Source organism: Streptomyces melanosporofaciens (assembly GCF_900105695.1).
In the GTDB taxonomy this organism is placed as follows: domain Bacteria; phylum Actinomycetota; class Actinomycetes; order Streptomycetales; family Streptomycetaceae; genus Streptomyces; species Streptomyces antimycoticus.
The window spans coordinates 3,657,609-3,715,279 of record NZ_FNST01000002.1 but is presented as its reverse complement, the minus strand read 5'-3'; the positions used below and the strand labels follow the sequence as shown (position 1 = coordinate 3,715,279).

Annotated in this window: 44 protein-coding genes, 4 tRNA genes, 3 pseudogenes and 1 riboswitch (1 of these 52 only partly in view); of the genes and pseudogenes, 27 read left to right on the top strand and 24 right to left on the bottom strand. The window is 70.2% G+C overall.

The annotated features are described in order from the left end of the window. Positions 1–397: 397 nt before the first annotated feature. Positions 398–949: a MarR family winged helix-turn-helix transcriptional regulator gene (locus BLV72_RS18555; protein WP_093470421.1), complete on the bottom strand. Its 552-nt coding sequence runs from the start codon at positions 947–949 to the stop codon at positions 398–400. Positions 950–1,109: 160 nt separating this feature from the next. Here BLV72_RS18555 and BLV72_RS18550 point away from each other — a divergent pair, with 160 nt between their 5' ends. Beyond that, positions 1,110–2,423: an MFS transporter gene (locus BLV72_RS18550; protein ID WP_093463569.1), complete on the top strand. Its 1,314-nt coding sequence runs from the start codon at positions 1,110–1,112 to the stop codon at positions 2,421–2,423. Between the two features lie 132 nt (positions 2,424–2,555). On the opposite strand, the gene BLV72_RS18545 is transcribed toward BLV72_RS18550, so the two are convergent. Then, entirely contained in the window at positions 2,556–4,511 is a 1,956-nt protein-coding gene (locus tag BLV72_RS18545; protein WP_093463567.1) for an ATP-binding SpoIIE family protein phosphatase, read from the bottom strand. 235 nt (positions 4,512–4,746) lie between these two features. Then, positions 4,747–6,102 (bottom strand): NAD(P)/FAD-dependent oxidoreductase, encoded by a 1,356-nt coding sequence (locus BLV72_RS18540; protein ID WP_093463566.1) that lies wholly within the window; start codon positions 6,100–6,102, stop codon positions 4,747–4,749. Positions 6,103–6,422: 320 nt separating this feature from the next. On the opposite strand from BLV72_RS18540, the gene BLV72_RS18535 reads away from it, so the two are divergent. Further along, positions 6,423–7,148: a TetR/AcrR family transcriptional regulator gene (locus BLV72_RS18535; RefSeq protein WP_059147619.1), complete on the top strand. Its 726-nt coding sequence runs from the start codon at positions 6,423–6,425 to the stop codon at positions 7,146–7,148. A gap of 266 nt (positions 7,149–7,414) precedes the next feature. On the opposite strand, the gene BLV72_RS18530 is transcribed toward BLV72_RS18535, so the two are convergent. From BLV72_RS18530 to BLV72_RS18525, 3 genes and pseudogenes are all read right to left on the bottom strand, one after another. Next, complete coding sequence (locus tag BLV72_RS18530) at positions 7,415–10,606, bottom strand: ATP-binding protein (RefSeq protein WP_425288525.1); 3,192 nt, start codon at positions 10,604–10,606, stop codon at positions 7,415–7,417. Between the two features lie 273 nt (positions 10,607–10,879). Then, positions 10,880–11,604 (bottom strand): annotated as a pseudogene (locus BLV72_RS52035) (AfsR/SARP family transcriptional regulator); the annotation flags it as partial. Between the two features lie 282 nt (positions 11,605–11,886). Further along, a complete protein-coding gene (locus BLV72_RS18525) occupies positions 11,887–13,974 on the bottom strand; it encodes an asparagine synthase-related protein (protein ID WP_093463564.1) in 2,088 nt (695 codons plus the stop codon). A 918-nt stretch (positions 13,975–14,892) separates the two neighbouring features. On the opposite strand from BLV72_RS18525, the gene BLV72_RS18520 reads away from it, so the two are divergent. The 14 genes from BLV72_RS18520 to BLV72_RS18450 all read left to right on the top strand — a co-directional run bounded on the left by BLV72_RS18520 (position 14,893) and on the right by BLV72_RS18450 (position 34,097). Continuing rightward, entirely contained in the window at positions 14,893–16,356 is a 1,464-nt protein-coding gene (locus BLV72_RS18520; protein ID WP_059147617.1) for an NsdA family TPR-like regulatory protein, read from the top strand. A gap of 274 nt (positions 16,357–16,630) precedes the next feature. Further along, positions 16,631–17,845 (top strand): L-2-hydroxyglutarate oxidase, encoded by a 1,215-nt coding sequence (gene lhgO / locus BLV72_RS18515; RefSeq protein ID WP_093463563.1) that lies wholly within the window; start codon positions 16,631–16,633, stop codon positions 17,843–17,845. A 375-nt stretch (positions 17,846–18,220) separates the two neighbouring features. Then, positions 18,221–19,036 carry a tRNA (guanosine(46)-N7)-methyltransferase TrmB gene (gene trmB, locus BLV72_RS18510; protein ID WP_059147615.1) on the top strand — a complete coding sequence of 272 codons (816 nt, stop codon included), beginning with the start codon at positions 18,221–18,223 and terminating at the stop codon, positions 19,034–19,036. Between the two features lie 390 nt (positions 19,037–19,426). After that, positions 19,427–20,938, top strand: a complete 1,512-nt coding sequence (locus BLV72_RS18505; RefSeq protein WP_167746597.1) for a PrsW family intramembrane metalloprotease — start codon at positions 19,427–19,429, stop codon at positions 20,936–20,938. Positions 20,939–21,003: 65 nt separating this feature from the next. Further along, a complete protein-coding gene (locus BLV72_RS18500; RefSeq protein WP_093463561.1) occupies positions 21,004–21,591 on the top strand; it encodes a SigE family RNA polymerase sigma factor in 588 nt (195 codons plus the stop codon). Continuing rightward, on the top strand, positions 21,584–22,426 hold the full coding sequence (locus tag BLV72_RS18495; RefSeq protein ID WP_093463560.1) for a hypothetical protein: 843 nt from the start codon (positions 21,584–21,586) through the stop codon (positions 22,424–22,426). The genes BLV72_RS18500 and BLV72_RS18495 overlap by 8 nt, the downstream gene beginning before the upstream one ends. Further along, the gene (locus BLV72_RS18490; RefSeq protein ID WP_093463558.1) at positions 22,420–23,679 is read left to right on the top strand and encodes a L,D-transpeptidase family protein; all 1,260 of its coding nucleotides are present in this window, start codon (positions 22,420–22,422) and stop codon (positions 23,677–23,679) included. Before BLV72_RS18495 ends, BLV72_RS18490 begins: the two co-directional genes overlap by 7 nt. A 978-nt stretch (positions 23,680–24,657) precedes the next feature. After that, positions 24,658–25,422, top strand: coding sequence for a GIY-YIG nuclease family protein (locus BLV72_RS18480; protein ID WP_167746375.1), 765 nt, complete (start codon positions 24,658–24,660; stop codon positions 25,420–25,422). A 288-nt stretch (positions 25,423–25,710) separates the two neighbouring features. After that, a complete protein-coding gene (locus BLV72_RS18475) occupies positions 25,711–27,027 on the top strand; it encodes a DNA cytosine methyltransferase (RefSeq protein ID WP_244320838.1) in 1,317 nt (438 codons plus the stop codon). Between the two features lie 143 nt (positions 27,028–27,170). Then, positions 27,171–27,830 (top strand): very short patch repair endonuclease, encoded by a 660-nt coding sequence (locus tag BLV72_RS18470; protein ID WP_244320837.1) that lies wholly within the window; start codon positions 27,171–27,173, stop codon positions 27,828–27,830. Between the two features lie 218 nt (positions 27,831–28,048). Beyond that, on the top strand, positions 28,049–30,400 hold the full coding sequence (locus BLV72_RS18465) for an ATP-binding protein (protein WP_093463551.1): 2,352 nt from the start codon (positions 28,049–28,051) through the stop codon (positions 30,398–30,400). After that, on the top strand, positions 30,397–32,061 hold the full coding sequence (locus BLV72_RS18460; RefSeq protein WP_093463549.1) for a DEAD/DEAH box helicase family protein: 1,665 nt from the start codon (positions 30,397–30,399) through the stop codon (positions 32,059–32,061). Before BLV72_RS18465 ends, BLV72_RS18460 begins: the two co-directional genes overlap by 4 nt. Then, positions 32,058–32,657, top strand: a complete 600-nt coding sequence (locus tag BLV72_RS18455) for a hypothetical protein (protein ID WP_093463548.1) — start codon at positions 32,058–32,060, stop codon at positions 32,655–32,657. Before BLV72_RS18460 ends, BLV72_RS18455 begins: the two co-directional genes overlap by 4 nt. 9 nt (positions 32,658–32,666) lie before the next feature. Further along, positions 32,667–34,097: a sigma factor-like helix-turn-helix DNA-binding protein gene (locus BLV72_RS18450; RefSeq protein ID WP_093463546.1), complete on the top strand. Its 1,431-nt coding sequence runs from the start codon at positions 32,667–32,669 to the stop codon at positions 34,095–34,097. 7 nt (positions 34,098–34,104) lie between these two features. On the opposite strand, the gene BLV72_RS18445 is transcribed toward BLV72_RS18450, so the two are convergent. Then, the gene (locus tag BLV72_RS18445; protein ID WP_244321411.1) at positions 34,105–34,758 is read right to left on the bottom strand and encodes an ATP-binding protein; all 654 of its coding nucleotides are present in this window, start codon (positions 34,756–34,758) and stop codon (positions 34,105–34,107) included. A 223-nt stretch (positions 34,759–34,981) separates the two neighbouring features. On the opposite strand from BLV72_RS18445, the gene BLV72_RS18440 reads away from it, so the two are divergent. Both BLV72_RS18440 and BLV72_RS18435 read left to right on the top strand, forming a co-directional pair. Further along, positions 34,982–35,827: a helix-turn-helix domain-containing protein gene (locus BLV72_RS18440; protein WP_093463543.1), complete on the top strand. Its 846-nt coding sequence runs from the start codon at positions 34,982–34,984 to the stop codon at positions 35,825–35,827. Next, positions 35,827–36,036: a DUF397 domain-containing protein gene (locus BLV72_RS18435; protein ID WP_093463541.1), complete on the top strand. Its 210-nt coding sequence runs from the start codon at positions 35,827–35,829 to the stop codon at positions 36,034–36,036. Before BLV72_RS18440 ends, BLV72_RS18435 begins: the two co-directional genes overlap by 1 nt. A gap of 112 nt (positions 36,037–36,148) precedes the next feature. Here BLV72_RS18435 and BLV72_RS18430 read toward each other — a convergent pair whose 3' ends face one another. Continuing rightward, the gene (locus BLV72_RS18430; RefSeq protein WP_093463540.1) at positions 36,149–36,700 is read right to left on the bottom strand and encodes a hypothetical protein; all 552 of its coding nucleotides are present in this window, start codon (positions 36,698–36,700) and stop codon (positions 36,149–36,151) included. A gap of 180 nt (positions 36,701–36,880) precedes the next feature. Between BLV72_RS18430 and BLV72_RS18425 the strand changes: the two are divergent. Then, a pseudogene (locus BLV72_RS18425) lies at positions 36,881–37,179 on the top strand (hypothetical protein). A 123-nt stretch (positions 37,180–37,302) separates the two neighbouring features. Here the strand turns inward: BLV72_RS18425 and BLV72_RS18420 are convergent. The 4 genes from BLV72_RS18420 to BLV72_RS18405 all read right to left on the bottom strand — a co-directional run bounded on the left by BLV72_RS18420 (position 37,303) and on the right by BLV72_RS18405 (position 42,748). Next, entirely contained in the window at positions 37,303–38,247 is a 945-nt protein-coding gene (locus BLV72_RS18420; RefSeq protein WP_093463538.1) for an aldo/keto reductase, read from the bottom strand. Positions 38,248–38,497: 250 nt separating this feature from the next. Further along, positions 38,498–39,688, bottom strand: coding sequence for a M23 family metallopeptidase (locus BLV72_RS18415; protein WP_093463537.1), 1,191 nt, complete (start codon positions 39,686–39,688; stop codon positions 38,498–38,500). An 11-nt stretch (positions 39,689–39,699) separates the two neighbouring features. Next, positions 39,700–39,834: riboswitch (cyclic di-AMP (ydaO/yuaA leader) on the bottom strand. Positions 39,835–40,141: 307 nt separating this feature from the next. Beyond that, positions 40,142–41,503 carry a PP2C family protein-serine/threonine phosphatase gene (locus BLV72_RS18410; protein ID WP_244320835.1) on the bottom strand — a complete coding sequence of 454 codons (1,362 nt, stop codon included), beginning with the start codon at positions 41,501–41,503 and terminating at the stop codon, positions 40,142–40,144. Positions 41,504–41,977: 474 nt separating this feature from the next. Then, positions 41,978–42,748, bottom strand: coding sequence for a DUF6227 family protein (locus tag BLV72_RS18405; RefSeq protein WP_093463535.1), 771 nt, complete (start codon positions 42,746–42,748; stop codon positions 41,978–41,980). A gap of 488 nt (positions 42,749–43,236) precedes the next feature. Here BLV72_RS18405 and BLV72_RS18400 point away from each other — a divergent pair, with 488 nt between their 5' ends. The 3 genes from BLV72_RS18400 to BLV72_RS18390 all read left to right on the top strand — a co-directional run bounded on the left by BLV72_RS18400 (position 43,237) and on the right by BLV72_RS18390 (position 45,100). Then, the gene (locus BLV72_RS18400; protein WP_093463533.1) at positions 43,237–43,596 is read left to right on the top strand and encodes a hypothetical protein; all 360 of its coding nucleotides are present in this window, start codon (positions 43,237–43,239) and stop codon (positions 43,594–43,596) included. A gap of 166 nt (positions 43,597–43,762) precedes the next feature. Beyond that, positions 43,763–44,317, top strand: a complete 555-nt coding sequence (locus tag BLV72_RS18395) for a hypothetical protein (protein ID WP_093463531.1) — start codon at positions 43,763–43,765, stop codon at positions 44,315–44,317. A gap of 276 nt (positions 44,318–44,593) precedes the next feature. Continuing rightward, positions 44,594–45,100 carry a hypothetical protein gene (locus BLV72_RS18390; protein WP_093463529.1) on the top strand — a complete coding sequence of 169 codons (507 nt, stop codon included), beginning with the start codon at positions 44,594–44,596 and terminating at the stop codon, positions 45,098–45,100. 117 nt (positions 45,101–45,217) lie between these two features. Here the strand turns inward: BLV72_RS18390 and BLV72_RS18385 are convergent, their stop codons facing one another. From BLV72_RS18385 to BLV72_RS18365, 5 genes are all read right to left on the bottom strand, one after another. Beyond that, on the bottom strand, positions 45,218–46,315 hold the full coding sequence (locus BLV72_RS18385; protein ID WP_093463527.1) for a right-handed parallel beta-helix repeat-containing protein: 1,098 nt from the start codon (positions 46,313–46,315) through the stop codon (positions 45,218–45,220). A 224-nt stretch (positions 46,316–46,539) separates the two neighbouring features. Further along, positions 46,540–46,612, bottom strand: a tRNA-Lys gene (locus BLV72_RS18380). Between the two features lie 108 nt (positions 46,613–46,720). Then, positions 46,721–49,000, bottom strand: a complete 2,280-nt coding sequence (locus BLV72_RS18375) for a DEAD/DEAH box helicase (protein WP_093463525.1) — start codon at positions 48,998–49,000, stop codon at positions 46,721–46,723. A gap of 276 nt (positions 49,001–49,276) precedes the next feature. Then, complete coding sequence (locus BLV72_RS18370) at positions 49,277–49,873, bottom strand: hypothetical protein (protein WP_093463523.1); 597 nt, start codon at positions 49,871–49,873, stop codon at positions 49,277–49,279. Positions 49,874–50,119: 246 nt separating this feature from the next. Further along, the gene (locus BLV72_RS18365) at positions 50,120–50,470 is read right to left on the bottom strand and encodes a metallopeptidase family protein (RefSeq protein ID WP_059147598.1); all 351 of its coding nucleotides are present in this window, start codon (positions 50,468–50,470) and stop codon (positions 50,120–50,122) included. Positions 50,471–50,669: 199 nt separating this feature from the next. On the opposite strand from BLV72_RS18365, the pseudogene BLV72_RS18360 reads away from it, so the two are divergent. From BLV72_RS18360 to BLV72_RS18340, 5 genes and pseudogenes are all read left to right on the top strand, one after another. Next, positions 50,670–52,261, top strand: a pseudogene (locus tag BLV72_RS18360) (metallophosphoesterase family protein). Positions 52,262–52,342: 81 nt separating this feature from the next. Then, positions 52,343–52,418 (top strand) — tRNA-Glu (locus BLV72_RS18355). A gap of 174 nt (positions 52,419–52,592) precedes the next feature. After that, positions 52,593–53,414, top strand: coding sequence for a DUF1684 domain-containing protein (locus BLV72_RS18350; RefSeq protein ID WP_093463522.1), 822 nt, complete (start codon positions 52,593–52,595; stop codon positions 53,412–53,414). A gap of 202 nt (positions 53,415–53,616) precedes the next feature. After that, positions 53,617–53,691, top strand: a tRNA-Asp gene (locus tag BLV72_RS18345). A gap of 4 nt (positions 53,692–53,695) precedes the next feature. Then, positions 53,696–53,769: transfer RNA gene (locus BLV72_RS18340), tRNA-Phe, on the top strand. A 105-nt stretch (positions 53,770–53,874) separates the two neighbouring features. On the opposite strand, the gene BLV72_RS18335 is transcribed toward BLV72_RS18340, so the two are convergent. The 7 genes from BLV72_RS18335 to BLV72_RS18305 form a co-directional block, all read right to left on the bottom strand. Beyond that, the gene (locus BLV72_RS18335; RefSeq protein ID WP_093463520.1) at positions 53,875–55,089 is read right to left on the bottom strand and encodes a tyrosine-type recombinase/integrase; all 1,215 of its coding nucleotides are present in this window, start codon (positions 55,087–55,089) and stop codon (positions 53,875–53,877) included. Then, entirely contained in the window at positions 55,089–55,268 is a 180-nt protein-coding gene (locus tag BLV72_RS18330; protein WP_093463518.1) for a helix-turn-helix domain-containing protein, read from the bottom strand. Before BLV72_RS18330 ends, BLV72_RS18335 begins: the two co-directional genes overlap by 1 nt. Beyond that, positions 55,261–56,553 carry a replication initiator gene (locus BLV72_RS18325; protein ID WP_093463517.1) on the bottom strand — a complete coding sequence of 431 codons (1,293 nt, stop codon included), beginning with the start codon at positions 56,551–56,553 and terminating at the stop codon, positions 55,261–55,263. The genes BLV72_RS18330 and BLV72_RS18325 overlap by 8 nt, the downstream gene beginning before the upstream one ends. Before the next feature lie 165 nt (positions 56,554–56,718). Beyond that, positions 56,719–57,018: a hypothetical protein gene (locus BLV72_RS18320; RefSeq protein WP_093463515.1), complete on the bottom strand. Its 300-nt coding sequence runs from the start codon at positions 57,016–57,018 to the stop codon at positions 56,719–56,721. A gap of 24 nt (positions 57,019–57,042) precedes the next feature. Then, positions 57,043–57,237: a hypothetical protein gene (locus BLV72_RS18315; protein WP_093463514.1), complete on the bottom strand. Its 195-nt coding sequence runs from the start codon at positions 57,235–57,237 to the stop codon at positions 57,043–57,045. Between the two features lie 13 nt (positions 57,238–57,250). Next, a complete protein-coding gene (locus tag BLV72_RS18310) occupies positions 57,251–57,436 on the bottom strand; it encodes a mobile element transfer protein (RefSeq protein ID WP_064457207.1) in 186 nt (61 codons plus the stop codon). Positions 57,437–57,448: 12 nt separating this feature from the next. After that, on the bottom strand, positions 57,449–57,671 hold the end of the coding sequence (locus BLV72_RS18305) for a DUF2637 domain-containing protein (RefSeq protein ID WP_093463512.1). The gene runs 374 nt beyond the window's last position; 223 of the gene's 597 nt are visible here — the last part of the coding sequence; its start codon lies off the right edge, out of view; the stop codon is at positions 57,449–57,451.

The following is a 57,671-nucleotide window of genomic DNA, read 5'->3' as shown; positions in this document are numbered from 1 at the left end:
CTTTTGGCACGCTGTTGAGTTCTCAAGGAACGGACGCTTCCTTCGAAACCGTTTCACCGGTTCCTCCGGGCGCTTCCCTTCGGTGTTTCCAACCTTACCAGATCCGTTTTCCGTTCCGTTTCCGGTCCGAATTCCGTTTCCGGCCCCCTGCTGGAGCGGGGTCTTTCGCGCCTTCCGGCGTGATCACTACTTTAGCGGATTCCCCCGGATGCTCATAATCGAGCTTCCCGATCCGAATTCCGGCATGCCGAAATCCATCCCGATGAGGGGCCGTGCAGAAGTGGTTTGCCGCCGGTGCGGCTCAAGTGCCGCCCAGAGAACCGTTACGGCTCCGTGGCAGCTCGGAGTACATTACGGATCGCCCGGACCCGTGTCAACACGGCCTAGGCCGAATGCCTCAGTCGAGGTTGCTCAGGCGCCCTTCAGCATCGGGCTGGGCTTCCTCCACCCGGCGCAGCACGCGGGTGAGCATCGCGCCGAGGGCTCCGCGCTCCTCGCTGGAGAGGTCCTGGAGAAGGTCCGCCTCGAAGACCGTGGCCTGGCGCATGGCCTCCAGCCACTTCTCCCGGCCGTCGGGGGTCAGCTCGACGATGACCCGGACCCGGTTGTCGGCATCACGCTCACGGGTGACCAGACCCTCGTTGACCATGCGGTCGATGCGGTGGGTCATGGCGGCGGGGGTGAGGCCCAGCCGCTTGGCCAGGTCTCCAGGGCCCAGGCGGTAAGGAGCCCCCGAAAGGACGAGCGCCTTGAGGACCTCCCACTCGGAGTTACTGATCCCCAGCCTGGCCGACTGGCGGCCGTATGCGACATGCATGCGCCGGGTGAGCCGGCTGAGCGCGCTGACGACCTGCTCCACCTGGGGGTCCAGGTCCTGGAACTCGCGCTGATAGGCCGCGATCTGCTCCTCGAGGCTCAGCAGGTCGTCCGCGTCGGGGGTCTCCGCCATGGTGAACAGCATGACACGAAAGTCATTGGCGCTGAAGTCCTTCTATCTGTACTCTTAAGCGTTGAAGTTTAGGTTCGAAGTCTTCAGATGTCGATCCTCCGGGCTGGACCGCAGGTCAGGCCCGTTCTCCCTTGACCCTTCTCGACCTAGGTAGGTGAGTGTGACCACCGCGATGGGCGCAGCGTTGCGCCGTATCCAGCTGGGCAACGCGCTGAGCGCGTTCGGCAACGGCTTCACGGTCCCGTTCCTCTTCGTCTATGTGGCGCAGGTGCGGGATCTCGGTTCGAACACCGCGGGCGTGGTGCTCGCGACGTTCGCCGTGGCCGCGCTTGCCGTGCTGCCCTTCATCGGTCGGGTGATCGACCGACGAGGGCCGCTGTCCGTTGTCGTCGCGGGCGCGTTCGCCGCCGCTGTCGGATCGATGGGGCTCGGGCTGGCGGCGAGCGAGCCGCTGGTCATCGCCGCGGCCGGAGTGCTGGGCGCGGGCATCGCGGCCATACAGCCGGCGCTGGCCACGCTGATCGTCTGGTGCTCGACGCCGGTCACCCGGTCGCGGGCCTTCGCCACCCAGTTCTTCCTCGGCAATCTGGGCCTCGGCGTCGGCGGGCTGCTCGGCGGGCTGCTGGTGGACACCTCCGCAGCCTCGAGCTTTGTGCGGCTCTTCGCGATCGACGCGGTGATGTTCCTGGTGCTCGGCGCCGCGGTCGCGACCGTAAGGCTGGCGAAGACACCGGTGTTCGACGATCCGGTGCCGACCGCCGATGAGCACCTCGGTGGCACCGGCGGCGGCTGGCGTTCGCTGCTCGGCGACCGGGCCATGGTGCAGCTGTGTGTGCTGGGCTTCGTGATGTTCTTCGCCTGCTACGGCCAGTTCGAATCCGGGCTGTCGGCGTTCGCGGTGGATGTCGCCCGGATATCGCCGTCGATGCTGGGCGTCGCCCTGGCCGCGAATACGGCGGCGATCGTGCTGGCGCAGTTCGTCGTGCTCAAGCTGGTCGAGCGGCGGCGGCGCAGCCGGGTGATCGCGCTGGTCGGCCTGGTCTGGACGGTGGCGTGGTGCGTCGCCGGGTCCGCCGGGCTGGTGCCCGGGAGCCAGGTCGTCGGCATCACCGCGATCGTCTCGGCGTACGCGCTGTTCGGGATCGGTGAGGCGATGCTGTCGCCGACCGTCGCGCCCCTGGTCGCCGATCTGGCGCCGTCGTCGGCACTCGGTCAGTACAACTCGGCGTTTGCGCTGGTCAAGCAGCTTGCCCTGGCGGTGGGCCCGGCGGTCGGCGGGCTGCTGGCCGGTGCCGGGCTGTATGGGACCTACATCGTGACGCTGATCGTCTGCTCGCTCGGCATCACCGCGCTCGCGCTGAGGCTCGGCAAGTGGCTCACGGCCGAGCAGGACAATCCGCTGCGGACGGTCGCCGGTGCCGCGGTGCCCGCGCCGCGGGCGGCCGCCTCGGACGAGGTGACCACCGCGGCCTAGGCCGCCCAGTCGTTCCGCCATCGCCCTGGTGCGGCGAAGGAGCCAGTCGGCTCCGCCGTGCCAGGGCGATGTTCTTGTTCGGGGTCGGCCTTGTCCTCGTCGGGCCAGTGCCTGCCGGGGCCCCTCGTGGAGCTAGCCCGTCGGCAGGGCGAATTCGCACCACACCGCTTTGCCGCCGCCCGGTGTGCGGCGTGAGCCCCACGAGGAGGCGATGGTCGCGACGATCGAGATGCCGCGTCCGGCTTCGTCCACCGGTTCGGCCCGGCGGCGGCGCGGCAGATGCTCATCGCCGTCCGTCACCTCGATGATCAGGCGGCGGTCGGTGCGGCGCAGTCGCAGCCGCATGGGCGGTGTGCCGTGCTGGAGGGAGTTGGCGACGAGCTCGCTGGCGGCGAGCACGCCCAGATCGCGCAGCTCCATGGGGAAGCGCCAGCTGGCGAGGACCCCGGAGGCGAAGGCCCGGGCGCGCGGTGCGGCCTCCACTCCGCCGAGGAGCTCCAGCGCCGCGTTGTGGAAGAGCTCGGCGTCATGGCCCGTACGGGCGGGGTGCTGGAGGACCAGCACCGCCACGTCGTCGTCATGCTCCGCGGTGATGCCCAGGGCCCTGATGAGGCGGTCGCACATCACCTGGGGCGAGCCGGTCGCGCCCGCGAAGACGCGCTCGAGCGCGGCCACACCGTCGTAGATGTCCTTGTCCCGCCGCTCCACCAGGCCGTCGGTGTAGAGGACCGCGCAGGCCCCGGGGCCGAGCGGGACCGAGCCGGTGGTGTGCAGCCAGCCGCCGGTGCCGAGCGGAGGTCCGGTGGGCTCGGAGGCGCGGCGCACGGTGCCGTCCGGGTCGCGGACCAGGATCGGCAGATGGCCCGCGGAGGCGTAGACGAGGCGGTTCTCGTTGGGGTCGTGGACGGCGTAGACGCAGGTGGCGATCTGGTGGGGGTCGATCTCGGCGGCCAGGCCGTCGAGGAGCTGCAGGACCTCGTGCGGCGGGAGGTCGAGCCGGGCGTAGGCGCGGACGGCGGTGCGCAGTTGGCCCATGACGGCGGCGGCCCGCACACCGCGGCCCATGACGTCGCCGATGACGAGGGCGGTGCGGCCGGCGCCCAGGGTGATGACGTCGTACCAGTCGCCGCCCACCGCCGCGTCCGTGCCGCCGGGCTGATAGGTGGCGGCGACCCGCAGATCGTCGGGCTGCTCCAGCTCCTGGGGGAGGAGGCTGCGCTGGAGGGTGACGGCGGCCTCGCGCTGGAGGCGCTCGCCGGCGCGCAGCCGCTCCGCGGATTCGACCTGATCGGTGACGTCGGCGCCGAAGACGAGCACGCCGCGGACGGGCTCGGTGACCGTGCCGGTGGCGGTAGCTGTAGCGACGGCCTCGGTGGCGAGCGCTTCCGGCATGACGCCCTTACGGAGGACGGCTTCCCGGATCGATCCGTCCACCGGCGTTCCATCCACCGGCGATCCGTCCACGGTCCCCTCCCCCACCCGCTCGTCCGCCGGTTGCGCGGGGGCGAGGACCCTGGGCGCGGCCATCTCGATCGGGGAGCAGGTGAAGGTGTAGTAGCCGTGGCGCGATCGGCCGGGGCCGGGGGCCGACCCCTCCTGTCGTGGCCCGGGCGTGGTCGCCGGACCGCCGGCGGGCACCTGCCGGGACTTGACCGTACGGGGCTTGCCGCTGCGCAGGACCTGGTCCATGAGCGGCAGCAGCCCCAGCTCCGTCAGCTCGGGCAGGCCCTGGCGGGCGGGCGTGCCGGGAGCCCGGGAGCCGAAGAGCTCGACATAGGTGTCGTTGAGGTAGGCGATGCGGTGCTCTGGGCCGTAGACCACCGCGACCAGCGCCGGCACCTGGCCGAGGAGGTCATGGACGGACAGCCCGTCGAGGGTCGGGACGGCGTCGGGCGGCACGGCGTCGGAGGGGGCGGCAGCGGGAGGCTCGCCGCGCCCGGAGGGGTCGGCGTGCTCGCCCCGGGCCGCCGGGACGGAGCCGCCGCCCGCGGTGGCCGCGGGCTTCGGACGCCGCGCACCGCGGTCTGCCCGGGCGGCGTTGCGTCGCTGGGTTCGGGGGAGCCGGGCGCTCCAGCGCGTGAAGTTCACTGCGGATTACCTCGTGGGGTGGTGGCTGAGCTGCGCGCCGGCGCGGGATCGGGGAGATGGGTGCGGGTACGGGGGACGGCCCCCAGGGGAATGCAGCAAACTTCCGAATCCTCGCGATTGTCACTCTTTGCAGATACGAGCCCACCCATGGTCACACGACCAGTGTGGCCGACCGGACTGACATCCGTGAGACGCCGATCGCGGGAGGGGAGTTCCCGGCTCCGCCCCGATCGGCTCAACTGGACTCGGGATGGCGACCCGTGTCCGCGGCGAGCTTGAACTCGGCGCGCGGGTTCTCCAGCGAGCCCAGCGAGACGATCTCGCGTTTGAACAGCCCCGACAGGATCCACTCGGCCAGCACGCGCGCCTTACGGTTGAACGTCGGCACCCGGCTGAGGTGGTAGGCACGGTGCATGAACCAGGCAGGGTAGCCCTTCAACTTGCGTCCGTAGACATGGGCGACGCCTCTGTGGAGCCCCAGGGAGGCCACGGAGCCCGCGTACTTGTGCGCGTAGTCGGTGAGCGGCCGGCCGGCGAGCGAGGCGGCCACGTTCTCCGCGAGGACCTTGGACTGGCGGACGGCGTGCTGTGCGTTGGGGGCGCACTCCGCACCGGGCCGGTCGGCCGTCAGATCGGGGACCGACGCGGCGTCCCCGGCCGACCAGGCGTGCTTCACGCCCTCCACCTGGAGCGCCGCGGTGCATTTGAGCCGGCCGCGCTCGTTCAGCGGCAGATCGGTGGAGGCGAGGATCGGGTGCGGTTTGACGCCCGCGGTCCACACGAGCGTGCGGGTGGGGAAGCGCGAGCCGTCACTCAGTGCGGCGATCCGGTCGGCGCAGGAGTCCAGGCGGGTCTCCAGCCGGACGTCGATATTGCGGCCGCGCAACTCCCGGACGGCGTACTTGCCCATCTCCTCGCCGACCTCCGGGAGGATCCGGTTGGTGGCCTCGACGAGGATCCACTTCAGATCCTCGGGGGCGATGTTGTGGTAGTAGCGGACGGCGTACCGGGCCATGTCCTCCAGCTCGCCGAGCGCCTCGACGCCCGCGTAACCGCCGCCGACGAAGACGAAGGTCAACGCCGCGTCGCGGACCTCGGGGTCCCGGGTCGAGGAGGCGATGTCCAACTGTCCGAGGACATGGTTGCGCAGGCCGATGGCCTCCTCGACGGTCTTGAAGCCGATGCCGAACTCGGCGAGGCCGGGGACCGGGAGGGTGCGGGACACGGATCCCGGGGCCAGCACCAGTTCGTCGTAGTGGATGTCGACCGTGCCGGTGCGCTCTTCCTCGGTGGCGAGGGTTCTTACGGTCGCGGTGCGTTTGCCGTGGTGGATCGCGGTGGCCTCGCCGATGATGACCGTGCAGTCGGGCAAAACCCGCCGCAACGGCACGACCACGTGGCGCGGTGAGATCGATCCGGCCGCCGCCTCGGGCAGGAAAGGCTGATAGGTCATATACGGCTCTGGGTCGACCACGATGACCTGCACGCCGCCTTGCCTCAGCTCTCGCTTCAGCTTTCGCTGGAGGCGCAGCGCGGCGTACATCCCGACGTAGCCACCACCGACAACGAGAATGCGCGCGGGTTCCTTCACCCTCCCATGAGGCACGCGCGACCGCGGTTTGTCCACAGCCCCGACGAATTGTGTGACCGGACGGCTTGACTCGCCCCGCGGCGCGGAATCGGTTACACGTACGAAATGTCCGCAGGTCAGCCCCTCGATGGTCGGTGACGGTCGGGGGGCGAGTCAGAAAAAGGCGGTCCTCTGCTCTGATCGGGGGACGTTCTGTCCCGAGCTACCCTCTTCTTTCTTGACCTGGGCTCAACTATGTTCGTACTTCGTCGGGGTTGTGACTGCCTCGACAGTCTGGGCGGGGAGTCTCCGGGGGAGACGTCATTACCGGGGGATCACTTATGCACCTTCAGGGTTCGTCATGGTCCGCAGCCGTCGCATCGTCAGACGGAAACGGCGGACGGAACACACCGTTGCGCGTGGACGCGCAGCGCAATCTGGAGCACGTCCTGCGGGCGGCGCGCGAAGTCTTCGGTGAGCTGGGATATGGAGCTCCGATGGAAGACGTGGCGCGCCGGGCGCGGGTCGGAGTGGGCACCGTCTATCGGCGCTTTCCCAGCAAGGACGTGCTGGTGCGCCGCATAGCCGAGGAGGAGACGGCAAGGCTGACCGATCAGGCGCGAGCGGCGCTGGGTCAGGAGAACGAGCCGTGGTCCGCACTGGCCCGGTTCCTGCGCACCTCGGTGGCGTCCGGCGCGGGCCGGCTGCTGCCGCCGCAGGTGCTGCGGGTCGGGGTCGATGTGGAGGCCGAGATCCGGCTGCCGCAGCAGCGGCAGGCGGCGTTAGCAGCACCGGGTCAGCCGGAGCTCCGGCTGGTCGAGCGGCCGACCGCACCTGAGGACGAGCCGGACGACGCGGGTGCCGCGGCGCTGCTGGAGGTCGTCGGGCAGCTGGTGGAGCGGGCACGGGCAGCGGGCGAGCTGCGCCCGGATGTGGCGGTCGCCGACGTACTGCTGGTGATCGCCACGGCGGCGCCCTCGCTGCCGGACGCGGCGCAGCAGGCGGCGGCGTCGGCCCGGCTGCTGGACATCCTGCTGGACGGGCTGCGGTCGCGCCCCGTGGGGTGATGCCGTCGGCCCTGGAGCGATATCCACGCCCGGCAGGGTGACATCGGCGACGTCCGATGAGCCGTGCCGGGCGTGGGTGCTTGCCGCGAGGCCGCCCGCGAGGGGTCGGCGATGCGTCGGCCCGGTGGGCGGGGTCCGCAGGTGCGCGCGTTTCGTGCGCCGGGGCGGTCGGGCGTGGCGGCCTGGGGTGCGTTGCGCCTCGTCCGTACGAGTGACGACACGCGCCTGTGGGCGGGGCGTTGCGCATGCGCGTGCGTGGGTCCGCGTCAGCGGGCGGGCGGCGGTACGGCTCCCCGGTCGGCGGGGTTGGCTTGGGTGTCGGGCTTGGCTTGGGTGTCGGTCGCGGCCCGCTCGACGGTCGCGGCCCGCACGACGGCCTCGGCTTGGGCGTCTGCCTGGGCTGCGGTCGCTTCGAAGGCGTCCGCGACGCCCGTGGTGTCTGTGGCGTCCGCGACGCCCGCGACGTCCGCGACGCCCGCGACGCCCGCGACGTCCGCGACGTCCGCGACGTCCGTGGCGTCGAGAGACGTCAGCACCTCGTCGAGCAGGCAGATGGCCTGCTCGGGGGTCAGGGTCGTGTTCTCGGCGCGCAGCTTGTCCACCGCGTCCTGGCCCAGCGCCTCGCTCGCGCGCGCCACGGTCGCGCCGACGTCCCCGGCCACCAGGGGTGAGCGCGGCAGCCGACCGCGCCAGCCGTCGGCGGCGCCCAGCAGCCGACTGGCGAGCCGCTCCTGTCCGCATCGCGTCAGGAGCTCCGCCGCCGACTCCGCCTGATGGGCCAGCAGCAGCTCCATGGAGCTCGCCTCGAAGCCCTCGCGCAGAGTGTTCCGCAGCTTGCGCAGTCCGCCGACCAGATCGCCCTCCAGGCCGGTGATACGGCCGTCCAGGCCGCCGGCCACGACCCAGAACTGCGGCGGCGGCGTGCCCCGCCCCGCTCGATCCCAAGCGGCGTCGCAATACGCCCTGGCCCGCCCCAGATCACCACGCAACAGCTCGGCCTCGCTGCGCACGATCTGGTTGAAGGCCCACACGTCCTGCGTACCGCAGCGCTCCGCCGCCTCCTCGGAGCGCGCCACCAACGTCAGCGTGGCCTCCATGTCCCGCTCGTGGAGGGCGAGATCGGCGAGGCGGGTGTAGAGGAACGGCACCTCGGTGTGGGCGCCGAGCTCCTGCGCGAGCCGCAGTGCCTTCTCGTAGGCGGCCTTCGCCTCCGCGAACCGGCCGTGGTGGGTGGCGATCTCGCCGCGCGCGCCCTCCACCTGGGCGAGCAGCCAGCGATCGCCGACGCGGGCGGTCAGCTCGCGCAGCTCGGCCAGGTCGTCGTCGACGGTCTCGATGCCGCCCGGCATGTCGATGGCGAGGTGGGTGCGGTACATCAGCGTGATGCCGAGCGCCCAGTCGTCGCCGTGCGTGCGGCAGACGGCCACGGTCTGGTCCATGAGCGGCAGCATCCCGCCGACGAAGCCCTCGATGACGAAGGCCGTGAACGGCCACAGCAGACCGGGGAAGGACGCGCTACGGGGCCCCGGGTGGCCCGCGTAGGCGCCGCGCATGCGTATGGCGACGTCCCGGATCCTGGGGTCACTCAGATCCGGGCCGGTGCCCTGCTCCGCGAGCAGGACGAAGAGCATCAGCCGCAGATCCATGCGCTGCCAGTACCGGGTGGCTTCCTCGTCGACACCGTCCTCGCCGTCCGGAATCCGGTCCGGGATGTGCGGGAACTGGTCAAGGGGGTGGGTGCCGCCCGGTATCCGGTCCGCCTCGGTGTCCGTGCCGTGGGGACGGGCCTGGAGAGCCAGGGCCCGGCCGACCCAGGCGGCGCCCTCGTCCCGGTAGTTGCGCAGCCACCAGAACCAGGCCAAGGCGCGGATCAGCGCGAAGACGGTGTCCTCGTCCGCGATGGTCAGGGAGCGGTGCAACGCTGCCCGGATGTTGTCGAGGTCGGTCTCGACGAGGTGGAGCCACGGCAGTTGTTCGGCGGAGCGCAGGCGGGGTTCGGCGGCGCGGATGAAGTCCCTGAAGTGGGCGGTGTGACGGGCCACGGCGGCCTTGTGGTCGGCACGGGCCGCCCGGTCCTCGGTGGCACGCTTGCCGACGTACTCGTGGATCGTCTCCAGCATCCGGTAGCGGGGCTCCCCGCCGGGCGGCCCGGAGGACTCCGCCGCCGTACCGTGCGACGGATGGTCGACGATCAGAAGCGACTTGTCGACCAGTGCCCCGAGCAGCTCCAGCACCTCGGAGGGCGCGATCCTGGCGTGGGCGCGCGGATGAGAGCGCATAGGGGAGCGCGTCTCGTCGTACGCGACCGTGTCGCCCGACTCCGGCGTGCTTGCCGTCGCGTCCGTAAGGGCGGCACGGGTGTCGACGCCGTCCTCGAAGACGCCACCCTCGAAGACACCTTCGCCGAAGACACCTTCGCCGAAGGCGCCATCGTCGAAGACGCCATCGTCGAAGACGTGATACTCGTCCGTGCCGACCGTAAGGACGTTCTCACCGGGCGGGGCGTCCGAGCACACCGCCTCGGCCGCGGACAGGGTCCACCCGCCCGCGAAGACCGACGCACGGCGCAGCACGGTGCGCTCGCGCTCGTCGAGGAGGTCCCAGGACCACTCGACGACGGCCCGCAGGGTCTGCTGGCGGGGCAGCGCGGTTCTGCTGCCGCTGGTCAGCAGGCGGAAACGATCGTCCAGCCGGTCCGCGATCTGGCGTGGGGCCAGCAGCCGCAGCCGCGCCGCGGCCAGCTCGATCGCCAGCGGCAGACCGTCCAGGCGGCGGCAGATCTCCGCGACCGCGGCCGCCGTCTCCGGGTCCGCCGCCGGGTCGAAGCCGGGCCTTACGGTGGCCGCGCGCTCGGCGAACAGCTGGTGGGCGGGGGCGGGCGCGAGCGGCTCCACCGGTCTGATGGTCTCGCCGGGCACCCCCAGCGGCTCCCTGCTGGTGGCGAGCACGGTCACACCGGGGCAGTGCGCGAGCAGGGTCTCGGTGAGCCGGGCCGCGGTGTCGATGACGTGCTCGCAGTTGTCGAGCAGGAGCAGCAGCCGGCGGTCGGCGCAGTACTCGACGAGCCGACTGGTCGGATCCCCACCGTCCGGGCCCGTGGTGCGGCTTTCGAGCCCGGAGGCGAGCAGCATGGTCGCGCGGCGGCCGACCGCGCTCAGGACGGCGCCGGGGACGGCGGAGGGGTGGTCGAGCGGGGCGAGTTCAGCCACCCAGACGCCGTCCGGATAGCCGGCCGTCACGGTCGCCGCGGCCTCCTCGGAGAGCCGGGTCTTGCCGGAGCCGCCGGGGCCGGTGAGGGTGACCAGGCGGGCGCCGTCCAGGTCCCGGAGGATGTCGCCGATCTCGTTCTGCCGGCCGACGAAGCTGTTGAGGCGGGCCCTGAGGTTGCTGTGCGGCAGAGGCGGCACGGCGGTGCCCGAGCCCGCCTCCCGGCCGTCGTCGGCCCGGCTTCGGGCCACGCCGCCGGTTTCTCCGCTCCCAGCCGGGCCGTCGAACGCGCTCCTGGCCGGGCCGTCGAACGCGCCTCTGGCTGCGCTGTCGCCTCGGCCGTCGGTCATCCCCCTGGCCGCGCTGTCGCCCCGGCCGTCGAGAGCCCACCTCGTCCCGCTGTCGGCCCGGACCCCGCCCTCACCGCTCCCCCCATGGCCGTCGGCCCTCCGTGCCACGGCCTGCGCGGTGGGCGCGCCGCCGCGCGCGGCATCCGGCTCCCCGAGGGTCGGCTCGGCGTTCCTCGTCAGCAGCCGTCTGTGGAGCTCCTTCAGCTCCGCTCCCGGGTCGGTGCCGAGGCGGTCGGCGAGGATCCGGCGGACGTCCCCGTACGCGGCGAGGGCGTCGGCGGAGTGACCGGCCGCCCGCAGCGCGCGGATCAGCTGGGCGTGGAACGTTTCGTCGAGCGGGTGGTCCGCGACGAGCTGGCGCAGCTCCGGTATGACGTCCGTAGGGCGGTCGAGCGCGAGGTCGGCGTCGATCCGGCGGTGCAGCGCGGTCAGCCGGAGCGCCTCGGGGCGGGCGGCGGGCGCGTCCCGGTCCGGCAGGTCGGCGAGGGCCGGGCCGCGCCACAGGGCGAGCGCCTTACGGAGGGTGGCGGCGGCCGTCCCGGGGTCGTCGGCGTCCAGGGCGCGGATGCCCTCGTTCGTCAGCCGCTCGAAGCGGAGCAGGTCGACGTCGTCCTGGGGGTGGCGGTCGCGAGGCGGTAGCCGCCGGGTGAGGAGACGACGGCGTCCCGGCCGATGGTCCGGCGCAGCCGGCCGACGAGCGCCTGGAGCGCGGCGGGCGCGTCATGCGGAGGGTCGTCGGCCCACACCTCGTCGATCAGGACATTGACGGAGACCGGGGCGGAGCGAGCGGCCCGTACGGCGAGCGCGGCGAGCAGCGCGCGGATCCGGGGGCCGCCGAGGGGGAGCGGGTCGCCGTGGTCGTCGCGCGCTTCGGTGGTGCCGAGGATCAGATACCGCACAGGGGCCATTCTCCTAGGTTGCCGGTTGCCGCTGGGGAGATCGTGCGGCGCGGCCCCCTTCGTCCCGTCCGCCATAAGGGCTCGTCCGCCGCCGCCCGCCGTGAGGACTCGTCCGCCATAAGGACTCGTCCGCCGCCGCCCGCCGTAAGGACGCCGGCTTCGTGCGCGGCGGGTCCGCGGCGGGCCCCGGCTCTCTGAGCGCCAGGTGCCATGCCCCGCGGGGCGCCCGGGGCCGGGCGAGGTGTCACCAGGCGGCCTCGTGTCGCCTCGGTGCGGAAGCCGTCACAGGCTCGGGCGCGGCACCACTCCGCCCGCCACGGCCCGCTGCCGTGGCGCCGCCGTACCCGTCCAGCAGGTGCCCCGGCGGGCCAGCAGGCGCCGCAGCCAGACTTCGGTGGAGACGAGTTCGGCCAGGCCGTCCAGGGGCAGCCGCTCCCCCTGTGCGGCGGCGCGCAGGGCCTTACGGACGACGCGGGCCTCGATCAGGCCCGCGTCCGCCAGCAGCGGCGCGTCGAAGAGGGTCATCAGCTCGCCCGTCCAGGTGCGCATGCCGGTCCGTACGGCGGCGGTGTGGGCGGCGTGCGAGGTGGCTCCCCATCCGGGAGGAAGCTCCCGGATGCCCGCTCCGGCGAGCACCGTCCGTAGCACCGCGGCGCGCGCCCCCGGTTGCACCCGAAGCGCTTCGGGGAGCGCGCGGCAGGCCCGTACGACCTGGTTGTCGAGGAAGGGCGCGTGCAGGCGCTGGCTGCGGATCTCGGCGGCCTGCTCGAAGACGCGGTGGTCCGCGGCGTAACGGGCGAGGGCTGCGTCGGCGCGGCGCTCCCCGGGGCGGCGCACCAGCACGGGGCGCATGGCCGCCTCCTCCAGCCGGACGGACACCTCGGCGAGCGTCTCCCCGGTGAGCCATCGTGCGGCGGGCCCCGGGCGGCACCACGTCAGAGCGGCGAGGGAAGCGGATACGGCGCCGGGGTCGCGTACGGCCTGGTCGTCGGCGAAGCGGCGCTCCAGGAGGCGCACCGCGGCCTCCTGGACGCCGTCGCGGTAGGAGGTGCGGGCCAGCCGCCGTGCGGCCCGGTAGACCGTGAAGGGCACGAAGAAGGACTGTGCGGAGGGGCCGTCGGCCTTCGCGAGCGCGGTGGCGGGGCGCAGCAGATGGCGTCTGCGCCGGTCGAGCAGCAGGTCGGCGAGGCGCGCGGGGTGGGCGTCGAGCACCTGGCGGGCGCCGTGTCCGATGAAGTGGTCCGCGCTGCCCGCGGCGAGCCGGCGCCGGTGGCGTTCGGCGATGACGAGGGAGGGGCCGGGCTCATCGGTAAGGGCGCCGGTGTCGAGGCCCGCGTAGGGCAGGGCCTCCTCGCCCGCGGCGACGACCACATGGTGCAGCCGCGGATTGGCGGCGATGGCGCCGGCCCGTTCGAGTTCGGCCTCGCGGGTGCGGGCGCCGCCCGCCGTGGCGAGGTCGTTGAAGGTGACGGCCAGGAGCCGCTCGCCCGCCTCGGTGCCGTGCCCGAAGAGGGTGCCGGGCATTCCGGGGAGTCCGGCGGCGAGCAGGGCGAGGGTGGCGGAGGCGCTGCCGCCGGACAGATCGGCGCCGATGCCGGGCGCCGGGGCGCCGCGGGCGGCCCGCCGCTCGGCGGGCCCCATGCCGGGCACCGGACCGGGGTCGAGGTCGTCGGTCTCGGGGGCGTGGCGCGGGGCGGTGAGCCGGGCCCGTACGGCCTCCACGAGGGCGTCCTGGACCGCGTCCACGGCCGTGCCCTGGTCGAGTGGGGGCGCGGCGACGGCGAGGGAGGCGGTGGGCTCGTAGCCGGTGACGTCGCGGGCGCCGTCGCGCAGGATCAGCGCATGGCCCGGGGGCACGCGTCTGACGCCCATATAGGGCGTGCCGTCGCCCATGGCCTCCGGGGAGTCGGGGCAGGCGAGCAGCGCGCCGAGGTGGCCGACGTCGAGCTGTGCCTCGATGAGGTCGGCGAGCGGGAGCGCGGCCGTGGCGTAGGCGGTGCCGCCGGCCCAGTCGGTGTGGAAGACGGGCCGGGCGCCCGCGAGGTCGCCGACGATGGTGATGCGGCGGCCGACCTGGGCGACGGCGGTGTAGCTGCCGGACCAGGCGGTCAGATGGCGCAGGGCGCCGCCGCGTGCGGCGAACAGCCCCACCCGCAGTTCCTCGTCGGTGGCGCCGCAGCAGCCGAAGACGGCGAGGCGGGTGAAGGGATCGGTCTGGACGACGCGTACCTCATCGGGCCGCCAGTCGCCGACCGCCCACAGCGGATCGGGGTCGGACCACAGGAGTTGGGCGCCGACCGGCTGGATCGCACGGCCCTCCGGGGGGACCGGGCCGGATGCGGTACTGCTCCACCCCACCAACCACCGCATCGCCGCCTCCACAGGCTGTGGGCATCCAGGGCAACCAAGAAGTAGGTGCCATCATGCACAGCATGTTGACGGTTTCGGCATCGAACCGGACAACAACATGGATCTCCTGGATGTCCTGTGACCACAGATGACCGCAGAAATCGCAGAGTTGATCCCAGTAGGTGATGCCTCCCATGAAGGCATCCGTAAGGAGCCCACGAGGGAACCACCGCCGGTAGCGACCCACCGTTCCGCCGCGGCCCATGCTGCCACGACTGGGGCGCGCAAGAGCGCAAGGGCGTCGACGCATATGCGGAGCGGCGCACAAGGGGCGCACGAAGGGGCGCGCGGAAAATGCACCAACCCGCAGACCAGACGAGGGACTTACCGTCCGCGCCGCGGCATGTGATACGAGGCGCACCGCTCTGGGCGGAATCCGTGCGCGATCCGAGCGGGAGAGGGCTTCCCGCGTCGGGCCTCCCCCTCCCCGGCCCGACGCGGGAGCCCGGCCGTGATGGGCGATATTCAGCCAAGTTGCCGTGGCGCTCTCGATGGTCTTGCGGACGCCCTGCACGTACTCGACTTCCGCCTCTCGCGCCCCCGACACGACAGTCCGGGAGGCGGCATTCGCCTCCCGGACCGTTCCGCCACCCGCGGGGAATGAGGCGGCGGCGTCCCCCAGCCCACTGGATCCAGTACAGCGGGCCGACCCACGCAGGACCCATCGAAACGTCCCCGCCGCGACTGAGACAGAGCGCACACACGGGCGCACAGCCACACACACCGGGAGCACACGTCACGCCCCGCACGCCCGTTCGTACAAGAATCTCGCCATCCGGGACACCACCTCTTAACGGTCGGGATGCGGCGAACTACGCTGGGTTTACGAATGTCCCGCGCTCATGCCGGGGCGGCCGTCGGTGCTGTCGAGGGGTGCGCATGTCCAGGGAGCCACGCGGGCCGAACGAAAAGCTCGGCACCGTTCTCGCCCTCGCTGGGATCAGCAATGCCGGGCTCGCGCGCAGAGTCAACGACCTCGGCGCCCAGCGTGGCCTGACACTTCGCTACGACAAGACGTCCGTCGCGCGCTGGGTGTCCAAGGGCATGGTCCCCCAGGGGGCCGCGCCACACCTCATTGCGGCTGCGATCGGCAGCAAACTCGGCCGCCCTGTCCCCCTGCACGAAATCGGCCTGGCCGATGCCGACCCGGCCCCCGAGGTCGGTCTCGCCTTCCCGCGCGACATCGGCCAGGCCGTCCGCTCCGCGACCGAGCTCTACCGGCTGGATCTCGCGGGTCGGCGCGGCGGTGTCGGCATCTGGCAGAGCCTGGCCGGATCTTTCTCAGTAAGCGCGTACGCCACCCCGGCCTCACGCTGGCTCATATCTCCCGCCGACAGCTCGGTGGCCCGCGAACCCAAGGACGCCGAGGACGAGACCACCGCCGCGAGCACCACGGGCGGGGCGGCGCCGGACGCCTTACCGCTGCAGCGCGTCGGCCACAGTGACGTCACCAAGCTGCGCGAGGCCGCCGAGGACGCCCGCCGCTGGGACTCCAAGTACGGCGGCGGCGACTGGCGTTCGTCCATGGTTCCCGAGTGCCTCCGGGTGGACGCGGCGCCCCTGCTGCTCGGCTCGTACAGCGACGAGGTCGGCCGCTCCCTCTTCGGCGCCACCGCCGAACTGACCCGGCTCGCCGGGTGGATGGCCTTCGACACCGGCCAACAGGAGGCCGCCCAGCGGTACTACATCCAGGCACTGCGCCTCGCCCGCGCCGCTGCCGACGTCCCCCTGGGCGGCTATGTGCTGGCGTCGATGAGCCTGCAGGCCACCTACCGGGGCTTCGCCGACGAGGGCGTGGACCTGGCCCAGGCCGCCCTGGAGCGCAACCGCGGCCTGGCCACCGCCCGCACCATGAGCTTCTTCCGGCTGGTGGAGGCGCGCGCCCAGGCCAAATCCGGGGACGGGCCCGCCTGCGGGGCGGCCCTGAAGTCCTCCGAGGGCTGGCTGGAGCGCTCGCGGGCGGGCGACCCCGATCCGTCCTGGCTCGACTTCTACAGCCATGAGCGGTTCGCGGCCGACGCCGCCGAGTGCTATCGCGATCTCCGGCTGCCGCGCCAGGTGCGGCGCTTCACCGAGCAGGCGCTGGCCCGGCCGACGGAGGAGTTCGTACGGTCGCACGGACTGCGGCTCGTGGTGTCCGCCGTCGCCGAACTGGAGTCCGGCAATCTGGACGCGGCCTGTGCGGCGGGCGCCCGCGCCGTGGAGGTCGCCAACCGGATCTCGTCCGCGCGCACCACGGAGTATGTGCGCGACCTGATGCGCCGCCTGGAGGCGTACCGCGACGAGCCGCGCGTCGCCGAGCTGCGCGAGCAGGCCCGGCCGCTGCTGGTGGCCCCGGCGTGAGCGGCCCTCGGCGTGGCAGGAGAGGTGGCCGGCCCGGCATGAAAGGCGTGACCTGCTGGGGATGAGCGGTGAGGCGAGAGCTGCCCGGAATACGCGATTCGGACGCGCGTCACCCGAAATGCGCGGCTCGGCATGAATCGATCCATATGGCCGGTGGACCTAGCCCGGACCCTAGTCATGGCATGGGTTTCGGGCCGTTGTCAGTGGTGCAGGTCATGATAGGGATCGACGGTCGGGCGACTGGACGGTGTGGCGCGTGGGGAGGTGACATGGCGTGACGGCGTTGGACTGCGATGTGCTGGTGATCGGGGGCGGGATCGTCGGCATGTCGACGGCGTATGCGATCACGCGCGCCGCGCCCGGCACCCGCGTGACCGTGCTCGAGAAGGAGGCGGGCCCGGCCCGCCACCAGACCGGGCGCAACAGCGGCGTGATCCACAGCGGTATCTACTACCGCCCGGGGTCGCTCAAGGCGCGGTTCGCGGTGCGCGGCGCCGCGGAGATGGTGAAGTTCTGCGCCGAATACGGCATTCCGCACGAGGTCACCGGCAAGCTCATCGTCGCCACCGAGCGCTCCGAGCTGCCGAGGCTCCACGGCCTCGTCCAGCGCGGCAGGGAGAACGGCATTCCGGTGCGCGAGCTGGGCCCCGCCCAGATCGCGGAGTACGAACCATGGGTGCGCGGCCTCGCCGCGATCCATGTCGGCACCACGGGCGTCTGCGACTTCGGCGCGGTGGCGGCCCGGCTGGCCCGGCTCGCCCAGGACGCGGGCGCCTCGGTGCGGTACGGGGCGCAGGTGCGCACCATCGGCCGCCGCCCCTCCGCGGTCGCGGTGCGCACGGCGGACGGCACGGTGCTGCGCGCGCGGGCCCTGGTCAACTGCGCGGGGCTGCAATGCGACGTCGTCGCCCGGCTGGCGGGCGACGACCCGGGCATGCGGATCGTGCCCTTCCGCGGTGAGTACTACGAGCTGGTGCCCTCCCGCGCCTCGCTGGTGAACGGTCTGGTGTACCCGGTGCCCGACCCGGCCTTCCCGTTCCTCGGCGTCCATCTGACCCGCGGCATCGACGGCGGCGTCCACATCGGGCCCAACGCGGTGCCGGCCCTCGCCCGCGAGGGATACGCCTGGCATACGGTGCGCCCCCAGGAGCTGGCCGGCACGCTGGCGTATCCGGGCTCCTGGCGGATCGCCCGCCGCCACTGGCGGTACGGGGCGGGTGAGCTGCGGCGCTCCCTGTCCAAGCGCGCCTTCACCGACGCCGTGCGCCGTCTGCTGCCCGATGTGACGGCCGACGACCTGATAGCGGCCCCGGCGGGCGTGCGCGCCCAGGCGGTGCTGCCGGACGGCACGCTGGTGGACGACTTCCTGATCTCTCAGTCGCCCCGGATCGTCCATGTGCTCAACGCCCCGTCGCCCGCGGCCACGGCCTCCCTGCCGATCGGCCGGGAGGTCGCCCGCCGAGCGCTGGAGAGCCTTCGGGCGGGGTGAGAGGCGGCTGGGGGCGGGGTACGAGCCGGGCCCCGCCGCCGGGATACGGGCGGGCCTCGGCGCGAGGTACGGGCCGAGCTCGCGCCGCGAGGCACGGGTCCCGTCCTCGCCGAGAGGCACGGGCCGAGCCCCTCAGGCCACCCTCACCGAGGCCGCACGACCTGACCGTCCAGGGCCCGGCTGCCCATCGATCCGACTGTCCATGGATCCGGTTGCCCAACTGTCCATGGATCCGGTTACCCAAGGGCCCGGCTGCCCGTCCCGCCACCCCGACCCGCTGGGCGGCGGCCACCTGACCAGCGGTGCCCCCGGCACCCCAGCCTGCCGCACCGGCCCCGCCGCCCTCCCCGGCTCCGCCCGTAGAATCGAAGCACTGTGTCCGAGAACCCCACCGCCCCCGATTCCCACGTGGAGCGCGCTCTGCCCGCCCCCCGTGACCGCAGCGAGCCGATGTTCCCCGGTGGACCCGTGGCCGATCCGGCCGGCTCGCACCACGAGCGCCGCATCCGCTCCTTCCGCCCCCGCCGCGGCCGGGTGACCCCGGGCCAGGGCGAGGCGCTGCGCCGCCTGTGGCCACAGTGGGGCCTGGACATCGACGGGCTGAGCCGTATCGACCTCGGTGAGTTGTTCGCCACAGAGGCAGGCCCGCGCCCGGGCCTTCCCGTCGTCCTGGAGATCGGCTTCGGCATGGGTGAGGCCACCGCGCAGATGGCCGCCGCCGACCCCGGCACCGGCATCCTCGCCGCCGACGTCCACACCCCCGGCCAGGGCAATCTGCTCGCGCTCGCGGAGCGGAACGGCCTGGACACCATCCGGGTCGCCAACGGCGATGCGATCATCCTGCTCCGCGAGATGCTGGCCCCCGCCTCGCTCTCCGGGCTGCGGGTCTTCTTCCCCGACCCCTGGCCCAAGAAGCGGCACCACAAGCGCCGCCTGATCCAGCCCGAGTTCATCGAGCTCGCCGCCACCCGGATGAAGCCCGGTGCGCTGCTGCACTGCGCGACCGACTGGGTGCCCTACGCGGAGCAGATGCTGGAGGTCCTCTCCGCGAGCCCCGCGTTCGACAACTCCCAGCCCGACGGCGGCTACGCCCCGCGCCCGGACTTCCGGCCGCTCACCAAGTTCGAGAGCCAGGGGCTGGACAAGGGGCACCTCGTCCATGACCTGATCTTCCGCCGCAACGACACATAGCGACCCCAAGGGGATGGGCATAAACCCTGAGTCCCCCTTCCGCCTTTCGTTAGGGTCGGTTGAGTGCATCAGTCCCCGCCCCCGCAAGAGCCGCCCGAACCACCGGTCACGCCGCCGCACGAGGCTCCGTACGGAGCGCTGCCCGAGGCTCCGCACGGAGCGCCGTACGAGGCACCCCAGGGCGGCGGCCTGAACGCGGCACCGCAGGGCGGCCCGTACGAGGCGACGCACGGCAGCCCGCACGATGCACCGCACAGCACACCGCACAGCGGCACACCGCAGGACGCAGCGCCGCACGCCCCGCCCTACGGCGCTCCTTACGGTGACCGGCACCCGTGGTTCGGCACCGGCGCCGCTCCGGCGGGCTGGCCGCATCCGCCCCGTCAGGGCCTGTGGGGGCCGGAGGGCCGGCTCGCCCGCGTCTGGCACAACAAGGCGCTGCGGGCCACCGCGCTCACCGGTCTGCTCTCGCTCTCCGGCCTGATCATCCTGGCGCTGGTGCGCGAACAGACGGGCACCAAGGGCTTCCTGGTGGGGCTCGGCCTCGCCGTGCTCCCCGTGCCACTGATCATCGCGGTCTTCCGCTGGCTGGACCGCGTCGACCCCAAGCCCTGGCGAAACCTTGTGTTCGCCTTCGCCTGGGGAGCGTGCGCCGCGACATTGGTCGCGCTGATCGCCAACGGCTTCGCCACCGAGTGGCTCATGACCACCGTGGACTCCTCGTCCCCGACCGGCCAGGCCGACGCCGACACTTGGGGCGCCACCTTCATCGCGCCGTTCGTGGAGGAGAGCGCCAAGGCGGCCGCCGTCCTGCTGCTCTTCCTCTTCCGCCGCCGCGACTTCAACGGGCTGGTCGACGGGGTCGTCGTCGCCGGAATCACCGCCACCGGTTTCGCCTTCACCGAGAACATCCTCTATCTCGGCTCGGCCTTCGTCAGCGACCAGACGCTCGGCTACTCCGGCATCCGGTCGACCACGGCCGCGACCTTCTTCATCCGCGCCGTGATGTCCCCCTTCGCGCACCCCCTCTTCACCGCGATGACGGGGGTGGGCTTCGGCATAGCCGCCGCGGCGGCACGGCACCAGCGCGTCCGCCGCGTCCTCATACCGATCGCGATGTTGCTGACCGCGATGGTCCTGCACGGCGTCTGGAACGGTTCGGCGACCCTCGGCGGCTACGGCTTCCTCATCGTCTACGCCCTGTTCATGGTCCCGATGTTCGGGCTACTGACCTGGCTGACGCTCTGGTCCCGCACCAAGGAGCTGCGCACCATACGGGAGCAGCTCGCCGCCTACCAGGCCGCCGGCTGGCTCACTCCGCCCGAGCCCCTCGCCCTGTCCTCGATGCGCGCCCGCGGTATCGCCCGCGACCTCGCCCGCCGCACCCATGGGGCGGCGGCGGCCCGTACGGTCGGCGAGTACACCGCCTTCGCGACCTCACTCGCCTTCCTCCGCCGCCGCGCGTACCGCGGCACGGCCGGCCCGGACTTCACCACCCACGAGAAGGAACTGCTGGACCGTCTGTGGGAGCGGCGGGAGACCGCCCAGCCCGCCCTGGCCCACGCGGCGCTGTCCGTGCCGCTCCCCCGGCCCCGCCAGGCACCCCGGCCGGCCCCGGGCACACTGCCCCCACCGTTCTGGCCCGCGGGGCCGTACGGCGGCGGGTACGCGTATGACTACGGAACCGGTCAGGGCTACGGCTACGGCGGGCCCGGATCCGGTTACGGGTACGGCTACGGGGCCCAGCCGCAGTACGGGGCCCAGCCCACCTACGCGCCGTGGGGCGCCCCTCCGCCGCAGGGCCCGCAGCAGCCGCACACCCCACAGCCGCCCGCGAACTCGGCGACTCCCCACACCGCCCCCGTCCCGTACGGACCCGGCGGACCCGAAAGTCGTCTGTAACCTCCCGCCCCTTTCGGACGTGTTCCTACATAGAAGCGGGGAGCACGTGGGGGCGCGGGGGATTCATGTCAGAACCATCATCTTCATCAACACCATCCGATTTCGACCAGTTCTATACGGCTACGGCGAAGCGGCTCGTGGCCGCGGTCTATGCGGCGACGGGCGACCTCGCCGAGGCCGAGGACGCGGTGCAGGAGGCGTATGCCCGGGCGTGGCAGCGCTGGGACCGGCTGACCGCCGAGGGCGATCCCACCCCCTGGGTCCGCACCGTCGCCCTGCGCCTCGCCGTCAGCTCCTGGCGCCGCGCCCGTAACCGCATGCGGGCCCACTTCCGCCATGGCCCGCCCCCCGATCTGCCCGATCTCGCCCCGGACCGGGTGGCGCTGATCCATGCCCTGCGCGGGCTGAAGCCCGAGCAGCGTACGGCCGTGGTCCTGCACCACCTTCTCGATCTGCCCATTGAGCAGGTGGCCCGGGAGACGGGCGTCTCCTCCGGCGCCGTGCGCACCCGGCTGAGCCGTGCCCGCAAGGCACTCGGCTCCCATCTCGCCGACGCCGATGCCGACACCGGCAGCTTCGCCAACGCTGACGCCAAGGCACCGGCGCCCCATCCGCCCACCTGCCACCCGAAGGGGGTGCCCTCCCATGGCTGATCTGGACGAGCGTCTGCGCGATATCGCCCGAGACGTCGAGCCCTCCATACGTCTGGCGGGCCCGGAAGCCGTGCGGGCGCGGGGCCGTCGGCGCCGCGCACGGCAGCGCACGGCGATCACCGCCGCGGCCGTCCTCGCGGTGGCCGCCGTGACCGCGGGCTCCTGGCGGCTGCTGCCGGGCGACGACTCCTCCCGTACGCTCCCGGCGGCCCCACCCGCCCCGCAAACGGACCGTGTCCTCGGGGCGCAGATCCCCACGGGCGCCCTCCTTCGCCCCTCGGCGCTGCCGTTCGACGCGATGATGCGCTGGAAGACGATCGACGCCACCATCGGCCCCGCCGACGACGGCCGGGCACCGCTGCTCGACCTCTCCCCCAGCTGCCGCCTCGACGGTCCGCGCCCCCTCGCCCAGCGCACCCGCGACTACCAGGGCCGCACGGCGGAGCAGGCGCGCCACACCATCAACGCCTATGCGAGCGCCGGCGAGGCCGCGAAAGTCTTCACCTCCCTCGAGGAGACGCTGAAGGACCACTGTGCCCGCCCCAAGTCGCTGGACGCTCCGTCGTCGAGCAAGGCCACGGCCGGCCGGCCGACCACCATGACCTACGGCTGGCACTCGCCCCGCGCACCCCATGACGCCCAGGTCGTCCTGATGCGCTCGGGCACTCGGGTCGCGGTGCTGCAGGCCGAGGGCATCGGCACCCCATCCGGCGACTACATCGACGGTCCGTCCGCCTACTGCGTCTCGATCGCGCTCTGGCGCCTCGATCCCACCGCCACCGCCTCCCCCGGCCCGTACCGGAACAACCCCGAGGAGGCGAAGAGGCGTTGCTGACCCACTCCGCCCCTCCCACCGCCCCTCACGACTCCCGCAAGAGGTCCTCCGTGCTGCTCTCCGTCCGTTCCCTGCGCACCCTCAGCACCCTCACGGTGCCCGCCATCGCCGTTGCCCTGCTCGCCGGCTGCCAGTCGGCGTCGAAAACCGCCTCGGTGGATCCGGCCGACGCCAAGCCCGCCCGGATCACGATCACCCCAAGCAGTGACACGGCGGCGATAGCCCCCGACGCCACGGTCAAGGTGACCGCCTCCCATGGCACCCTCACCAAGGTCCGCGTCGTCCCCGACGGCGCCGGTTCCCAGGCCGCCACGGTGACCGGCGCCCTCTCCCCCTCCAAGAGCAGCTGGCGCTCCACCCGCACCATGACCCCGGGTACGACCTACACCGTCGAGGCCACGGCCACCAACGCCGCCGGCAAGTCCGCCGTCCAGCACTCCACCTTCCGCACCCGCCCCGCCCAGCAGACCAACGGCGTCACGGTCACCCCGTCCAAGGGCTCCACCGTCGGCATAGGCCAGCCGGTCTCCCTGGCCTTCGACCACCCCGTCACCAACAAGGCGGCGGTGGAACGCACCCTTTCCATCTCCACCAGCCCCAAGACCGAAGGCTCCTGGGGCTGGGCCAAGGACCCCCTCACCGGCATCGAGCGCGTCGACTGGCGCCCCAAGACCTACTGGCACAAGGACACCAAGGTCACCCTCCGAGCCCACCTCAGCGGCGTGAACACCGGCGACTCCCGCTACCTCCGCCGCGATGTCTCGACGACCTTCACCATCGGCACGCCCCGGATCTCCAAGGTCGACATCAAGAAGCACACGATGACCGTCTACGAGGACGGCCAGAAGCAGAAGACCATCCCCATATCCGCCGGCCAGCCCTCCTACCCCACCTGGAACGGCACCATGGTCGTCCTCGACAAGGCCCCCATGGTCAATATGACCAGCGAGTCCGTCGGCATAGCCGACTCCTACGACAAAGACGTCCCCTGGGCGGTCCACCTCACCACCTCGGGCACTTACGCCCACGCCGCCCCCTGGAACGAGGGCCTCGGCTACTTCGGCCAGAGCAACCAGAGCCACGGCTGCGTCGGCATGTCCCTCGCCGACGGCAAGTGGTTCTACAACCGCGCCACCCGAGGCGACATCGTCGAAATAGCCGGCTCCACCCGCGCCACGGTCTCCACGGGCAACGGCTTCGGCGACTGGAACCTCCCCTACCCCTCCTGGCAAAAGCTCAGCGCCCTGCGCTGAGTACGCCCCCCGTGCTGTGAGGGCCGCCCCGGCATGCCGTGGGGGCGGCCCTCTCTATTTTCAGGCTTATCGGGCTTGGCAGCCCCTCATGCAAGACCGAGATTAGGACATCGTCACATCCGTCCAACAGACGCATGGCGGTCTATGTTTTCCCTCTAATTAAGGACCCAGTTCCGGAAATACCTCTTGCAGAATGCCGATCAACTCGCGCGCGCCTTTTACGTCCAGCTGGATTGACTGGCTAACCTTATTTGGGATCTTCCTCTCCGGCGATCCATAAGTATCGATCTGAACAATCACACGACCATCCACCGCGAAGCTTCGATAACCACATACAACCGGACCGTGGAGGCGTTGAACGTCCCCATTGATTCCATGGAATGCTTCTATGCGAGCCATATAACAATCTTACCGAGCCGGAGGAATTACCACAAGGCCGCAAAAAACGTTTAGCCAAAGCTGATCAGCTCGACGACATGGCGATATAAGGTCGAGTTGGGCTAACGACCTTGAACAGCACGGGGAACATACTTGCGCTCGCCCGTGAAGTCTTATGCTCACCCCTGAGGGCGAACGACTTATAGGGTGGTCCACCGACTACGAACGCCCCCCCTTGCTTAAAGGAGGTGCGCGAAGATGACGCCGTGGTCATCACCCTCGACTAGCGTCCACTCATCCCTAAAGCACGTTCGCCACTCTGGCGCGCTTCACGCCATTGGCATGCAGTCGCCTCGCAGGCACGTTCGATATAACCGTTGACGAGCAGACGACGAAAGTCCGCGTTATGCAGCCTGAACCAGATCCTCCGCAGAGGAAACAGCCCGGATGACCTCGAGCGGGAATTATTCCTGGTGGACCATCACGAAAGCATACCGCGGAGCGGTGACACATACGGCATGGATGGGCGCCACTTGGTGCGTGCGCGCCACACCTCGACGTTAGGGTGATCCCTCCATCGCCGGCGAGGAGGGGGTCCAAGTGCCCAAGCAGGGATCCAGTAACAGCGCAGAGTTCAAACTCAGCATCACCAAGGCCCTCAGGGACCAGCTGGGCGCCAGCCTGGAAGACTTGACGCCGTCCCCGCTCACGCCGAAAGAAATCGACAAAATCGAACGGCATCCTGGCGTCTACCAGCTCTACCATCGAGATGTATTCGTCTACGTCGGCAAGGCTGACTCGCTGCGTTCACGACTAGCCCAGCATCGGGAGACCATTAGGGGACGACTCAACATATCTCCGGATGAGATGACGTTCACTTGCCTGTATGTGGATGAAGATCTACCCACTATCGCCCCCGAACGGCTGCTGATCGACTGGCACAAGAGCCGCGGCGAGATCCCGTGGAACACGAGCGGAATCGGGAACCACGATCCCGGAGCCAAGCGGGACAGCACCAGCTGGGGGCCGGACCACTTCTACACGTTGTACCCCATCGATTTGAGTTGGCCGATTGAGGGCCTCACGCCCGAGGAGGCCCCCCTTTCGACGTTGATCAGCCACGCGAAGAAGCAACTCCCTTATACCTTCAGATTCAAGAAGGCTTCAGCCGTGTATTCAGCTTCGACAGCAACACTCGGCAAAACAACGGCGACCGCAGACGATATCTTCGCATTGACGGCAGCTTCACTCCCACCTGGTTGGCAGATCACCGCGCTACCTGGTTACGTGATCATGTATGACAAGATTAGTGAAGCGCCGGGGGCTTTGAAGATCTACAGAAGCCCGCATAGCCCTACCCCATGAATTTAGCTGTCGCTTACCCATAAACAAGATATTCCTACTGAACATATTACGTAATCGGGATATTGGGCCGCAGATCGCCTCGTGCCCCATGCGGGGGCGGAGCCGCCCCCTCACCTCGCCGGCGGCGCGCTCATATCGCTCTCGGCCGTTCTCCCACGCGCACCCGCCGCCCAGAAGCTTCGTCAGCCTCGGACACACTTCCGCCCGAGTGGACCTCAACCGTCACACCTCCGCGGTATGGTTCTATAGCGTTGAAATGCTAGGAGGGCGCAAATGGGACGGACATCGGTGGAGCTCTTCGCCGGTGGCGGGGGACTGGTGCAGGCCAGTGAGGCGGCGGGTTTCCGCCACCTCCTCCTGAACGAGTTCGCCCGGCGCGCGTGCGAGACGCTGGAGGCGAACGACTTCACCGGGCATCCTGAGGACGTGTCCACGGACATCCTCGCTAAGGCTGTCGAGGAGCTGCCTCGGGCAGGCGAGATCACGGACCCCTCGGACCACCGGGCGCTTCGCAGAGGTGTCCCCCTGGTCTGCGGTGACATCAGGCGACTGGACATGTCGTTCCTGCGTGACCACGACGTCGACCTCCTCGCGGGCGGTCCGCCCTGCCAACCCTTCAGTCTGGGAGGGGTAGCCAAGGGCGACGAGGACGAGCGGAACATGTTCCCAGAGATGTTCCGGGCCGTGCGGGAGATTCGCCCGAAGGCCGTGATGTGCGAGAATGTGCGCGGCCTACTGCGGCCATCATTCGCCCCATACTTCGAGTACATTCAGCGCGAGCTGGCCCTGCCGTTTGTCCGGCGCGTACAGGGGTCGGACTGGCGCGAACACGACCGGATCCTGCGGGAGGCCGACGCGGCGGGCGACACCGACCCCTCCGAGCGCTACGACGTACTGCTGTTCCGTGTGAACGCCGCCAACTACGGCGTTCCTCAGATCCGCAATCGGGTCATTCTACTGGCCTTCCGGGGCGATCTCCGTGTGAATCTGGGCAAGGTACGGGAGAGCCTGCGACACACACACTCAGAGACCGCGCTCCTGCGCACGTTCCAGGACGGGTCCTACTGGGGGCCGGGTCGCCATTCGACGGTCCCGCAGCACGTTCGCGACCGTGTCGCCGCACGCGTGGGTGACCAACTCGCACTGGCCAGCGAGGACGACGGACCGCTGCCGTGGCGCACACTGCGCGACGCGGTCCACGATCTGCCGCCGATCGACTTGGACCGGCTCGACAGGGTCACCGAACAGGGCTTCCGGGACCACGTGGGCTGGCCTGGGGCCCGGATCTACGATGGTCACACGCCGAACGAGCTAGACAGGCCAGCGAAGACCGTCAAGGCCGGCGTGCACGGGGTGCCGGGAGGCGAGTCGGTGATGCTCCTCGACAAGCTGGCGCATGGCGCAGATGACGCGGGGGGATATGCGCATCGCTACATGACAGTGCGGGAGACCGCCCGGGTCATGACGTTCCGCGACGACTGGCAGCTGGCGGGCCCCCGCGGCGAGCGGATGCGCCAGCTGGGCAATGCCGTGCCGGTCGAGCTGGGCCGGGTCTTCGCCGCGGCGGTGGCCAAGGCGCTGGACGAGGCGGAAGAGCGGAGATGATCGGAGTGACGGGGTCGCACCAGGAGGGTTGGCGTCGGCAAGGGCCGCCGCCAGACCGGGCGTGGCGAGGGAAGCCAGGGCGGAGCCGGGCCGCGCTGACCGCGGAACAGGACCGGGCTGCGGGTGGCCGCGCAGTTCGCTACGTGGACCTAGGGGAGGGCCGCTACGCACTCGCGTCGATCGCGTTGAAGGTGTTGCCCAAGACTCGCCGGATCCGCGCCTACCTGCGCTGGTCGGACGAGGGGCGTACGCCGACCAAGTACGTCTGCGAGGTCTGCTACCCGACACGGGCGCGGAATCTGGCCGCGGCCTGGGCTGAGGCGCGGGCACGGGGGCTGGTTGGGGAACGACAACTGCCGTCCGGATCGTGGGCGTCGTCGTCCTCAGTGAGGGCCTCAATGCGCGGGAACCGCGGCAAGGACACGGTGCCGGAGAAAGCCCTCCGGTCGCTGCTGCACGGGCGAGGTCTGCGCTACCGCGTCTCCGCGCGGCCCGTGCCAACACTGCGGCGGACAGCGGACCTCGTCTTCACGAGGGCTCGCGTCGCGGTCTTCGTGGACGGCTGTTACTGGCACGGCTGCCCCGAGCATTTGCGGCCGGCGACGACCAACAGCGCCTTCTGGCAGGACAAGATCGCCGCAAACCGCGTCCGGGACGCTGAGACCGACAGGATCCTCGCGGAGGAGGGCTGGGACGTCCTGCGATTCTGGGAGCATGAGGACCCGGAGGTGGCCGCAGAACGCGTCGCGGACCTGGTGCGCGAGAAGACCATGGGGGCGACGGCCTTCCGTCTCTCTCACTAGCCTGACCGGATCATCCCTATTCACGACGGTTCGACGCCTTCATCTCCGTCCCGGTAGCACACGATTCGCCAGGGTCCGCAAATTCCAGCTGTATCGTCAGTGGCCCCCTCTATCCTCAGGGTTGAACGCTCGGCTCATGAGAGTCGGGCGGCTTCGCCGTGCCAACTCACGCCGCGGCCGCCGTGACAGTCCCGATCCGCTAGGAGGGTTCCACCGGAGTGAAGATCACCCCTTCCGCCCGCGTGCTGAGCATGCTGGGTGAGATCGATTTCGACGAGTGGCAGTGCGTGGCCGAACTCGTCGACAACCCCTTCGATGACTTCCTCGACATCCTCCGCTCGGGCACGGAGTGGCCGGACGGCTTCACGGTCAGCGTGACCCTGCCGTCGTCCCCGAAGGGCGTTTTGGAGGTCCGCGACTCTGGGCGGGGCATGTCGTACGACCGACTAGCGCGCGCGGTGCGGGCCGGCTGGTCCGGGAACGATATGCACGACAAGCTCGGCCTGTTCGGCATGGGCTTCAACATCTCAACTGCCCGCCTTGGCCGGCGCACCCGCGTCCTAACGACCCGCACGGGCGACGCGGAGTGGATCGGCGTCGAGATCGATCTTGACCAGATCAAGGACGACTTCGAGGCGAAGGACATCACCGAGCCGAAGAGCGATCCTTCCCAGCATGGCACGCGTATCATCGTCGACCGCCTGCAACCGACGCGTGCCGAGTGGCTACGCCGCAACGGTGCCTCGCTCCGCAACACGCTGGGCTCGGTGTACTCATGGATTCTCAATGAACGTCCCTTCGAGTTGTACGTCGGCGGAGCCCGAGTCAAGCCCGTCCGCCACTGCCGTTGGGGCGACGACCGTTACGTGCTCTACAACGGCAAGGAACGGATCCCCGCCTACATCCCGATCGACGAGAAACTCCAGGACGGGATCGCCTGCCGGGACTGTGGGGAGTGGCAAATCCATTCGGGCGAGGTCTGTTCGGTCTGCGGCAGCGGCAACCTGACCGTGCGCGAACGCCGGATCCACGGCTGGCTTGGCGTCCAGCGGTACTTGGACAAGGCCGAGTACGGGATCGACTTTCTCCGAAACGGCCGGAAGATCCTGCGCTGGGACAAGCAGCTCTTCACCTGGAACAATCCTGACGGGATCGCGGGGAATGAGGAGCCCGAGTACCCGGTCGATCTCGCCCACCAGGGCGGCCGCCTCATCGGCGAGATCCACCTCGACCACGTCCCCGTCACCTATCAAAAGGATGCCTTCGAGTACGGAGATCGTAGCTGGCTCAGCGCCGTGGAGCTGCTGCGCGGCGTTGCGCCGCTCCAGCCTCAGCGCGCTCGCAAGCTCAACTACCCTGAAAATGAAAGTCCGCTGGCCTTGTTGTTTAAGGGGTTCCGTCGCAACGACGCGGGCCTGCGTTATCTCGTCCCCGGCGACGGCAAAAATCCCGTCCACGCAGCGAGCCGGGCCTGGGGCCGGAAGTTCCAGGCCGGTGACACCGAGTTTCAGAGTGACGAACACTGGTGGCAGGCAGTCCTACGGCATGAGGAGCTCAAAAAGCGGAGCAAGGAAACCAAGACGGCGGCCAGTGTGCCGGCTCAGCCCGACGAGCAGGCCGTCAAGGACGCGCTCGACTTCCCGGTCGATATGCCCACCTCTGGCACGGCCCGCCAGCCCGAGAGCGCGTCCACTGCCTCCGTCGTGTCCGCCCCTACCGCCGTAGCAGTGAAGGAGAAGAAGGAAACCCGTAGCGAGCGCTTGGCCCGCTATGAGAATGCCGCGACGCCCCACGCCTACCTGAGCCGGCCCTTCGGCCATCCCGAACTTGGTCACGTGAAGGTCCGGACCCTGCTGTTGAAGCCGGGCGAGTCACTTCTCGATGACCATGGGCTGCCCGTCCCGGTCCTCCTCGACCAGCGGTCCGGCAACGAGGTCACCGCCCTTATCAATTCTGAGCACTCCGCGTTCCTGCGCTTCGGTGCGGACTACGCCGATCTCCTCTTGGTCGAACTGGCCGCCCTCCTTAAGGTTCGGGCGCGCTCCGACTGGAGCCCGTCCCAACTTGTCGCCGCGATCCGCGCCGAGTCCCTGCAGGACAGCGTGCTCGATGGAACCACGGTTGGCGCGGAGGCTCGCGACCTCCTTGCGGAGATCCGCGAACGTGTGGCCGGAGCCCTCGACCGGAGTGACGGCTGCACCGCCGCCTACGGTCACCTCTCTGACGAGGAAAAGTTCGCGACCGAGGAGGCGATGATCGCGGCCGGCCGTGTCGGACTCGTCGGCCGTCACGGGCAAGATTCCAGTTTCGTTCTCTACATGCCCGCACTGGCCTTGGTCCGGCTCGTGCAGGCGGTGCCGGAGTCGTTCATGGACGGCGCCGTCTTCCGTGGTCCGTACACCGGGGTGTCGTCGCCATCCGGGAAGGCGCTGAGCCTGGCCCGAGTCACGGGCTGCCTCGCGGACGTAGCGACGCTCGGCATGTTCGCGGATGGGGCGACCGTCCCACAGCTGCAACGAGCTCGCCTGAGCATCGCCTTGCTACGCGACGAGCTGGCTGGCGAGGAATGAGCGCCGTATTCCTGACGGCCTCTGAGCTGCGCGACGGCGGCCCGGAGGGGCTGACCAAGGCACTCGAACGAGCCCTATGGCACCTGGGGTTCCAGGACGTCCGCATCATCGATGGCGCTCACGACCACGGCGCCGACGTGCTCGCGGTCCGCGCCCGCGAACAGTGGGTGTTCCAGTGCAAGTGGAAGGCGCAGGGTACGGCCGACCACGCAGGCGTCGACGACCTCGAACGCGCTCGCACCTACTACCGGGCCGACAAAGCGGTGCTGGTGGCCAACACGAACATCAGCACGTCAGCCGAGGCGCGGCGCAAGGCGCTGGCGGGGATCGGCGTCGACATAGCCCTGTGGCACGGGGCCACCCTGCACGCGATCGGTCAGAGGATGCCTGATCGCGTGCCCACCTCCTACGCCCTGCGGCCGTACCAGGAACGGGCCGTGGCCGCGATCGAGCGAGACCTCGACAGCGAAGGGACAGCGCTGTTGGTCCTGGCGACGGGACTGGGTAAGACGGTCGTCGGCGGCGAGGTTATCGGCAATCTCCTCATCTCGCGTCCCGATGCACGCGTCCTGGTCGTCGCCCACATGCGCGACCTGGTCAGCCAGCTGGAGAAGGCGCTGTGGCGTCACCTGCCGAAGAGCGTGCCCACCCGCCTCCTCACCGGCGAGAGCAAGCCCCGGGCCCTCGACGGCGTTGTCGTCGCGACCGTTGAATCGGCACTGTCCGCCGTGTGCGGAGGCTACAAACCCGACCTCGTCATGATCGACGAGACCCATCACGTGGCCGAGACCGGCAGGTTTGCGGAGCTCCTCGATCTGTGCGGGACTGCTGGAAGATTCGGAGTCACCGCCACCCCTTGGCGTGGCGACAAGTTCGACATCACTGCCCGCTTCGGCCGCCCCAGCTTCAAGATGGGCATCGCTGAGGGCATGGCGGCGGGCTATCTGTCGGCCGTCGACTACAAGCTGTACGCGGACGGTGTCGACTGGGACACCGTCCAAGACATCAGCCGTCACGGCTACTCCATCAAGGATCTGAACCGGCGCCTATTCCTCCCCCAGAGGGACGAGGAGATCGTCGAGCACCTGCGGACAGCGTGGCGGGAGACCGCTGAGCCACGTGCCATCGTGTTCTGCCAAACGATCGAGCACGCCGAGCACATGGCGAGCCTCCTCACCGTCTCGGACCCGGCGTGGGCCAACGCCTCGTACCTTCACAGTGGCCTGCCGAAGCGTCACCGTGATGTGTTGCTCAATGAGTTCCGCCTCGGCCGTGTTCCGGTGATCACCTGTGTGGATGTGTTCAACGAGGGTGTCGACGTACCAGACGTGAACTTGATCGCGTTCCTGCGCGTCACCCACAGTCGAAGGATTTTCGTCCAACAGCTCGGCCGCGGGCTGCGGCTGAGCCCCGGCAAGAAGGCTCTTCAGGTCCTCGACTTCGTGACCGATATCCGGCGCGCTGCCGCGGTACTGAACCTGCGGCGAACGCTGGAGGCTGAGGAAACCGAGCACCTGGAACTTCCACACGTCTCCCGAATCCAGTTCCAGGACGAGACGGTCGGCTCGCTGATGGACATGTGGATCCAGGACGCGGCCAACCTCGAGACCGCTGCGGACGAAATCCGCCTCCAGTTTCCCCTACCGAAAGGAATCCTGTGACCGACTACAAAATCCCGCCCGCCGTCGAAAAAGCCGTAGTCACACGGATCTACGCCCAGGCTGACGAGGCCCGGTGGCCGCATCTCCAGGACGCGGACCGCACCCGTCTGTACCGTGATTGGACGGAGGATCCGGAGATCGGCGGTCGCCTCCTCGACTTCGTGGGGCAGCGGGCCAACATCCGTCCGTGGCTGAAGGACTGTCCTATGAAGGAGTACGAGCGAGCACGGCGCGGCGAGGGCAAGTACGCCAAGTACGTGACGCGGCCGGCCGCGACGCTCGAGCAGATGGTTGTGGCGGCGCTCGGCCCCGGTTGGGAGGTCATCCCGGGGACCACCCAGCAGAAGCCGATGCGCGCGAGAATCCGCGAGGTCGGGATTGAGGATGAGGAGCGGCACTTCGTGGCCGGCACGGCGGCGAACCTCAAGCACCTCGTATGGCCCGCCATTCTCGATCGGTCCACTGGGGAGACCTGGCCCTGGACGATCTGCGTCGTCGATCCGTTCCGCGATCCCGTATCGCCTGAGAAGAAAGAGGAGCACCGGCGCATGGCCGAGTTCCTCGGCGTGCGGTTCGTCTATTTCAACGAGATGTAAGGGGGGGCGATGGGGGACCAATGGTCGATGGGCGATTGGCTAATCAGGGCGTGGGAGACCGAGGTCTTCGACGAGCGTGAGCGCGCCGTCGTGACGCTCCGGTCTGAGGGTCGGACGCTGGACGAAGTCGGGGCGGCACTCGGGCTGAGCCGCGAGCGCCCGCGCCAAATCCAGAACCGGGTGCGAAAGCAGCTCACGGATATGGCGGACATCGTCAAGGAAGGCTGGCGAGAGTCTGCCCGCGCTGCAGGCGCGGGCCCGGCCGCCCCGCGAAAGGCCTTCGCCGCCGCGCTCGGATTCGTCGACCACGTGGCCCTGGAGGAACTGCTGGCCGCAGCAGGACTGGACACACCACGGACATGGGCGGGGCCCTTGCGTGGCTGGTGGAGTGCCGAACCCGGCGCGCTGGATAGCGCTCTGCGTCGTCTCGTCGACACCGCTCCCTTCCGTGGCGACGACCTCGACTGGGCGGCTTCCGAGGCTGGACTGCCGGCAGGCCTTCCTCTGGCCGAGCTGCTGACCCACTCAGAATCGCGGCTAGCCTTGAGCCCCGACGGGCACTGGGTCCGCCGCAAGGCGCGGGGACGCGACGCCGCGTACCTGTGGCTATTGGAAGTCGGGCGTCCTTGCCAACCCGACGAGCTACTCGCCCCGATGGCTGTGACGACCGTCGCTGCCGTACGGGAGGCACTGCGCCGTGACAACCGGTTCCGGCGAATCCACCCTGAGGGGACCTGGGCCCTCGCCGAGTGGACGCACCTGCGCGCTTCCCCGTACGCCACAGCGGTAGAGGCGATGGTCTCGGTAGTCACCGAGTCGGGTCCCCTCTCCCGAGCACAGCTCTTCGCCCGAGTGACGGAGCTGCACCCAGTCACCCCGTGGCGTCTGACGCAGTGCTTGATCAGCGACCAGCTGGGCGAGACTCCGGACGGCCTCATCGATCTCGTCTCCCGCGGTGCCCGCCCCATCAAGGACGAGGAACCAGCTCAGCCCGACTCGATGGCCATCGAGGGCGACGTTCTAGGGGTCCGGATCCCCGTCACTCGAGACGTTTTGCGCGGCAGCGGCATCAACGTACACACGTGGCTAACCTGGCGACTCGGACTGCGTCAGGCTCCCATGAGCCGCACATTCGCCGTCCCCGGCGACCACCAGCCCCTTATCGTCCGCCGCGGCACCAGCGGGGCCCAGCTCTCCAGCCTTCGCCGCCACGCGCTAGAACTCGAGGTCGATGACGGTTGCGTACTCGCTGTGCTCCTCCGGCTCGACGACGACACTGCGCGTGTCGGTCACGGCTGCGCGCCAGACAACTGCCCGGCCCAGCCTGGAGACGGCTTGCCGAGGGTAACCCGCCCCACCACCGGGGACATCCCAGGACTGCGGATTCAACGCCGAAGGAGCAACAGCCATGTGAAGCTCGAGAAGCTCAGCACCCAGTGATAGCTGACTAAGGGAGGAGCACGGGCCCCGTCACCGACGACGAACATGCCTCAAAGTGGGTCTGGGCGCGGTCGAGGATGTCGTCGGGATCCAGGCCGTGTGCGGTCAGCCAGTGGAGCAGGTCCAGGATGAGGCTGGTCACCGACTCTTCCAGAACTGGGCGATGGGTGAGCCTCGCAGTCGGGCTGCCGACTGCGAGGCCGTACGCCTCCATGACGGTCGTTGCGCGCTGAATGCGGCGGCGGGATTCGTCCAGGGCCAGGGGCAGCTCGCACCAGACCGCCTTGCCGGCCACCGTGCGGGTCGTGCCCCAGGCGGCTGACAGGGCGGCGAGGAGTTGCAAGCCGCGGCCGGACTCTTCCTCGCATGTGGGGTGGAAACTCTGGGGTTCCTTGTGGCTGTTGTCGTGCAGTTCCAGACGTAGCTGATCAGTGCCCGCGTCGAGGACGAGCGTGGCCGCAGTTCCCTGACCGACGTGTTTGATCACATTCGAGGCCAGTTCCGTGGTGATCAGCTGGGCCTCTTCCGTGAGCGCCGACATCCCCCAGCCGACGAGCTCGGCTTTGACGGCTCGGCGAAGGTCGGCCAGTTGGGGTGGCTCGGCGGCGAAAGGGAGGATGCAGCGGCGGGGGTGGGGTTCGGTGACTGAGAAGCGGTACATGGCCACACTCCTTGGGCGCTACGTCAGCGCTGCACCCAGCCGTGTCCGTACGACTGCGCTGCGTAGCCTCGCTGGTGCGAGTATGGCACCGAGAAGTCTCGCCATGTAACTTCTCACAGAATCTCGGAAGAGTGAATCTGGTGGTCTGCCAACTTCCGGCGCCCATAGCCTTGTTGTCGCTGATCTCCGTCACGGGTCAGCTCAGAAGGAAGAGGTAGTCGTCATGCCGGTGCGGGCCACTACTCGTCGACGACAGCTCGGCGTCATGATGCGCAAGCTCCGAGCCCGTAAGGGGATGACGCTGGAGGAGGCAGGTCGCCTCGTCGGGGTTTCGAAGGCGACCGTCAGCCGGTACGAGACGCAGGAAGGGCCCGTGAAGTGGCCCATCGTGGACGCGCTGTGCCGTGAGTACGGGGCGAGTGAGGCGGAGCGAAAGGCCGTGGTCGGCCTTGCCAAGGACGCCAAGCGCCAGGGGTGGTGGACCTCCTTCGCGGATTCCCTGCCGGAGAGCATGAATCTGCTCTTCACCTTGGAGGACGAGGCAGTCCGAGAGGATCACTTCGCCTGTCTGTATGTGCCGGGGCTGCTACAGACTCGCGGCTATACGGAAGCGGTGCAGCACGCGTCGGAGATGAGGCTGTCCGCGGAGGAGATCGCGCGCCTGGTCGACCTCCGGATGAAGCGGCAGGAGATTCTGAGCCGACCGAAGCCACCACACCTGTGGGCCATCCTCGACGAGTCGGTGGTCCGGCGCGTGGTCGGTTCGCGTGAGGTGATGCGCGAGCAACTGAGTCACTTGTTGCGCGCCAACGAGTCACCTGACATCACGCTTCAGGTGCTGCCATTCGCCAAGGGCGCCCACTCAGCGGCCATGGGGAGCTTCGTGATCCTCGGGGGTGCCGAGCCCTCGCTGGACGTCGTGTACGTCGACATCCACGTCGGCTCGCTCTTCATGGAGAAGGATGAGGAACTGGAGCGCTACCGGGTCGCGTTCGACTACCTTCGCGCTCAGGCGCTGGACATGGCCTCGTCCTCCGCCCTCATCGAACGTGTCCGCGAGGAGATCTGATGCGCGAAGGATGCATACCCGATAGAGATGCCGGCTGGTTCAAGTCCTCGTACAGCGGTGCCGGTAACACTGAATGCGTAGAAGCGTCCTTCGGACCGGGCAGGGCCGCCGTGCGGGACTCGAAGGAGCCGGGTCGAGGCGTGCTCGGGTTCTCCGACCGCGCGTGGGCGGACTTCGTCACGGCCGTGCGGGGCGGGGAGTTGGGCTGAGCGCCGGTGCACGAACCGCGCGGCATGGCGGTCGCCCGGCCGGGCGGGGGCGCAAGCCCGCGCCCGGCGGGCGAAGGGCCCACCGGGCGCGCGGGGCGTGGGTGCGGGGAGGTTACGGGTGATACTTCTCCTCGACCGTCTCGGCACCGCCGGACTTGCGGTCCATGGTGACGCGGACGGTCACGCTGTTGGTCTTCACGGCCTTCTCCAGGTCGTCCACGGAGCACTTCGCGGTGCCGTAGCCGTCATCGCCGATGGACGCGCCTTCGGCGCCGTCGTCCTCGGCGCAGATCGCGGCCGCGCCGAGGATCTGCGTGGCGTTGGATACCAGGAAGGCCTGCTCCATGCCGCCGTCCTCCGGCTTGACGGTCATCTTGCCGGGGGCTAGGTACTTCAGCGTGCCCTCGATCGTCTTGTGGTTACCCGCGTTGGCGACGCCGCTTCCGTCAGGGGCGGACATCGCCTTGGCGGACTTGCCGCCGTCCTGGCCCTGCGAGCCGCTCTTGGACTGAGTCGAGGCCGAGGCGTGCTGCGAGCCGGCGGCGTCTGCCGACCCGCCCTGCCCGCAGGCCGTGGCCCCCAGGCCCAGTGCCGCGGCGGCGACGATGGCGGCGGCGATGCGGCGGCCGACGCGGCCACGGAAACGGTTGGTGGCGGTGGTCATCGTGGGTCTCCGTTGCTCTGTTCTCGCGTCTCGTTCCCGGACGACAACCAGCTTCGAAGAACGGCTTGGCGTTCTGCTAATAGTCGGCTAATGCGACACGAGCGGCACACCGCAGGATGCGCGCCGTGGGGCCTGCGTATGGTCGGGGGCAAGGTGACCCTTGGAGTGGGAGGTAGCGGGATGGCTGGAGTGCCGGCGGGGGTTGTGGCTGCGGGTGGGTTGGTTGGGGGGTATTCGGTGGCTCGGTGGACCAAGAGGCGGCCCTTGGGTGGGGTTGCCCTCGCGGCTGCCGGGGCGGTGGCCGCTCGGGGTGGCGGGAGAAGGCCGGGAACGGGGCCGCCGCTGCGCTCAGTGCGGCGTACGTCGCCGCGTTCGCCGGGTCGCATCCGCTGGCGAAGAAGATCGGGGCCTGGCCGTCCGTCTTCGCCGTCGCCGGTGGCGTTGCCCTCGCGTCCTGGGCCCTCGCCGATCGGCGGTAGGGGTCCTCAGTCGTATGTAGCGGTTCGCGTACGTGCGGGGGGCTCAGGCGGGCGGGGCTTGTGGCCCGCCCGCCGTCCTACCGTCCGCCGGGCGGTTCGCCCCCGTCCCGTCCCGCCTTCCCGTCAGTCCGATGCCGACGTCAGCAGGTCCAGTTCCGGCTGGGTCAGCTTGAGGTCGATCGAGGCCAGGAGGGCGGGGAGCTGGTCGACGGAGCTGGCGCTGGCCAGGGGGGCCACGACCGTGGGCTGGGCGAGGAGCCACGCCAGGGCGACCGTGGCGGGCTCGGCGCGGTGGTTGGCGGCGACGTCGTCCAGGGCGGCGAGGACCTTCTGGCCGCGCTCGGTCTCCAGGTGCTGGGCCGCGCCCGAGGAGCGGGGGCTGTCGACCGCCGTGCCCGGGCGGTACTTGCCGGTCAGGAAGCCGGACGCCAGGGAGTAGTACGGGATGGTCGCCAGGTGGTGGCGGGCGGCGACGTCGGCCAGCTCACCCTCGAAGGTGTCGCGGGATACCAGGTTGTAGTGCGGCTGGAGGGCGACATAGCGGGCCAGGCCCTCCTGGGTGGAGAAGGTCAGCAGGGCCTCCAGGCGCTCCGCGCTGACGTTGGACGCGGCGATCTCGCGGACCTTGCCCTCCCTGACCAGCTCGTCCAGGGTGGTGATGATCTCCTCCACCGGCACCGACGGATCGTCGTAGTGGGTGTAGTAGAGGTCGATGTAGTCGGTGCGCAGCCGCTGGAGGGATTCCTCGACGCCCGATTTGATGGCGGACGAGGTCAGGCCGCGGGGCTCCGGGGAGCCGCCGCCCACCTTGGTGGCGAGGACGACGTCGGAACGGTTGCGCCGGGAGGCGAACCAGTTGCCCAGGACGGTCTCGGACTCGCCGCCCTCGTTGCCCGGCACCCACGCGGAGTAGACATCGGCGGTGTCGATGAAATTGCCGCCCGCCGCGACGAAGGCGTCGAGCACCCGGAAGGACTCGGACTCGTTGGCGGTCCAGCCGAAGACGTTCCCGCCGAGGGAGAAGGGGAAGACGGACAGGTCACCGATCTTCTGTGTGTTGTCAGCCATACGTCTTTACAACGGGTGGCCGGGCGGGGTTGTTCCTGGAGTGGTGGCTGGGCGGGGTTGTTCCTGGAGTGGTGGCTGGGCGGGGTTGGTTCTGAGGGGTTGGTCCTGAGGGGTTGTTCCTGAGGGGTTGTTCCTGGGGGGTTGTTCCTGGGGGGTTGTTCCTGGGGGCGGCCCCGTCGGGACGTAAACCGGCGGCCCTGGCGTCAAGGGGGGAGAGAGCGCCAGAGCCGCCGGAGTATCAGGGGTTGTATCAGGGGTTCATCCCGTGCTGGCGCAGCCAGGGCATCGGGTCGATCGGCGAGCCGCCGCCCGGCCGGACCTCGAGGTGGAGGTGCGGGCCGGTCACATTGCCGGTGGCGCCGACGCGGCCGATGACGTCGCCCGCCGTCACCTTGCCCGAGGTGACGACCATCGAGGACAGGTGGCAGTACCAGACCTCGGTGCCGTCGCTGAGGGTCAGCACGATGCGGTAACCGTACGAACCGGCCCAGCCCGCCTGGGTGATGGTGCCGCCGTGCACCGCCTTGGCCGGGGTGCCGGTCGGGGCGGCGAAGTCCTGGCCGGTGTGGTCGGCCGACCAGATGTCGCCCGCCTGGCCGAAGCTCGCGGTCAGGGTGTACGAGCCGACGGGGAGGGTGTACGCGGCGGCGAGCCTGGCCTGGCGCTCGGCCGCGGCCTTCTTCTCGGCCGCCTCCTTCGCCCGCTGCTCGGCGGCCTTCTTCTCCGCCTCGGCCTTGGCCTTCCGCTGCGCGGCCACCTCCGCGGCCTGGTCGGATGCCTTCTCCGCGGCGGCCTTCGCCGCGGCGGTGCGGCTGTCCTCGTCCGCCGCGTTCTGCTGGTTCTCGGCCTGCTGGAGGATGCGGGCGCGGAGCGCCTCGCCCGCGTCGGTGGTGCCGCGCTGCTCGTCCTCGCTGGTCAGCCCGGCCTGGGAGAGCGGGGCGGCGGCCGTCTGCGGGCCGCCGCTGTCGTCCGACGCCCAGGAGCCGATGCCGGGCAGGTCCTTGGCGGCGGGCAGGCTGGCCTTGACCTCATCGGCGACATGGCCGAGGTCCGGCATGGAAATGGGCGGCTTGGGACGGTCCTTGGCGCTGGCCATACCGCCCGCACCGACCGCCGCGATCACGCCGACCCCGAGGACGGCGCCGCTGCGCGCCATGGTCCCGCCGCGCTGCTTGGCCACGCGGTGCCGGCCGCGTACGGGAGCGATGGACTCCTCGGTGGGGTTCCACTCCTCCCAGGGCTCGGTCTCGAATCCGGCACCCGGGCCCTCGAACGCGTCCCCATCCGCATCCGGGTACCGATCGTCGGGGGCGAAGTGGCCGTCCCCGGAGCTCATCCCGGCGCCGGCGTCGAAGCCGGGGCCGTAGGCGGTGGCGGTCCCCAAACCGCCTCCCCGTGTGCGATACGGGGCCTCGTCCAGGGCAGACCTGTTGGACGCCACGGAGGCGCACTCCTTTCCTTCCTTCTCGCCTACCGGGTTAGCTGACGGGTTCGGAGCAGGAAGGTCTCCTACGGGTCAGGTTCGACCCGATTCACCCCAAGGTGTTGGTTCCCCGGTTCCCTTGGTGCTTCTGGTGGTGCGGTACTGCCGGTGTACGTATGGGATTCGGCGACGGCGCACGGTGCCGCCCTTGCGACGGTTGTGACGACCGCGCTGCGTTATCGAACGTTAATAGAGAGCGCGATGTGATTCCAAGCTGTTCTGAGGAATCCGCGCACCTTTGGCATGAACTTAGCGCTCAAGAGGGGACAGATCGGGGCGAGTCGGCACACTGGCCAAAGGTTCACAAAAACGCGTGCGGACCGATCGTGCAGCAATTGTTATGCGGAGGGAGCTCGGTCGACTACGCACGGTATGGACCCGGTCGGCTACGGACGGTATGGACCCGGTCGGCTACGGACGGTGGGGAGTGTCGCCGCCCCCCGTAAGGCCTGTGCGGTGCGCATCACCGCCGTCGCGCCCGTTCCCCCGTCCGTTTCCGCGGGCCGGGGTCCGGCGGACCGCCAGCAGCGCCATGTCGTCCGACGTCCCGCCGTCCGTATGGCGCTCGACATCGGCCACCAACGCGTCCAGCAGCTCCTGCGGATCGGCGAAGCGGCGGCCGCGCAGCTGCTTCGCCGGGTCGTAGAACGCGCCATTGCGGTCCCGGGCCTCCGTCACCCCATCCGTGAACAGCAGCAGCGTCTCCCCCTCCTCGAACCCCAGCTCCATCACCCGGTCCGGCCACCCGGCCAACTCCCCCATCCCCACCGGCAGCGCCGCCGCCTCCGGCTCCAGGGCGCGCACCGCGCCGTCCTCCGCCATGAGCAGCGGTGCCGGATGGCCGCGGTTGAGCAGCCGCAGAGTGGAGCCGCCACGCGGAATCTCGGCCACCACCGCCGTCGTGAACCCCTCGAACACCTCCAGGTCGGCCCGCCGGGCGCCCTCACGCTGCAGCGCCCGTTCCAGCCGGCCCACGAGCGCCTCCAGAGTCGTCTCCTGCTCCGCCGCCTCCCGAAAGCAGCCCAGCAGGATGGCCACGACCTCCACGGCCCCCAGCCCCTTGCCGCGTACGTCTCCGACGGTCAGCCGTACGCCGTGCGGGGTGTCCTGGACCGCGTACAGGTCACCGCCGATCGCCGCGTACTTCTCCGCCGGGACGTAGCGCGCGGCGATCTCCAGCCCGGCGAGACGGGCGGGCGGCGCGGGCAGGACGGCGCGCTGGGCCGCCTCCGCGACACCGCGCGCCGAGGCGAGCCGGTGGTAGCTGCGGCGTACGACACGGTTGATCGCCACCGCCAGCACGGTCACGGTGGCGACCGTGACGATCTCGGTGGCCGCCTGGGTCGGGTCCGTCACACCGTGCAACTCCGCCAGCAGGCAGGTCGTGAGGACGGCGATGACGGCCATGATGACGGTCTGGCGCAGCGGTAAGAGCGCCGCGGCGACCAGAGGGGCGGCGGCGAAGAAGGGCGAGGCGGTGTAGCCGGACGGGGTGGCCAGGTCGAAGCTGACGCCGCCGAGGATGAGGAGGGCGGGAACCCAGCGGGCCACCCGGCGGCCCGGCAGCCCCTGGTGAGCGTCCTCGGCCGGGCCGGGCCCCGCGGTGGGGCCGGTGAATGCGTCGGCGGAGACACCACCGGCCGCGGCGCCGGTGTCGATGAGCGTGCGCAGGCGGGTGCGGCGGCGGTGGGTGTGCGGGCGGCTCAGCCGGGGCCAGGCCGTACGCCACTCCGTACGGGCGCCCGTACGAGCCCTGCTCCCTCGCACCCGCACCGGCTTCTCTCGCTTCCCTGGTCCGCGTCCCGCCGTCGCCGCCCTCGTCACCTTCGTCACCAGGCTTCCGGCTGACGGGCTGCCAGGCGAATCGGTGTCGGCCAAGCGGGTGCTGGACGGGCGCCGTGAGCGGGCCCGGCTCCCGCGCGTGCGCTGCGGGCAGGCAGCGGGCACGCGGAGGGCTCACTGCGGGCACGTGGAGGGCGTACACGGGCACTCAGCGGGCACGCGACGGGCTCTCCGCGGCGCGGCAGAGGCTGTGGGCGCGTCAGACCCACGACGAGAGCGCCAGAGGTTACGCGGCGGGTGCCCTGCCGGCCCGTCAGAGGTCACGAGGGAGTCAGCGGCCAGGAGGGCGTCAGCGGCTACGGGCGCACCAGACACCAGAGGTTGCGGATGCAGCAGAAGTTACGGATACGTCATGGGTTACAGATGCGTCAGAGGCTACGGATGGTCAGAGGCACCCATGCGACGTCAGAGGTCGACGCCCAGCGCGCGGGCGTGGCGGTCCGCCGCGAGCTCCGCCGAGACCTCGTCGAGGTAGACCTCGCACACCAGCCGTCCGTCCCGGGTGAGGTTGTGCTCCAGCTCCCACAGCACGACCTCGTCCCCTCCTGCGAGCAGGAAGGCGTGCTCATAGAACCGGCACCAGGTCGCGTCGGGGCCGCCGGAGCGGCGCCGGGGCTTGGGCGCGAGGGCGATGTCATGGGCGAACGCGGTCGTCAGCAGCCGCTCGGTCTCCTCGCCCGGGCGGTCGGGGTTCTCCGCGCGGCGCAGGACACGACGGGCGTGGTCGGCCGAATTGTCGGCCACATACGCACGGGAGCTCTCCAGGGGCTCGGCCGTATGCAGCAGCTGGTCCGGCAGCCACAGGGGTAACCCGTCGAGCTCCTCCCAGCGGGCACCGCCGAGGCGATCATGGACGCGGCGCTCGGCCAGCGTCAGGGCGTCCTCGTCCGCGTAGAGCTCGTACAGCGGGCGACCGCCCTCGCCGGTGTTGTGCTCCAGTTCCCACAGCAGCAGGCTGCTGCCGTCGGGGAGCAGGAAGACATGCCGATAGGTGCTGTAGCCGAGCTGGCCGCACCGCTCATTGCACTGTCGGCAGGACCGCAGCTCGGACTGGTGCATCAGGGCGCTCCGCGCCTGGGCCAGCACCGCCTCGCCGATCTCGAAGCCGTTCTGCGCACGGGCGAGCAGCCCGTCCATCAGCTCGGCCGGGGTCCCGTCCGCTCGTGAGTGCCCCATGTCTCTCCTCCCGCCTCCCGGCGTTGATTCGCCGCGCCCCCGGGCGACTACCTCGCGCACTTAGCGTAGCGGCGTGAACACGCGCCGCGCCGCGGTTCCGCGAAGCTGTCGGTGTGACTGTGCCTCACTCACTCCTGCGTCGTAGCGCCTGGATGTATCACTCGTCCGACCGGTCGAACAAGTACGCCCGCGGGGCAGGGTGGGTCGGTCGGCCACCGTGGGCGCCGGGTCCCACCGCGTCCGGACCCCTTCTGCCGGCCAGCCGCTTCCCTTCATTCAATTAAAGGGACTCACGTGCCCGCCGGGCCGAGCTGGGCCAAATGGGCCTTGCATTGGTCCCCCTTAGCGGGATTCTTGGAGAACACGCCCCGGAAGAGCCGCACTATGCCGGACGGGTGAAGCTGACTGGCGGCCCGAAGCCTTAACTGATGAGCTTCGTTGTGTCATGCGTCCGTGAATTCGCGGAGCAACCCAGACGGAGGAATTAAGTGAACATCGGCAAGAAGGCGATTCTCCTGACCGCGGCCGCCGGCGCTCTGGTCATCGGTGGTGCGGGCGGTGCCCTGGCCAACAACAACGACGACCTCATCGTGCAGCTCAACAGCTGTGACACGGCCACCGGTGCCACCACCAACACCGGCGGCGCCGCCCCCACCGGCGACATCAACATCGGGTCGGACTGCGTCAACTTCACCAACAGCAGCGGTTCGGTCGTCCAGGCCAACGACTGCGACACGTCCACCGGTGTCACGCTGGTCACCGGCGCCGCCGCCCCGACCGGCGACACCAACATCGGCTCCAACTGCACGAACATTGCCGTCGACGACGACAGCGTCAAGCGCCACTGAGTCGCTGACCCTTTCATGGTGTTCCCGCCCGCGGTAACACCATGAGGCATCCCCCCGTTGGGAATCGCGGCCCTGGAAGCTCCTCTTCCAGGGCCGCTGCCATGAAAAAGGTTTTTCGGTGACGGTGCCGAGCACACCGCGCCGAAAGCCCGATTGGAGGCTCTTTATGCACATGCGCAAAAGGTCGGCGCTTCTCGTGGCCGCCGTGGGTGCGCTGCTCATCGGCGGTGCGGGCGGAGCCGACGCCGCCGATTCCGGTCCCAGCCGCGCGGCAGGCGCCAACGGCGGGACGCAGAGCAATCGCTGCACCACCAGTTCCGTCGTCGGCGCCATCACCGTGGCCGCCGGCCCGACCGAGATCAGCAATCAGACCGACTGTGTCAACACCGCCGAATCGGGCGTGACGACGCAGGAGAACCGCTGCCGTACCCACTCCGTCATCGGTCCGATCACCGTCGCGCTGGCTCCCGGTTCCGAAATCAAGAACGGGACCAACTGCGTCAACGTCAGCAAGTCGGGTGGTGTCACGAAGCAGACCAACGACTGTCGCACCACCTCCGTGACGGGCCCGATCACAATCGGCCCCGGCTCCGACGTCACCACCGAGACCAACTGTGCCAATGTCGCCGGCTCCGACCCCGAGAACGGAAGTCAGGGGACGAAGGCGAACGGCACGAAGAGCGGTAAGAGCGGTGGCCAGGGAAACCGTCAGCGGTCCTGAAAAATCGAGCTCACCGGAGTTCGCCACCGAGCTTCCGGAAAAATCCGCTCGACATGAACGCGGCCTTGGGGAAATCTCCCCGGGGCCGCGTTCATTTTTTGCGAAGAGACATCCACCGACTTCCGCACCGGCTGAATATACCTTTGCTGAACATACCTTTACTGTGGCGGATGGGTGGTGCTTCACATAGTCCCGGATCCCGGATTGCCCAAATCTCGTTCAAGAGGTGTCTGCGGAATATTCGCGGAGAAGACCCGATATGGAGGCACCAGAACAATGCAGATCGGCAAGAAGGCAGCTCTCATGGCCGCGGCGGCCGCGGGCACAATGGTGGTCGGCGGCGCCGGTAGCGCGAGTGCTCATGGGCTCTTCCCGCAGTCCAGCAGTGCTCAGCGAAACCACTGTGAGACGGCAACCGGCGCCACCACCAACACCGGTGCCGCGGCCCCGACCGGCGACATCACCCTCGGCTCCGACTGCGTGAACTTCGCGCAGAACGTGGGTTCGGTCGTCCAGTCCAACGAGTGCGACACGGCCACCGGCCCCACCGTCATCACCACCGTGGCCGCCCCGACCGGCGACACCAACATCGGCTCCGACTGCACGAACATCGCGGTCAACGATGCCCCGGTCGTGGTCGTGCACAAGGACCCGCCGAAGAAGCACAAGGCCAAGGACCCGCACAAGGCCAAGAAGGTGCACAAGGCCAAGGCCGACCCGCACAAGGCCAAGAAGCACCACAAGGCCAAGGTGAAGGCGAAGAAGAAGGACTGCAAGCACTGACGGCCGATCTCGCGATCGAGCACGCGGCGCCCCCGGAAGCGCGTTTTCCGGGGGCGCCGCGGCGTTCGGCCGGATCGTTCGGTGCCAGGATTCAGCGGGATCGTTCAGCGGTGTGTTTCAGCATCCCGCAAGAGCCGGTACGCACTGGTTCGGATTGTTCCCGGAGACCGTGGTCGCGGCGAGCGAGATCGTGCCGCCGTCGGTGAAGATGCCGCCGCCCTGGCCGCCATTGGCCGTATTGCCGGTGACCGTATCGCCGATCATTTGTGTCGTGCCCGCGTGCTGGAACAGCCCACCGCCGTTCAACGTGGCGGTATTTCCGGTCACGGTGGTGGACAGGACACGCAGTGCGCTGCCCATATTGGCGATACCGCCACCGAAACTGCCGGCGGTGTTCTCGGCGACCCGGCTGCCGTTGATCGTGAGATCTCCGACCGCGGTGGCGATACCGCCGCCCTCGAAGTTGGTGGTCCTGTTCCGCGCGACCGTGACGGCGCCCAGCAGCGTCGTTCCGAAGTTACTGACGCCGCCGCCCGAGCTGGACGCGGCGTTGTCGGAGATGTTGCCGCCCGAGACGCTGAGGGTGGCCGACGTATTGACGTGGATGCCGCCGCCGTCCCCCGCGGAATTGTGCGTCACATCCGTGGCCGAAAGCACCGCTGAACCGCCCGAGGCGACCTCGATGCCACCGCCGACGTTGCTCGCGGTGTTGCCCGTGACCGTGGCGTTGATCAGCCTCAGTGAGCCCGCGTCGAAGATGCCGCCGCCGTCGGTACCCGCCCCCGAGGTCGCCCGGCCGCCCGAGAAGGTCACGCCGTTGACCGTAAGGCTTCCACCGGGCGCGATCTCCGCGAGCCGGAAGTCGCCCGCGGCCGCACTGCGTGTGATGGTCGCTTGGGTCCCGCTGATGGTCACGTCACGGGTGATGAGCGGCAGTCCGTCGGGGCCGTTGGGACCGCCGGTGTACGCCGCGGTGCCCAGCGTGTACACACACCCCGTGGCCAGGGAGACGGAGCCGCCCGAGGGCGAGCCGTTGGCCTCGCTCACCGCGGTGATCAGCGCCGCCACGTCCCCGCAGGGCACCGGGGCCGCCTTCTCGCCCGCCCCTCCGCCGCCTCCCTTCCCTTCGGCGGACGCCGGAGCGGAAACCGCCCATGCCGATACCGCCAGCGCCAGGACGGGGATCAATCCCCGGATCGTTGTCGCGAGTCGCACGAGGAGTCTCCTTTAGCGTTTCCGAGCAGCGGGTCAGACGCAGCAGGTTCAGACTCTGCGGTCGAGTACCGTTCGGCATCCGCTCAAGCGCCGGTCGAGTGAGACTCGATCTTCTGTACGACGGGGGTGCGAACACCCCGTTCCCAGGCCGCGGAAGACCGTGCGACGGGACCCTCAGAAACGACGAAACCGCAGGTCACCGATGGCGCCTGCGGTTTCCGAAGTGGGTCATCAGGGGCTCGAACCCTGAACCAATGGATTAAAAGTCCACTGCTCTGCCAATTGAGCTAATGACCCGCACCCCCGCAGCATAGCTCGGCCGGGGACCAACACCCGAGCCAATACCCTCCGGGAGCGAAGGGCCGTGCAACAGCGCGGTGTTGCACGGCCCTCCGGACGGCCCGATCAGCCGTTGCGCTTCCAGCGCGGCTTGTCGGCGCGGCGGTCGAAGGACGAGCCGCCGGAGCGCTCGTACGAACGGCCGCCGGTGGAGCCGCCCCGGTGGTCGTCACGGCGGGCCGGGCGGTCGTCGCGACGGTCGCGGTTGAACGGACGGTCCCCGCCACGGTGGTTGTGGTCGCGGCGCTCGAAGGAACGGCCACCACGGTCGTTCTCCCGGCGGTCGCGGCTGAAGCCACCGCGGTCGTCACGGCGCTCGTACGGACGGCCGCCACGGTCGTCCCGACGTCCGAAGTTGCCACGGTCGTCGCGACGGTCGCGGTTGAAGCCACCACGGTCGCGGTCGTTGTTGTCCCGGCGGTCGAAGGAACGGCCACCCCGGTCGTTGTCCCGACGGTCGCGGTTGAACGGGCGGTCCCCGCCACGGTCGTCACGGCGGTCGTCGCGACGGTCATCCCGGCGGTCGCGGTTGAAGCCGCGGTCGTTGTCCCGACGGTCGAAGGAGCGACCGCCACGGTCGTTGTCCCGACGGTCGCGGTTGAACGGGCGGTCGTCGCGACGGTCATCCCGGCGGTCCCGGTTGAAGCCGCGGTCGTTGTCCCGACGGTCGAAGGAACGGCCACCCCGGTCGTTGTCCCGGCGGTCGTACGAGGAGCGGCGCGGCGCCTCGTCGTCGCCCGCGCCCTCGGCGGCGTCCGCGGACTTCACCGCGGGCACGGTCGCGGGCTCCGCCGTACGCTGCGCCGGCAGCGTCACAGCGGCCGCGGCCGCCGTCTCCGCCCCGGCCTCGGAAGCGGGCTCCGCCGGTGCCACGGTCTCGCCACGCTCACGCGCCGCCCGCGCGGACAGCCGGTCGGCCTCCTCGCGGAGCTCGGCCGCGCGCCGCTGCACCCGTTCCAGCTCCCGGCTGAGATCCTGCACCTCGCGCTCGGCCTGCTTGGCCGCGTTCGAGGCCGCCTCCGCCTGCACCTCGGTGAGCGAACGCGCGCCAGTGATCTGGGCCACGTCCTCGTCGAACGCACCGCCGCCGCCGACGATGTGGCGGGAGGCGTCGACGCCCGCGTCCTCCATCAGCCGGAAGATCTGGCGGCGCTGGTGCGGCAGGGCCAGCGAGACGACGGTGCCGCTCTGGCCCGCCCGGGCCGTACGGCCGGAGCGGTGCAGATAGTCCTTGTGGTCGCCGGCCGGGTCCACGTTCAGCACCAGGTCGATGCCGTCGACGTGGATACCGCGCGCGGCGACGTCCGTGGCGACGAGCACATTGACGTACCCGTCCTTGAAGTCGGCCAGCGTGCGGGTGCGGGCGCCCTGCGTCATGCCGCCGTGCAGCGCGTCGGCGCGTACGCCCGCGTCGCACAGCTGCTCGGCGACCCGGTCGCAGCCCAGCTGGGTCCGGACGAAGATGATGGTGCGGCCCTTGCGCGCCGCGATGGCGGCGGTGACCGGCGCCTTGTCCTTCGGCTTCACCACGAGCACGTGGTGGGTCATCGTGGTGACCGCGCCCTGTGCCGAGTCGACCTCGTGGGTGACCGGGTCGACCAGGTAGCGCTTGACCAGGCTGTCGATCTCGTTCTCCAGCGTCGCGGAGAACAGCAGCCGCTGGCCGCCCTGCGGCACCAGGTCGAGGATCTCGGTGACCTCGGGCAGGAAGCCCATGTCGGCCATCTGGTCGGCCTCGTCGAGGACGGAGACCTGGACCTTGTCGAGGGACGCGGCGCCGCGGTCGATGATGTCGCGCAGTCGGCCCGGGGTGGCGACCAGGATGTCCACGCCCCGCTCCAGCGCGTAGATCTGATTGCCCATCGAGGTGCCGCCGCAGACGACCTTGAGCTTGAGGCCGAGGACATCGCCGTAAGGCTGCAGCGCGTCGCTCACCTGCATCGCCAGCTCGCGGGTCGGGGTCAGGATGAGGCCCCGGGGCCGCTTCTTCTCGGTGTGCCCGCCGGCCAGCGTGGTCAGCAGCGGAAGACCGAACGAGAGGGTCTTGCCGGAGCCGGTACGGCCGCGGCCGAGGATGTCCTTCCCGGCCATGGCGTCGGGGATGGTCGCGGCCTGGATCGGGAAGGGCGTGGTCACGCCGTTCTGCGCCAGCTTGCGGACGATCTGTTCGGGGAGGCCGAGGTCGGCGAAAGTGATGTCGGGCGCCTTAGGGGTCTCGGGGGCTTCCGTGGCGGCTTGCTCAGCCTGCTCGTCGCGCTGCTCCTGCTCGAACGGCTCGGCCGGAGCGGTCAGCTCGTTCGGCTCATCGACAGCGGGCATGACGGCGTGATCAGTGGAAACGGACATGCGAAATGCGAAACCTTCCGGAGTCTCGGCACGCGCCCAAACTCCGTGTTGTCGCAAACGACCGCCTCTATGCGGTCAGCCACGGGATGGCAAGGAACGCGCCTCACGGCGCACTTTTACGAGGCGCCGGGCAAATGGGATCAAACGATCTACCACCATACGCACCTTCACCCCTCAAGAGCAAATGAGCTCCCTCGGTGGTGGACAGCGGTGCCAGGCGTGGGGGTCTTCCGGGTCCGGGTCGTCGCGGGGTCGGCCCGCGGCGTCCGGTGCGGATCAGCCCGCCGGCTGGGCCGACGGGGAGGCGGGCGCGGTCGGGGGCTCGGCGTCGGTCGGCTTCGGGTCCGGCGCGCTCGGCGGCGGGCTCGTCGGCCGGGGCGCGGGTGGCGCGTCGGACGGGGTGGCGCCGCCCGGCTGCGGCGGGGCGGAGGGGTCCGGTCCATGGTGCGGGGCCCCGTGCTTACCGGGCGGGGCCGACGGCTCGGTCTCGGGGTCGGTCGCGGAGGCCGAGGCCGACCGGTCCTCGCCGTCCTTCCGCTTCTCGCCCTTCTTCCCCTTCCCGTCCTTCTTGTCCCGGCCGGAGTCGTCGTGCACACGCCCCCTGCTGTCCGACCGCACCACGGCGCCACCCGTGTCCGCCGCCTCGCCCTTCTGGTGGGAGCCACGGTGTTTGTCCGGCCGCTCGGGGTCGTCGGCGATGCTCATGCAGCCGCCCAGCGCCATCGTGACGGCCACGAGCGCCGCGAGCGCCGCCCCGCGCGCCGCGGGACGGGGCGCGCGCCGGGAGGGCCGGGACGTCCGGGCGGAACGGGACGTCCGGGGGGAACGGGCGGTGCGAGGAGCGGGGGATCCGGGCACGGGGAATCCAGGCATGCGCGGGACACCTCCAGACGGCAGGGATGTGACGCCCTGCTCAACTGGCCCCGACCCGCCCAGGACACGCATACGGCGCGGACCCGGCCCAGCGCGTAGACCGCGCGTCCGGCGTCGGTCGTAGGCGGGGGCGGCCGGAGGCCGATATCGGCAGCGGGCCGGGGTCGGATGAAGCCGGGATCGGCAGACGCCGCGATCGGCAGAGGTCAGGGATCGGCAGACGCCGCGATCGGCAGAGGTCAGCGATCAGCCGTAGCCGAGCGCGTGCAGCCGGGCGTCGTCGATCCCGAAGTGGTGCGCGATCTCATGGACCACGGTCACCTCGGTCTCCTGGACGACGTCCTCCCGCGTCTCGCTCATCCGCAGCGTCGGACCCCGATAGACCGTGATCCGGTCCGGCAGGACGCCCGCGTACCACTCACCCCGGTCGGTGAGCGGCGTCCCCTCGTAGAGCCCGAGCAGCTCGGGATCCTCCGCCGGCGGCTCGTCCTCCACGAACACGGCGACGTTGTCCATGAGCCGTGTCAGCTCCGGCGGAATCCGGTCCAGCGCCTCGGCGACCAGTTCCTCGAACTCCTCGCGCGTCATCTCCAGCACGAGGCCATTGTCAGGCAGCCGGGCCCGGAAAAGGAGCGGTCCGCGCCAAGGCATCCGCGCCGGACGCGGGACAGGCGCCTGGCACGCCGCCACCGCCCGGCACCCAGTGCGCCATCACAAGACCCGCTCCCGCGCCGCCCAGGCATACGCGCCCGTACGCCCAGGCATACGCCCCCGTACGGCCGGGCATACGGGAGCAATGGCCCGCGAACCGCTCCGGCTGCTCCGTGCCACCGCCCAGCGCGCACGTACCGCGGCCGTCTCCCTCCTTCGCCGCTTCCGCCGCCCCTCGCAGACCTCCTCCCGCTCCCCCTCCCCCGATGCCGCGGCGTTCGACCCCTCGGCACTCGACCCCGCCGCTGGCCCCCGCCCCCTCGTCCGCGCCGCCGGGCTGGCCGCCGTGACCGTCCTCGGCGCCTGGATCGGACTGCTGGTGGTCGGCAGCGTCCATATCTCCGTGGGTCCCATGGACACCCGGATGGCGCTGCGGCCGTCCCTCACCGGCGGCACCAAGATCAACGTGGCCCCGCTCGGCGCGCTCGAGCTGAACAGCCACCACGCCCCGCTCCGCCTGGACGTGGATGTGGACCGGCTCGATCCCATACGGTCCCAGGCCCTCGTCGACCACCCCGAGCGGCTCTCCGGGCTGCAGGACGAGGTCGCGAGCGATGTCACCCGCGGCACCCTCGGCCTCGCGGTCCGCTCCTGCGTCGCCGTCGTCTTCGGCGCCACCGCGCTGGGCCTGGCGGTCTACCGCCGCCCGCGCCGGGCGCTGGCCGCCGGGGGCTCGCGCTCACGCTGCTGACCGCCTCCGGGGGCGCGGTCTACGCGACCTGGAACCCGAATTCCGTCCTGGAGCCGCGCTACTCCGGGCTGCTCTCCAGCGCCCCCTCGGTGGTCGGCAACGCGCGCAGCATCGTGAGCGATTTCGACGTATATCAACGGGAGTTGGCCCGGCTGGTGACCAATGTCACCCAGCTCTACGAGGCGACCTCGACACTCCCCGCGTATCAGCCCGATCCGACCACCATGCGGGTGCTGCACATCTCGGACGTCCATCTCAATCCGGCCGCGTGGCACATCGTGCAATCGCTGGTGCGGCAGTACAAGGTCAGCGTGATCATCGACACCGGCGACACGATGGACCACGGCACCGCCGCCGAGAACGGCTTCCTGGACCCCGTCTCCGACCTCGGCGCCCCCTATGTCTGGGTGCGCGGCAACCACGACTCGCCGTCGACCCAGCGCTACCTCGCCCGACGCAAGGGGGCGCATGTGGTGGACAACGGCCAGGTGATCAACGTCGCCGGGCTGCGGATCGCGGGCATCGGCGATCCGCAGTTCACCCCCGACCGTTCCAGCGCGGCCGCCGGTGACGCGGCCGAGCACAGCGCCGGGCGACGGCTGGCCGAGGCGATCCGGGACCGCAAGGCCACCGGCGCGCCGGTCGACATCGCCCTCGCCCACAACCCGATCGCCGCCCGGGAGACCGACGGCACGGTGCCGCTCGCCCTCACCGGCCATGTCCATCACCGCCGTACGGAGGTGCTCCCCGGCGGCACCCGGCTGATGACGGAGGGGTCGACGGGCGGCAGCGGGCTGCGCGCGGTGGACGACGGCACACCGGACACGGTGCAGGCGTCGGTCCTCTATCTGGACCGGGACACGCGACGGCTCCAGGCGTGGGACGAGATCGATCTGGGCGGTCTGGGCCTGGCGAAGGCCGAGGTCAGCCGTCATCTGCCCGCCGAGAACCGCCCGGGAGCGACGCCGACGCCCACCACTCCGTAAACCGTTTTGGCGAACCTCACCGGCATCCCATATGCTTCTCGCGTCCCCGAAAGCGCCGCAAGGCGCCCAGGTGGGCCATCGGCCCTCATCGTCTAGTGGCCCAGGACGCCGCCCTTTCAAGGCGGTAGCACGGGTTCGAATCCCGTTGGGGGCACCACCTTCTTTTGGTCACCGCAGGTCAGAACGTACCTGCCGGTGACTTTTTTATGCGCACACGCGCTCCGGAACCCCACAATCCGCGGAACTCCCAGAACCCCCGGAATGACTTCCTCCCCCACAGGGTTGTACGCAACGGACCCGCCGCAGAACCCACGCATGCGAGGGAGCGCAGATGACCGTCCAGGACGTCGACCGGACCAGCTTCGCCGAGGAGTGGGAGCGGTGGCACCGCGCCCATGAGCAGGCACTCGCCGACCCCCACGGCTTTCTCGCGATCACCGGCCTGCACTGGCTGAGCCCGGAGCCGGCCCGGTTCGAGGACGCCCCCGGGGCCTGGTCCAGCGGCCCGGAGGGCGTGGTCGTCGAGCTGGCCGACGGCGAGGAGCTGACGCTCGACGGCACGGCGGTGCACGGGCGGTACGTCTTCGGGGTGATCGCCGAGCGGGACAGCCTGTACGCGGGGTACGGCGACGCGGCGATCGAGATCGCCAAGCGCGGCGGCCACGACATCGTCCGCCCCCGCCACCCCGGCAACCCCCTCCGCACCGCCTTCACCGGCACCCCCGCCTACGCACCCGACCCCCGCTGGGTCCGCGGCGGCCGTTACCTCCCCTTCGACGAGCCCCGCGCGATCACCGTGGGCGCCGCGGTGGAGGGGCTGGAGCACGTCTACGACGCGCCCGGCCAGGTCGAGTTCGAGCTGGCCGGCGAGACGCTCCGGCTCACCGCCTTCAACGGCAAGCGGCCCGGCAGCCTGATGGTGCTCCTCACCGACGCGACCTCGGGCGTGACCACCTACGCCGCGAACCGCTCCCTCCAGATCGACGCCCCCGACGACACCGGCCGCGTCACCCTCGACTTCAACCGCGCCACCAACCTCCCCTGCGCCTACACCGACCTCGCGACCTGCCCCCTGCCGCCCACCGAGAACCGGCTGCCGGTCGCGATCGAGGCGGGCGAGCGCATCCCCCTGGAGCGCGGCGGCCGCCCCTGACCCGGGCCGGCACCGGCCGTGTCCTGACCCCTCGGTGAGCGGTCAGGACACGGTCAGAGGTCTGATACGCTGATCCAGCGACAACGACGCGGCGGAGAAAAATCAAGGCCCCGGTTCGATATCGCAAGGAGTGCGAATCCACAGCGGGAAATCCCGTTGGGGCCGCACCCCACATGTGCGAGACTCGTGCTCGTACACGCAAGGTCCTGTGGAGCAGTTTGGAGTGCTCGCCACCCTGTCAAGGTGGAGGCCGCGGGTTCAAATCCCGTCAGGACCGCTGCGGCTGGGTAGCTCAGTTGGTACGAGCGTCCGCCTGAAAAGCGGAAGGTCGCCGGTTCGACCCCGGCCCCAGCCACCGCAGCCCTCACCAGGGCAAAGCCCCCTCCCGGGTCATCCGGAGGGGGCTTCTTCGTTGCCCGTGACGCCTACGGCTGACGCCAACGGCGCCGGATCACCGGATCTACGCCAACCGGTCCTCCAGGCGGCCGAGCGCCTTCCGCTGCTCATCGAGCGAGGCGTGGGCGTAGACCTGCATGGTCACGCCGTGATCGCTGTGCCCGGCGATCTGCTGGACGACGTGCACCGGGACCCCAAGATCCAGCAGCAGCGTGATGCAGGTGTGCCGGAGATCATGGAAGCGCAGATCCAGGCCGAGCCGCTTCCGCACCGGGTCCCAGCTCCGGCGCAGGTTGTCCGGCTCGTACGGCGTCCCGATCCGGGACGGGAAGACCAGTCCGTTTTCCTGCCAGGCCATGCCGGCCGCCGCCCGCTCCTGCGCCTGGCGCTCCTGGTGGGCGCGGAGCGCGGAGACCGCGAGGGGCGGGAGAGGGATGGTGCGCTCGGAGGACCGCGTCTTGGGGAGGACAAGCCGCAGCTCTCCCCCGACGCGCTGGAGGTTGGTCAGCACGGTGAGGGTGCCCCGCTCCAGGTCCACCGCCGACCAGCGCAGGCCCAGCAGCTCACCGCGCCGCATGCCGAGGAGCAGCGCCAGGACGTAGAGGGCGTGCAGGCGATGATCCCGGAGTTCCTTGAGCACCAGCTTGGCCTGAGCCGGTGAGAGCCCCTTGCCGATCCGGTAGGAGGGCGCCGGGGTCTTCACGAGCTTGGCGACGTTCCGCATGATCAGCTCCTCGCGGACGGCGTGCTCCAGGGCGTTCCGCAGCACGGCGTGAATCGACTGGACCATGCGGGCCGACAGCTTGCGCTCACAGCAGCGGCGAGCGGCGCAGCACTGCGGCTTCGCCCGTTCCTTGTCCCAGCCGTTCTTGCAGCACTGGCACTCTTCGCGCACCCGGTTGAGCCAGACCCGGACCTCTTGGGCACGCAGGTCACGGATCTTCTTGCCACCCAGGCCGGGGACCAGGTGAACGCGCACGACACTTTCGTAGCCCTGGTACGTCTTGGGCCGCCGGTTGGGCGCCACCTCTTCGGCCAGCCAGTAGGCCAGGTACTCGCCGACCGTCGAATCGGTGTCGGGCAGGGGCACCCCCTTCTGATCTTGGGACTGTAGATCGATCAGCTTGCGGTGCACCTCCTCCCACGTCTCGCCATACACGGACTTGCGCTTACGGATGCCGGACGCCGTGATCACATACGCCCGGCCCTCGTAGCGGCCGTCCTTGCGCTTGATGATCGTTCCGGCCCCGTTGGGGTTGCGCTTGCGCTGGGATGGCATCAGGCGGCCTCGGCAATCTGGTGGTCGATGAAGTCGCGGAGTGCGGCGGCCGGGACGCGGCGGGCGCGGCCGATGGTGATGGAGGGCAGGCGCCGGGACCGGATCAGGTCGTAGACCGTGGAACGACCGATCTTGAGCCGGGCCATCACCTCCGGCACGGTGAGCAGTTCGTCAGCCATGGGTTGGCTCTCCATCCGTTCCGGGAGCGGGGGTGATCGTGGCCGCCAGCCATTCCTCGGCGGGGGTGAGGCCGGTTCCGGCGTAGGCCCAGTGGGCGAGTACGAGCGTGGTGCCGCCCTGCTCCAGCTCGGCGGCAGCTTGGGCACGTCGCCATGCGGCACGGGCGTCGCGGAGTGCGCCGAGGGTGGTGGAGTAGCGGCGGGACTTGGTGGAGAAGTGGCCCCGGAAGCCGAGCATGTGAGCCCAGGCCCGCAGCCGGAGGTGTTCCAGGTCTTTGCGGGCGCCGAGCGCCCAGGCGGTGCGGACGAGGCGGCGGGCGTGCTCGCTGATGTCGAGCTGGGCGACTTCGGCGATGAGCCGTATGGGCCGGTCCAGGGCCCCCGTCGCGGTCTCAGCGCCCTTGGTGGCGTACTTGGCGATGTACGCGGCCACGGCCCGGTCAGTCAGTTCCTGGCCGCTGCTGAAGTCGGCGCCTCGGATGGGCCGTACGTCGAGTTCGTCGCCGAAGGCGAACGTGTGGGCCCGCCCGTCGATGACCGGTCCGGCGACCTGCGCCTTGGGCGTAGCCGCCTCGATAGCGTCGGTCAGCAGTTCGACCGTGGCCCAGGTCGGAGGCGGAGTGTGGCCGCCGCCGGGGCCGTCGATGCGGATCACGGCGTGGAAGTGGACGGCGCCGCGCTTTTGGTACTCGGCCACTTTGGCGAAGGACAGCCGGGCGTGCTCGCGGAAGGCCCGTTGTGTGAGCCCGGCCCGCTTGGCGACCTCCCGCCGCAGGTAGATCGAGAACCGCCGCCACAGCAGGCCAGCGTGAGCGTTCCAGAGAATCGCGGATTCGTAGTCGTACCTGTCCGGCGCGAGCGGCGTACCAAGCGCGTCGTCCTCCTGGTCGTGGCGAACGCCGCACCGGCATCGACGGACCGTGCCAGCCGGGCCGGTGGGCCGGTTGTGGACCGGGCCGAAGCTGGGCGCGGTGAAGGTGGCGAAGACGCGCGGGTGCGTGGCGACGTCTTCCGGGGTGCCTTTGCCGCCGCGCAGTCCGGCGGTGATCAGGTGGAAGGTGTCGCGGCGGTAGGTCTCGGCGCAGGCCGGGCACCGGGTGATGCGGCGGTTGTTGCAGCGGACCAGGAGCTGCCCGGCGGGCAGTTCGGCGGAGTCCAGGTGTCGGAGGACGCTGCCGATTTCACCGGTGTCTTGGTTGAGGTGGTGTTCGGTGCGGTGGCCGTCGAGGCGGATGGGGTTGGTGCAGCCGCCGAGGCCGGAGAGTTGGCGGAGCAGTGCGGGCATGGTGCCGAGTGCTGCCAGGCTGCCCAGTTCGGGCAGCGGTGGTGGGGTGGTGCGGGTGATGATGGGCTCTCCTCTTTCGGCTCTTGGGTCGGGAGGGGTTGGGCTGCCGGGGCGGCGGATGCTTGGCGGTATCGAGGCCGCCCCGGCAGTCGTGTTCGAGCGGGATCAGCGGCGGCGCTGGCTGGCCAGCAGCGAGCGCATGACCACGGCGGCCACGGCGACGGAGACGGCCGTGACAGCGACAGCGGCGAGCAGGGCCGTCAGGACGATGCCGACCGTGACCACGGCGCCGACCGTTCCTGCGTTGAGCCCGCTCAAGGCCCCGGCCGGGCGAGTTGGAGCGGAGGCGGGGGCGGGGGCGTGCTGGCAGGAGCAGGCCGGGGCGGGGCTGTGCTGGGCAGCCGGGACAGCGGTGGGGTGGACGATCGACGGCGTGGGGGCCTCGGGGTACTTCGGTCGGAACACCGCGATCTCCTCTCAGCTACTCGTCTAGTCGTGTTGGTCGTTGACGGAGTCGACGCCGGAGCGCGTACCGGACTCCACGGAGGGCGCAAGCCCGGTGTGGGCGAGCCAGAAGCCGAACAGCGCGATCACGACGGCGACCCACAGGCGGACGCCCATGAACTTGATCGCGATCCAGGTGACGGCGCCAAGGACGAGGACCAGGGGCAGACTGACGGTCACGGTCGATCTCCTTTCAGCGGATGGGGCAGCGGTGGGTACGGGCGGCCAGCTCGGCGGCGGCGCGGGTGTCGTAGTCGGCGGAGAAGTCGCAACGGGGAGCGGTGCACACGGCGGTGTGCTTCACCTGGCCCCGCTGGTCGTTTGCGGTGCCGACGCGCACCGGGCCGATGCGGATGACGTTGCGGAAGCGGCGGAGCATGGTGGACTCCTGTCAGAGGCGGGAGGCGATGGCGTCGGCCAACGGCGTCGGGACGCCGAGGCGAGCGCGCAGGGTCTCGGGGTCGATGGGCGATCCGGTACGGGCGTGGTGATCGTCGGCGAGCTTGCGCGCGTGGTTCACCAGCGCGGCCGGAACGTGCAGCGTGGGCGTTTCCGGCTCGGACTCCGGGGCGACGGGTAGCCCCGCGGTTTCCGGTGCGGCCGGAACCGACGCG

Coding starts and splice junctions, on each gene's coding strand:
- BLV72_RS18555 (WP_093470421.1), bottom strand. CDS start 949: ATGGCGGAGACCCCCGACGCGGACGACCTGCTGAGCCTCGAGGAGCAG.
- BLV72_RS18535 (WP_059147619.1), top strand. CDS start 6,423: ATGCACCTTCAGGGTTCGTCATGGTCCGCAGCCGTCGCATCGTCAGAC.
- BLV72_RS18525 (WP_093463564.1), bottom strand. CDS start 13,974: ATGCGGTGGTTGGTGGGGTGGAGCAGTACCGCATCCGGCCCGGTCCCC.
- BLV72_RS18520 (WP_059147617.1), top strand. CDS start 14,893: ATGTCCAGGGAGCCACGCGGGCCGAACGAAAAGCTCGGCACCGTTCTC.
- BLV72_RS18500 (WP_093463561.1), top strand. CDS start 21,004: ATGTCAGAACCATCATCTTCATCAACACCATCCGATTTCGACCAGTTC.
- BLV72_RS18495 (WP_093463560.1), top strand. CDS start 21,584: ATGGCTGATCTGGACGAGCGTCTGCGCGATATCGCCCGAGACGTCGAG.
- BLV72_RS18460 (WP_093463549.1), top strand. CDS start 30,397: ATGAGCGCCGTATTCCTGACGGCCTCTGAGCTGCGCGACGGCGGCCCG.
- BLV72_RS18450 (WP_093463546.1), top strand. CDS start 32,667: ATGGGGGACCAATGGTCGATGGGCGATTGGCTAATCAGGGCGTGGGAG.
- BLV72_RS18445 (WP_244321411.1), bottom strand. CDS start 34,758: ATGTACCGCTTCTCAGTCACCGAACCCCACCCCCGCCGCTGCATCCTC.
- BLV72_RS18440 (WP_093463543.1), top strand. CDS start 34,982: ATGCCGGTGCGGGCCACTACTCGTCGACGACAGCTCGGCGTCATGATG.
- BLV72_RS18435 (WP_093463541.1), top strand. CDS start 35,827: ATGCGCGAAGGATGCATACCCGATAGAGATGCCGGCTGGTTCAAGTCC.
- BLV72_RS18430 (WP_093463540.1), bottom strand. CDS start 36,700: ATGACCACCGCCACCAACCGTTTCCGTGGCCGCGTCGGCCGCCGCATC.
- BLV72_RS18420 (WP_093463538.1), bottom strand. CDS start 38,247: ATGGCTGACAACACACAGAAGATCGGTGACCTGTCCGTCTTCCCCTTC.
- BLV72_RS18405 (WP_093463535.1), bottom strand. CDS start 42,748: ATGGGGCACTCACGAGCGGACGGGACCCCGGCCGAGCTGATGGACGGG.
- BLV72_RS18395 (WP_093463531.1), top strand. CDS start 43,763: ATGCACATGCGCAAAAGGTCGGCGCTTCTCGTGGCCGCCGTGGGTGCG.
- BLV72_RS18390 (WP_093463529.1), top strand. CDS start 44,594: ATGCAGATCGGCAAGAAGGCAGCTCTCATGGCCGCGGCGGCCGCGGGC.
- BLV72_RS18375 (WP_093463525.1), bottom strand. CDS start 49,000: ATGTCCGTTTCCACTGATCACGCCGTCATGCCCGCTGTCGATGAGCCG.
- BLV72_RS18370 (WP_093463523.1), bottom strand. CDS start 49,873: ATGCCTGGATTCCCCGTGCCCGGATCCCCCGCTCCTCGCACCGCCCGT.
- BLV72_RS18350 (WP_093463522.1), top strand. CDS start 52,593: ATGACCGTCCAGGACGTCGACCGGACCAGCTTCGCCGAGGAGTGGGAG.
- BLV72_RS18335 (WP_093463520.1), bottom strand. CDS start 55,089: ATGCCATCCCAGCGCAAGCGCAACCCCAACGGGGCCGGAACGATCATC.
- BLV72_RS18330 (WP_093463518.1), bottom strand. CDS start 55,268: ATGGCTGACGAACTGCTCACCGTGCCGGAGGTGATGGCCCGGCTCAAG.
- BLV72_RS18325 (WP_093463517.1), bottom strand. CDS start 56,553: ATGCCCGCACTGCTCCGCCAACTCTCCGGCCTCGGCGGCTGCACCAAC.
- BLV72_RS18310 (WP_064457207.1), bottom strand. CDS start 57,436: ATGCTCCGCCGCTTCCGCAACGTCATCCGCATCGGCCCGGTGCGCGTC.